This window comes from Streptomyces sp. NPDC058246, from assembly GCF_042881985.1.
In the GTDB taxonomy this organism is placed as follows: domain Bacteria; phylum Actinomycetota; class Actinomycetes; order Streptomycetales; family Streptomycetaceae; genus Streptomyces.
The window spans coordinates 1-56,600 of sequence record NZ_JBHVWZ010000036.1; the positions used below are offsets into that span (position 1 = coordinate 1).

General features: G+C 71.1%; 50 protein-coding genes (1 of these 50 running past the window's edge). 24 read left to right on the forward strand and 26 right to left on the reverse strand.

Annotated elements, in window-relative coordinates; translation table 11 throughout:
* Positions 1-121 precede the first annotated feature (121 nt).
* The 5 genes from ACFVXA_RS34620 to ACFVXA_RS34640 all read right to left on the reverse strand — a co-directional run bounded on the left by ACFVXA_RS34620 (position 122) and on the right by ACFVXA_RS34640 (position 7,699).
* The gene (locus ACFVXA_RS34620; RefSeq protein ID WP_390028213.1) at positions 122-1,534 is read right to left on the reverse strand and encodes an RNA polymerase sigma factor; all 1,413 of its coding nucleotides are present in this window, start codon (positions 1,532-1,534) and stop codon (positions 122-124) included.
* Positions 1,535-1,960: 426 nt separating this feature from the next.
* Positions 1,961-3,862: a DNA primase gene (gene dnaG, locus ACFVXA_RS34625; protein WP_362024513.1), complete on the reverse strand. Its 1,902-nt coding sequence runs from the start codon at positions 3,860-3,862 to the stop codon at positions 1,961-1,963.
* A 46-nt stretch (positions 3,863-3,908) separates the two neighbouring features.
* Positions 3,909-5,174, reverse strand: coding sequence for an NAD(P)/FAD-dependent oxidoreductase (locus ACFVXA_RS34630; RefSeq protein ID WP_383748407.1), 1,266 nt, complete (start codon positions 5,172-5,174; stop codon positions 3,909-3,911).
* A gap of 93 nt (positions 5,175-5,267) precedes the next feature.
* The gene (locus ACFVXA_RS34635; RefSeq protein WP_362024740.1) at positions 5,268-6,554 is read right to left on the reverse strand and encodes a deoxyguanosinetriphosphate triphosphohydrolase; all 1,287 of its coding nucleotides are present in this window, start codon (positions 6,552-6,554) and stop codon (positions 5,268-5,270) included.
* Positions 6,555-6,769: 215 nt separating this feature from the next.
* Entirely contained in the window at positions 6,770-7,699 is a 930-nt protein-coding gene (locus ACFVXA_RS34640; RefSeq protein ID WP_383748409.1) for a sirohydrochlorin chelatase, read from the reverse strand.
* A gap of 360 nt (positions 7,700-8,059) precedes the next feature.
* Here ACFVXA_RS34640 and ACFVXA_RS34645 point away from each other — a divergent pair, with 360 nt between their 5' ends.
* The 3 genes from ACFVXA_RS34645 to ACFVXA_RS34655 all read left to right on the forward strand — a co-directional run bounded on the left by ACFVXA_RS34645 (position 8,060) and on the right by ACFVXA_RS34655 (position 12,706).
* Positions 8,060-8,734: an ElyC/SanA/YdcF family protein gene (locus ACFVXA_RS34645; RefSeq protein ID WP_362024507.1), complete on the forward strand. Its 675-nt coding sequence runs from the start codon at positions 8,060-8,062 to the stop codon at positions 8,732-8,734.
* 13 nt (positions 8,735-8,747) lie between these two features.
* Entirely contained in the window at positions 8,748-10,286 is a 1,539-nt protein-coding gene (locus ACFVXA_RS34650; RefSeq protein ID WP_390028214.1) for a membrane-associated oxidoreductase, read from the forward strand.
* 191 nt (positions 10,287-10,477) lie between these two features.
* Positions 10,478-12,706, forward strand: a complete 2,229-nt coding sequence (locus ACFVXA_RS34655) for a molybdopterin oxidoreductase family protein (protein ID WP_390028215.1) — start codon at positions 10,478-10,480, stop codon at positions 12,704-12,706.
* Between the two features lie 34 nt (positions 12,707-12,740).
* Here ACFVXA_RS34655 and ACFVXA_RS34660 read toward each other — a convergent pair whose 3' ends face one another.
* Both ACFVXA_RS34660 and ACFVXA_RS34665 read right to left on the reverse strand, forming a co-directional pair.
* Positions 12,741-13,151, reverse strand: a complete 411-nt coding sequence (locus tag ACFVXA_RS34660) for a gamma-glutamylcyclotransferase family protein (RefSeq protein ID WP_362024735.1) — start codon at positions 13,149-13,151, stop codon at positions 12,741-12,743.
* Between the two features lie 5 nt (positions 13,152-13,156).
* Entirely contained in the window at positions 13,157-13,279 is a 123-nt protein-coding gene (locus ACFVXA_RS34665) for a hypothetical protein (RefSeq protein ID WP_362024496.1), read from the reverse strand.
* 256 nt (positions 13,280-13,535) lie between these two features.
* Between ACFVXA_RS34665 and ACFVXA_RS34670 the strand changes: the two genes are divergently transcribed.
* The 3 genes from ACFVXA_RS34670 to ACFVXA_RS34680 all read left to right on the forward strand — a co-directional run bounded on the left by ACFVXA_RS34670 (position 13,536) and on the right by ACFVXA_RS34680 (position 17,236).
* Complete coding sequence (locus ACFVXA_RS34670) at positions 13,536-15,179, forward strand: M4 family metallopeptidase (RefSeq protein WP_390028216.1); 1,644 nt, start codon at positions 13,536-13,538, stop codon at positions 15,177-15,179.
* Between the two features lie 657 nt (positions 15,180-15,836).
* A complete protein-coding gene (locus tag ACFVXA_RS34675) occupies positions 15,837-16,355 on the forward strand; it encodes a hypothetical protein (protein WP_390028217.1) in 519 nt (172 codons plus the stop codon).
* Positions 16,356-16,624: 269 nt separating this feature from the next.
* Positions 16,625-17,236, forward strand: coding sequence for a class F sortase (locus ACFVXA_RS34680; protein WP_362024732.1), 612 nt, complete (start codon positions 16,625-16,627; stop codon positions 17,234-17,236).
* Positions 17,237-17,343: 107 nt separating this feature from the next.
* On the opposite strand, the gene ACFVXA_RS34685 is transcribed toward ACFVXA_RS34680, so the two are convergent.
* The 4 genes from ACFVXA_RS34685 to ACFVXA_RS34700 all read right to left on the reverse strand — a co-directional run bounded on the left by ACFVXA_RS34685 (position 17,344) and on the right by ACFVXA_RS34700 (position 20,893).
* Positions 17,344-18,126 carry a sulfite exporter TauE/SafE family protein gene (locus ACFVXA_RS34685; RefSeq protein ID WP_390028218.1) on the reverse strand — a complete coding sequence of 261 codons (783 nt, stop codon included), beginning with the start codon at positions 18,124-18,126 and terminating at the stop codon, positions 17,344-17,346.
* Positions 18,127-18,267: 141 nt separating this feature from the next.
* Positions 18,268-18,915 carry a response regulator gene (locus ACFVXA_RS34690; RefSeq protein WP_390028220.1) on the reverse strand — a complete coding sequence of 216 codons (648 nt, stop codon included), beginning with the start codon at positions 18,913-18,915 and terminating at the stop codon, positions 18,268-18,270.
* A 33-nt stretch (positions 18,916-18,948) separates the two neighbouring features.
* Positions 18,949-20,235, reverse strand: coding sequence for a sensor histidine kinase (locus ACFVXA_RS34695; protein WP_383744064.1), 1,287 nt, complete (start codon positions 20,233-20,235; stop codon positions 18,949-18,951).
* Positions 20,236-20,245: 10 nt separating this feature from the next.
* Positions 20,246-20,893 carry a hypothetical protein gene (locus tag ACFVXA_RS34700; RefSeq protein WP_390028221.1) on the reverse strand — a complete coding sequence of 216 codons (648 nt, stop codon included), beginning with the start codon at positions 20,891-20,893 and terminating at the stop codon, positions 20,246-20,248.
* A 273-nt stretch (positions 20,894-21,166) separates the two neighbouring features.
* Between ACFVXA_RS34700 and ACFVXA_RS34705 the strand changes: the two genes are divergently transcribed.
* From ACFVXA_RS34705 to nirD, 3 genes are all read left to right on the forward strand, one after another.
* A complete protein-coding gene (locus tag ACFVXA_RS34705; protein WP_362024475.1) occupies positions 21,167-22,438 on the forward strand; it encodes an FAD-dependent oxidoreductase in 1,272 nt (423 codons plus the stop codon).
* A 138-nt stretch (positions 22,439-22,576) separates the two neighbouring features.
* Positions 22,577-25,123 (forward strand): nitrite reductase large subunit NirB, encoded by a 2,547-nt coding sequence (gene nirB, locus ACFVXA_RS34710; protein ID WP_383905142.1) that lies wholly within the window; start codon positions 22,577-22,579, stop codon positions 25,121-25,123.
* A complete protein-coding gene (gene nirD, locus ACFVXA_RS34715) occupies positions 25,120-25,536 on the forward strand; it encodes a nitrite reductase small subunit NirD (protein ID WP_389748261.1) in 417 nt (138 codons plus the stop codon). The genes nirB and nirD overlap by 4 nt, the downstream gene beginning before the upstream one ends.
* Positions 25,537-25,641: 105 nt before the next feature.
* Here the strand turns inward: nirD and ACFVXA_RS34720 are convergent, their stop codons facing one another.
* Complete coding sequence (locus ACFVXA_RS34720) at positions 25,642-26,577, reverse strand: oxidoreductase (protein WP_362024469.1); 936 nt, start codon at positions 26,575-26,577, stop codon at positions 25,642-25,644.
* Between the two features lie 234 nt (positions 26,578-26,811).
* Here ACFVXA_RS34720 and ACFVXA_RS34725 point away from each other — a divergent pair, with 234 nt between their 5' ends.
* Positions 26,812-27,264, forward strand: a complete 453-nt coding sequence (locus ACFVXA_RS34725) for an excalibur calcium-binding domain-containing protein (RefSeq protein ID WP_362024466.1) — start codon at positions 26,812-26,814, stop codon at positions 27,262-27,264.
* Positions 27,265-27,401: 137 nt separating this feature from the next.
* On the opposite strand, the gene ppdK is transcribed toward ACFVXA_RS34725, so the two are convergent.
* A complete protein-coding gene (ppdK, locus tag ACFVXA_RS34730) occupies positions 27,402-30,143 on the reverse strand; it encodes a pyruvate, phosphate dikinase (protein ID WP_362024464.1) in 2,742 nt (913 codons plus the stop codon).
* 436 nt (positions 30,144-30,579) lie between these two features.
* The gene (locus ACFVXA_RS34735) at positions 30,580-31,803 is read right to left on the reverse strand and encodes an ROK family protein (RefSeq protein ID WP_362024461.1); all 1,224 of its coding nucleotides are present in this window, start codon (positions 31,801-31,803) and stop codon (positions 30,580-30,582) included.
* 119 nt (positions 31,804-31,922) lie between these two features.
* On the opposite strand from ACFVXA_RS34735, the gene ACFVXA_RS34740 reads away from it, so the two are divergent.
* Together ACFVXA_RS34740 and ACFVXA_RS34745 are read left to right on the forward strand one after the other, a co-directional pair.
* Positions 31,923-33,683: a hypothetical protein gene (locus ACFVXA_RS34740; RefSeq protein ID WP_390028222.1), complete on the forward strand. Its 1,761-nt coding sequence runs from the start codon at positions 31,923-31,925 to the stop codon at positions 33,681-33,683.
* Complete coding sequence (locus ACFVXA_RS34745; RefSeq protein ID WP_390028223.1) at positions 33,680-35,617, forward strand: glycogen debranching N-terminal domain-containing protein; 1,938 nt, start codon at positions 33,680-33,682, stop codon at positions 35,615-35,617. The genes ACFVXA_RS34740 and ACFVXA_RS34745 overlap by 4 nt, the downstream gene beginning before the upstream one ends.
* Positions 35,618-35,984: 367 nt before the next feature.
* On the opposite strand, the gene ACFVXA_RS34750 is transcribed toward ACFVXA_RS34745, so the two are convergent.
* Entirely contained in the window at positions 35,985-36,896 is a 912-nt protein-coding gene (locus ACFVXA_RS34750; RefSeq protein WP_383905004.1) for an LLM class flavin-dependent oxidoreductase, read from the reverse strand.
* Positions 36,897-36,957: 61 nt separating this feature from the next.
* On the opposite strand from ACFVXA_RS34750, the gene ACFVXA_RS34755 reads away from it, so the two are divergent.
* A complete protein-coding gene (locus ACFVXA_RS34755) occupies positions 36,958-37,419 on the forward strand; it encodes a MarR family winged helix-turn-helix transcriptional regulator (RefSeq protein ID WP_390028224.1) in 462 nt (153 codons plus the stop codon).
* Between the two features lie 311 nt (positions 37,420-37,730).
* Positions 37,731-37,922 carry a hypothetical protein gene (locus ACFVXA_RS34760; RefSeq protein WP_384025027.1) on the forward strand — a complete coding sequence of 64 codons (192 nt, stop codon included), beginning with the start codon at positions 37,731-37,733 and terminating at the stop codon, positions 37,920-37,922.
* Positions 37,923-38,032: 110 nt separating this feature from the next.
* On the opposite strand, the gene ACFVXA_RS34765 is transcribed toward ACFVXA_RS34760, so the two are convergent.
* Both ACFVXA_RS34765 and dusB read right to left on the reverse strand, forming a co-directional pair.
* A complete protein-coding gene (locus ACFVXA_RS34765) occupies positions 38,033-38,590 on the reverse strand; it encodes a hypothetical protein (RefSeq protein WP_383744084.1) in 558 nt (185 codons plus the stop codon).
* 65 nt (positions 38,591-38,655) lie between these two features.
* Complete coding sequence (gene dusB / locus ACFVXA_RS34770) at positions 38,656-39,810, reverse strand: tRNA dihydrouridine synthase DusB (protein ID WP_362018397.1); 1,155 nt, start codon at positions 39,808-39,810, stop codon at positions 38,656-38,658.
* A 336-nt stretch (positions 39,811-40,146) separates the two neighbouring features.
* Here dusB and ACFVXA_RS34775 point away from each other — a divergent pair, with 336 nt between their 5' ends.
* Complete coding sequence (locus tag ACFVXA_RS34775; RefSeq protein ID WP_362018395.1) at positions 40,147-41,610, forward strand: MFS transporter; 1,464 nt, start codon at positions 40,147-40,149, stop codon at positions 41,608-41,610.
* Positions 41,611-41,669: 59 nt separating this feature from the next.
* Here the strand turns inward: ACFVXA_RS34775 and ACFVXA_RS34780 are convergent, their stop codons facing one another.
* Positions 41,670-42,737 (reverse strand): helix-turn-helix transcriptional regulator, encoded by a 1,068-nt coding sequence (locus ACFVXA_RS34780; RefSeq protein WP_390028225.1) that lies wholly within the window; start codon positions 42,735-42,737, stop codon positions 41,670-41,672.
* A 101-nt stretch (positions 42,738-42,838) separates the two neighbouring features.
* On the opposite strand from ACFVXA_RS34780, the gene ACFVXA_RS34785 reads away from it, so the two are divergent.
* A complete protein-coding gene (locus tag ACFVXA_RS34785; protein WP_383744089.1) occupies positions 42,839-44,272 on the forward strand; it encodes an MFS transporter in 1,434 nt (477 codons plus the stop codon).
* A gap of 56 nt (positions 44,273-44,328) precedes the next feature.
* Here ACFVXA_RS34785 and ACFVXA_RS34790 read toward each other — a convergent pair whose 3' ends face one another.
* Positions 44,329-45,057: a transporter substrate-binding domain-containing protein gene (locus ACFVXA_RS34790; protein WP_383905009.1), complete on the reverse strand. Its 729-nt coding sequence runs from the start codon at positions 45,055-45,057 to the stop codon at positions 44,329-44,331.
* A gap of 167 nt (positions 45,058-45,224) precedes the next feature.
* Between ACFVXA_RS34790 and ACFVXA_RS34795 the strand changes: the two genes are divergently transcribed.
* Positions 45,225-45,431, forward strand: coding sequence for a hypothetical protein (locus ACFVXA_RS34795; RefSeq protein WP_362018390.1), 207 nt, complete (start codon positions 45,225-45,227; stop codon positions 45,429-45,431).
* A 282-nt stretch (positions 45,432-45,713) separates the two neighbouring features.
* Here the strand turns inward: ACFVXA_RS34795 and ACFVXA_RS34800 are convergent, their stop codons facing one another.
* Entirely contained in the window at positions 45,714-46,310 is a 597-nt protein-coding gene (locus ACFVXA_RS34800) for a TetR family transcriptional regulator (protein WP_383744094.1), read from the reverse strand.
* A gap of 26 nt (positions 46,311-46,336) precedes the next feature.
* Positions 46,337-47,341 carry an aldo/keto reductase gene (locus ACFVXA_RS34805; protein WP_383744096.1) on the reverse strand — a complete coding sequence of 335 codons (1,005 nt, stop codon included), beginning with the start codon at positions 47,339-47,341 and terminating at the stop codon, positions 46,337-46,339.
* A gap of 252 nt (positions 47,342-47,593) precedes the next feature.
* Here ACFVXA_RS34805 and ACFVXA_RS34810 point away from each other — a divergent pair, with 252 nt between their 5' ends.
* Entirely contained in the window at positions 47,594-48,646 is a 1,053-nt protein-coding gene (locus ACFVXA_RS34810; protein ID WP_362018385.1) for a chitinase, read from the forward strand.
* A gap of 195 nt (positions 48,647-48,841) precedes the next feature.
* On the opposite strand, the gene ACFVXA_RS34815 is transcribed toward ACFVXA_RS34810, so the two are convergent.
* Positions 48,842-50,224, reverse strand: coding sequence for a glycine--tRNA ligase (locus ACFVXA_RS34815; RefSeq protein ID WP_362018383.1), 1,383 nt, complete (start codon positions 50,222-50,224; stop codon positions 48,842-48,844).
* Positions 50,225-50,401: 177 nt separating this feature from the next.
* Between ACFVXA_RS34815 and ACFVXA_RS34820 the strand changes: the two genes are divergently transcribed.
* The 5 genes from ACFVXA_RS34820 (at position 50,402) to ACFVXA_RS34840 (ending at position 54,061) form a co-directional block, all read left to right on the forward strand.
* Positions 50,402-51,364, forward strand: a complete 963-nt coding sequence (locus ACFVXA_RS34820) for a metal ABC transporter substrate-binding protein (RefSeq protein WP_390028226.1) — start codon at positions 50,402-50,404, stop codon at positions 51,362-51,364.
* A gap of 5 nt (positions 51,365-51,369) precedes the next feature.
* The gene (locus tag ACFVXA_RS34825) at positions 51,370-52,149 is read left to right on the forward strand and encodes a metal ABC transporter ATP-binding protein (RefSeq protein WP_362018379.1); all 780 of its coding nucleotides are present in this window, start codon (positions 51,370-51,372) and stop codon (positions 52,147-52,149) included.
* A complete protein-coding gene (locus ACFVXA_RS34830; RefSeq protein WP_362018378.1) occupies positions 52,149-53,051 on the forward strand; it encodes a metal ABC transporter permease in 903 nt (300 codons plus the stop codon). The genes ACFVXA_RS34825 and ACFVXA_RS34830 overlap by 1 nt, the downstream gene beginning before the upstream one ends.
* 58 nt (positions 53,052-53,109) lie before the next feature.
* Positions 53,110-53,529, forward strand: a complete 420-nt coding sequence (locus ACFVXA_RS34835) for a Fur family transcriptional regulator (RefSeq protein WP_362018377.1) — start codon at positions 53,110-53,112, stop codon at positions 53,527-53,529.
* Positions 53,530-53,674: 145 nt separating this feature from the next.
* Positions 53,675-54,061 (forward strand): hypothetical protein, encoded by a 387-nt coding sequence (locus ACFVXA_RS34840; protein WP_362018375.1) that lies wholly within the window; start codon positions 53,675-53,677, stop codon positions 54,059-54,061.
* Between the two features lie 87 nt (positions 54,062-54,148).
* Here the strand turns inward: ACFVXA_RS34840 and ACFVXA_RS34845 are convergent, their stop codons facing one another.
* The 4 genes from ACFVXA_RS34845 to ACFVXA_RS34860 form a co-directional block, all read right to left on the reverse strand.
* Positions 54,149-54,997, reverse strand: a complete 849-nt coding sequence (locus tag ACFVXA_RS34845) for an isoprenyl transferase (RefSeq protein ID WP_389748253.1) — start codon at positions 54,995-54,997, stop codon at positions 54,149-54,151.
* A 103-nt stretch (positions 54,998-55,100) separates the two neighbouring features.
* Positions 55,101-55,847 carry a DNA repair protein RecO gene (gene recO / locus ACFVXA_RS34850; protein WP_389757716.1) on the reverse strand — a complete coding sequence of 249 codons (747 nt, stop codon included), beginning with the start codon at positions 55,845-55,847 and terminating at the stop codon, positions 55,101-55,103.
* Positions 55,848-55,916: 69 nt separating this feature from the next.
* Positions 55,917-56,072: a hypothetical protein gene (locus ACFVXA_RS34855; RefSeq protein WP_390028239.1), complete on the reverse strand. Its 156-nt coding sequence runs from the start codon at positions 56,070-56,072 to the stop codon at positions 55,917-55,919.
* Positions 56,073-56,149: 77 nt separating this feature from the next.
* Positions 56,150-56,356, reverse strand: coding sequence for a hypothetical protein (locus ACFVXA_RS34860; protein ID WP_362018370.1), 207 nt, complete (start codon positions 56,354-56,356; stop codon positions 56,150-56,152).
* Between the two features lie 116 nt (positions 56,357-56,472).
* Between ACFVXA_RS34860 and ACFVXA_RS34865 the strand changes: the two genes are divergently transcribed.
* Positions 56,473-56,600, forward strand: partial view of a helix-turn-helix transcriptional regulator gene (locus ACFVXA_RS34865; RefSeq protein WP_390028227.1) — the 5' end (the start) only. The gene runs 706 nt beyond the window's last position; only the first 128 of its 834 coding nucleotides appear in the window; the start codon lies at positions 56,473-56,475; its stop codon lies off the right edge, out of view.

Below are 56,600 nucleotides of genomic sequence, written 5' to 3' on the forward strand. Positions count from 1 at the left end.
CCGCGCCCCTGTTCAGGGGCGCGGGGACCTGCGCAATCCTTTTTGGGGGGTCTGGGAGCGCAGCCCCGAGGTAGGGGACAGGCAGGGGCGGCGGGGGCGAGAAACACCTTCGTCCGAGCCCTCAGTCCAAGTAGCCCCGCAGCTGGTCCGCGAAGGCGTGGTCCCTGAGCTTGTTGAGGGTCTTGGACTCGATCTGGCGGATGCGCTCGCGCGTGACGCCGAAGATGCGGCCTATCTCCTCCAGGGTGCGAGGGCGCCCGTCGGCCAGCCCGTAGCGAAGCTGGACGACCTTGCGCTCACGCTCACCGAGCGTGGAGAGTACCGCCTCCAGGTGCTCCCTGAGCAGCAGGAAGGCCGCCGACTCCACGGGACTCGCCGCGTCCCCGTCCTCGATCAGATCCCCGAGCGCCACGTCGTCCTCCTCCCCCACGGGCGCGTGCAGCGACACCGGCTCCTGGGCCAGCCGCAGGACTTCGCTCACACGCTCGCTGGGCAGGTCGAGGTGGCCGGCGACCTCCTCCGGGGTCGGCTCGTACCCCCGCTCCTGAAGCATCCGCCGCTGCACCCGCACCACCCGGTTGATCAACTCGACCACATGGACGGGGACTCGGATCGTCCGGGCCTGGTCGGCGAGCGCGCGGGACATGGCCTGCCGGATCCACCAGGTCGCGTACGTGGAGAACTTGTAGCCGCGGGCGTAGTCGAACTTCTCAACGGCCCTGATCAGGCCGAGGTTTCCCTCCTGGACCAGGTCGAGCATGGTCAGCCCGCGCCCCACGTACCGTTTGGCGACGGAGACGACGAGCCGCAGGTTCGCCTCGATGAGGCGGCGCTTGGCCATCCGGCCCATGACGACCAGCTTGTCCAGATCGAGGGCGAGCTGGCTGTCCAGGTCGGGCGTGAGCCGGAGCTTCTCCTCGGCGAAGAGACCGGCCTCGACCCGGCGGGCCAGCTCGACCTCCTCGGCCGCGGTGAGCAGCGGAATGCGGCCGATCTCCCGCAGGTACTGGCGGAACAGGTCGGAGGAGGGGCCACCAGTGTCGGCGGCGCGGCTGCGGGGCAGTTCGACGGGCTCGGGAGCCTCGGCCTCGACTTCGACTTCGACTTCGGCACCTTCGGCTTCGGCACCTTCGGCTTCGGCACCTTCGACTTCGACCTCGCCGACCTCGGCCTCGGCGACCGCTGCTTCGGCCCCCTCTGCTTCGGCGGCCTCGACGGCGTCGACCGGTGCCTCGGCCGGATCGGGCGGGTCCTCCGGCTCCGTCTCGGGGTGGTGCGCGGCACGGCTCTGCGCGGGGACCGCCGTGACGACGTCGGTATCCGCGTCCGTGTCGATGGTGTTGTCGGTCTGTGTGAGGGTCTGGGTCTGCACGGGGGCGACCTCCAGGAATGTCGCTGCTGAGGCGGGCGGCAGCGGTACGTCGGGGATGGGGTCGACGGCCTCGCCGCTGTCCATCCCGTAGTCGTTTAGCGGAACCGCGGGGGTCGGGAACCCGTCGCGTGCGGGTCGGCCGCGCTCCGAGGACTCAGGCACCGGAACCCAGTGTGGAGTACGACACATCGCCGCCACGAGGGGCGTGCGGTGACTTTTTGCGTCCGGTCCGTGACCGCGCGATTACTTTGCCGTACGAGTACGCAGCTCACCCGGCGCGAAACAGGTTGAAGAACGTACAGGATTGGCATGTGCGGTCGAGCGCGCCGACCGCCCGGCGCCCGGCACCCGGCGCCCAGCACCCGTAAGCCTGAGACAGAGCGCTGCAGCCGCGCGGAGGCGCCGTACGCCATGTGTCAGAGCGCCGCAGACGAGCGCGGAGCACGTACGCCGTGTGTCAGAGCGCCGCAGCCGAGGGCCGGGCGCGTACCGCCATGTGTCAGAGCGCCGCAGCCGGGCGCGTGCGCTGGGGTCACCAGGCCTCAGCAGCCCGTCCGCCGTCCAGCGCCGGGCCCGCCCCGGCCGACCTCAGAGCGCCTCCGCGCCCCGCTCCCGCAACGCCTGCTCGTACTGCTGGAGCACCCACAACTCGTTCTGCACGGCGGCCAACTGTGCGGGGTCGCCGTGGGCGCTCTGGCGGGCCAGGGAGCCCTGGACGTCCCGGATGCGGCGGTCGACGGCGCGGCGGCGGACCATGACGAGCTGGTCGCCCGCGTAGGTCTCGTCCACGGTCTTGCGCAGGATCGCCTCGACGGCCAGCTCCGTGACCATCGCGCGGACCACGTCGTCCGGGGCGGCCTCGCGGACCCGCACCAGATACTCCTGGGGGTCCTGGACGCCGTACTCGGCGCCGCCCGCGTCCATGATCGTCTGGCGTACCGCGGCGTACGGCGGGGCGGTGAACTCGTCGATCCCGTACGCGTCGAAGGCCGGGGAGACCAGTTCCGGGCGCTGGAGGGCGAGTTTGAGCAGCTCGCGCTCGGTGGCGAAGACGGGGTTGCGCAGGGTGAGCGCCGGGCCGCCGGTGGGTGTCCGGACGGTGGCGTACGTCTGCTGGGGGCGCCGGTCGGTCGGGGCGGGGCCCTTGCCGCCGCGGTCGCGGGCCCAACGGGCCAGCTGGGCCACCCGCTTGACCACGAACTGGGTGTCGAGGATGCCGAGCATGCCCGCGAGCTGCACAGCGACCTCGTGCTGCGCGCCGCTGTTCTTGATGCGGGCGACGATGGGCGCCGCCTCGTCGAGGGCGGCGGCGCGGCCCGCCGGGGTCTCCAGGTCGTAGCGCAGGACGATCTGGCGGAGCGCGAACTCGAAGAGCGGGGTGCGGGGTTCGACCAGGTCGGCGACCGCCTCGTCGCCCTTGGCGAGGCGCAGCTCGCAGGGGTCCATGCCGTCCGGGGCGATCGCGATGTACGTCTCGGCGGCGAACTTCTGGTCGTCCTCGAAGGCGCGCAGGGCGGCCTTCTGACCGGCCGCGTCGCCGTCGAAGGTGAAGATCACGCGCGCCGAGCCGTTGTCCATCAGCAGCCGGCGGAGGATCTTGATGTGGTCGCCGCCGAACGCCGTACCACAGGTGGCGATCGCCGTCGTGATCCCGGCCAGGTGGCAGGCCATCACGTCCGTGTAGCCCTCGACCACGACCGCCCGACTGCTCTTGGCGATCTCCTTCTTGGCGAGGTCGATGCCGTACAGGACCTGGGATTTCCGGTAGATCGCGGTGTCGGGCGTGTTCAGGTACTTGGGGCCGTTGTCCGACTCGTAGAGCTTTCTCGCGCCGAAGCCGACGACCTCGCCGCCGATGTCGCGGATCGGCCACATCAGGCGGCCGCGGAAGCGGTCGATGGGGCCGCGGCGGCCTTCCTGGGCGAGGCCGGAGAGGAGCAGCTCCTTGTCGGTGAAGCCCTTGCCGCGGAGGTAGCGGGTGAGGTGGTCCCAGCCCTGGGGGCTGTAGCCGACGCCGAAGTGCGCGGCGGCCGCCTGGTCGAAGCCGCGCTCGGCGAGGAACTTACGGCCGGTGTCGGCCTCGGAACTGGTGTCGAGCTGCTCGATGTAGAACTGGGCGGCCGCCTTGTGCGCCTCGACCAGGCGGATGCGCTCGCCGCGCTGGTGGGAGGGGTTGTACCCACCCTCCTCGTACCGCAGTGTGATGCCCGCCTGGCCGGCCAGGCGCTCGACCGCCTCCGAGAAGGAGAGGTGGTCGACCTTCATCACGAAGGTGATGGTGTCGCCGCCTTCCTGGCAGCCGAAGCAGTGGAAGAGTCCCTTGCTCGGGCTGACCTGGAAGGACGGCGACTTCTCGTCGTGGAAGGGGCAGAGACCCTTCAGGTTTCCGCCGCCCGCGTTGCGCAGCTGGAGGTACTCGGACACCACGGCGTCGATCGGGACCGCGTCCCGAACCGCCTTCACGTCCTCGTCGTTGATCCTTCCGGCCACGCGTGAATTCTACGGGGGTGGTGTGACAGCCGAGCGCCGTCGCCTGTCACGGGACCAGGCTGTCCAGGGGAACGTGCGGGTCGGCGAGCGCCTCGGTGTCCACCTGGGCCCGGGATCGGATCAGCTGCTGGATCGGCTCCGTGACGTCCCACACATTCACGTTCATCCCGGCCAGCACCCGCCCGTCCTTGAGCCAGAAGGCGATGAACTCCCGCTTGCCGACGTCTCCACGGGCCACCACCTGGTCGTACGTCCCCGGGGGCGCCCAGCCCGAGTACTCGAGCCCGATGTCGTACTGGTCGGAGAAGAAGTAGGGCACGCGGTCGTACGTCAGGTCGCGGCCCAGCATCGCGCGGGCGGCCGCCGGTCCGCCGTTGAGGGCGTTGGCCCAGTGCTCGACGCGCAGCCGGGTGCCGAAGAGCGCGTGGTCGAAGGCGGCGACGTCACCGGCCGCGTAGATGTCGGGGTCGGAGGTGCGCAGCCGCTCGTCGACCGCGATGCCGCCGCCGTGCGCACGGTCGGCGATCTCCAGGCCCGCGGCCTCGGCGAGGCCGGTGCGCGGCGCCGCTCCGATGGCCGCGAGGACGTCGTGGGCCGGATGCTCCTCGCCGTCGTCCGTGCGGGCGGCGAGCACCATGCCGTCCTGGCCGACGATCTCGGTGAGCCGGGCGCCGAAGTGGAAGCGGACGCCGTGCTCGCGGTGCAGCTCGGCGAAGAGCTGGCCGAGCTCGGGGCCGAGGACCGCGTGCAGCGGGGTCGGCTCGGGCTCGACGACGGTCACCTCCGCGCCGTACTCGCGGGCTGCCGCGGCGACCTCAAGGCCGATCCAGCCCGCGCCCGCGATCACGATGTGCCCGTTGTCCCGGCCCAGCGCGGCCAGCACCCCCTTCAGCCGCTCCGCGTGGGCGAGGCGGCGCAGGTGGTGGACCCCGGCGAGGTCCGTGCCCGGGATGTCGAGGCGGCGCGGTTCGGCGCCGGTCGCGAGAAGGAGCTTGTCGTAGTGGACGAGGGTGCCGTCGTCACCGAAGCGGACGGTCTTCGCGGTGCGGTCGATGGCGTCGACGGTCTGGCCGAGGTGCAGCTCGACGTCGTTCTGCGCGTACCACGCGGGTTCGTGCACGAAGACGCTGTCGCGCTCCTCCTTGCCGAGGAGGTAGCCCTTGGACAGCGGCGGCCGTTCGTAGGGGTGGTCGCGTTCGTCGCAGATCAGTATCACGCGGCCGGTGAAGCCCTCCGCTCGGAGCGTCTCGGCCGCCTTCGCGCCGGCGAGACCTCCTCCGACGATGACGAATGTCTGATCCGCGTCGACCACTTGATGCCTCCTCGTAAGGATGTCGCCACATGCGAGCGTCCCGCACGCAGCGTGATGCGGGAAGAGGGAGTGGCCCGATCAGGCCACGCAGGGTCACACTCCACCGCCTCCATGGGAACGCTTGGTGAGCCTGAGCTGCAGGGAACGCGCCGAGGCGTCGGTGAGCGAAGCGATCTGGTCGACGATCACCCGCTTGCGGGCGCGGTCGTCGGTCGCCGCGTCGAACAACGCCCGGAACTGCGGATCCAGGCCGTCGGGCGCGCGGGCCGTGAGCGCCTTTGCCAGCTCGGCGACGACGATCCGCTGGTCCGCGCGGAGCCGCTCCTGCTCGGCGCGCTGCATGACGTACCGGTCGGCGACGGCCTTCAGAACGGCGCACTCGTGACGGGCGCCGCGCGGGACGACGAGCTCCGCCCCGTACCGGGTGAGCCGTCCGCTGCCGTATCTCGCGCGCGTGGCGCCCTCCGCCGCGAGACAGAAGCGGCCGATGAGCTGGCTGGTGGCGTCCTTCAGGCGGGCCTGCGCGACGGCCGATCCGTCGTACCCGTGCGGCCACCATTCCTGGTCCAGGAGCCGGTCGAGCGCCGCGGAGAGCTCGGCGGGATCCGTGTCCGCGGGCACGTACCGCCCGATCGCCACCGCGTAGATCTCCTGCCGTTCGGGCTCCGCGTGCAGGCAGTTGGGGTCGATGTGGCCGGCGTGCAGGCCGTCCTCGACGTCGTGCACCGAGTAGGCCACGTCGTCCGACCAGTCCATGACCTGGGCCTCGAAGCACGTACGGCTGCCCGGGGCGCCCTTGCGGACCCAGTCGAAGACCGGCCGGTCGTCCTCGTAGACCCCGAATTTCGACGACTTGGGGTCGGTGGGGTGGCCGCCGCGCGGCCAGGGGTACTTGGTGGCGGCGTCGAGGGCGGCGCGGGTGAGGTTGAGGCCGACGCTGACGAGCTCGTCCGTCTCCTCGGAACGGACGAAGCGCTTCGGCTCGATCCGGGTCAGCAGGCGCAGCGACTGCGCGTTGCCCTCGAAGCCGCCGCAGTCCTCCGCGAACTCGTTCAGCGCCTGTTCGCCGTTGTGCCCGAAAGGCGGGTGTCCCAGGTCGTGGGAGAGGCAGGCCGCCTCGACCAGGTCGGGGTCGCAGCCGAGGGCGGCGCCCAGCTCACGGCCGACCTGGGCGCACTCCAGGGAGTGCGTCAGACGCGTCCGCGGGCTGGCGTCCCAGACCTGACTGCGGGTCCCCGGCGTGACCACCTGGGTCTTGCCCGCGAGGCGGCGCAGGGCGGAGGAGTGCAGCACGCGCGCGCGGTCGCGCTGGAAGGCGGTGCGCCCGGGCCGTTTGTCGGGCTCGACGGCCCAGCGCTCGACGCCGGAGTCGTCGTACATCTGCCGTCCGTCGTGCGCGGCGCCGGTCCCGTACGCGTCGTTCGCGTATCCGTCGTTCGCGTCGTTCTCGTATGCGCTGTTCTCGTACGCGTCGTTCTCGTATGCGTCGTTCCCGGGTGCCTTTGGTGCGGTGCCTTCCATGCCACCGACAGTAAACGCAGGAGGTGACAATCGGGATGTTGTCGGCGGCGGCGAACGAGATGGTGCCGTCCGGTTCAGGCCGAGGCCAGGGCACGCTCCGGGGCGGGCTCGGGGGTCGCGAGGGCCTGGTCGTAGCGGTGCAGGACGAGGCGGGCCATCGCCGGGTGGGCGCCCAGCGGTTCGGCGGCGATCCAGGAGGCGGCCTCGGCGCACTGGGTGGCGAAGCGGCCGGGGGCGGTGAAGTACGAGGCGACGGCGATCCGGTGGCGGCCGCGGGCGGCGAAAGCGCGCACGGCCGCGGGGACGGTGGGCGCTGCGGCGGACGCGTACGCCGGGACGACGGGCACGCCGAGGCGTTCGGCGAGCAGCTGGGCGGTGCGGCGGGTGTCGCGGGCCGCGTCGGGGTCGCGGGATCCGGCGGCGGCGAGCACGACTCCGCTCGCGCGGCGGGCCGTGTCGCTCATCCTGGTCCGCCATCCGGCCTCGACGAGCCGTGCGTAGAGCGTCTCGACGAGCAGCGGGTGCGGGCCGAGCGGGGCGGCGACGCGGCTGAGCAGGTGAGGTGCGGCGGCCATGGCTTCGGGGATGTCGTGCTTGACGTGGTAGCCGCGGCTGAGCAGCAGCGGCACGAGGACGGCCTCTCCCCCGCGCGCGGAGGCGAGCGTGTCGGGCAGCAGGGGCTCGTTCAGTTCGAGGTGGCCCAGCCGCACGGTCAGGTGCGGACGCAGCTCGCGGATCCGCTCGATCAGGGTCCGTACGGTGCTCAGCGCGCGCGGGTCGCGGCTGCCGTGCGCCACCAGGACGAGCGGGGGCGGCGCCGGGCGGCGCGTCCCGTTGAGCGAGACGAGGCTGAGCTGACTGCCGAGCTGGCTGGTGATCGCGTTCATGAGTTGCGCCGTACTGTCGAGGTGGCCGTCGAGGTGACGGTCGGTGTGGGCGCCACGGAGCAGCTCGCCGCCGGGGCGGGTCCGGGATTCGTCGCGAGGAGGGTTCGACGCCGTCATGAACCGATCGTGACGGCAGGAGGTTGCCGGACCGTTGCGCGGGCATGACGGGTGTTTTCCGGCGGTTCACGGCGCCCTATGAGGCGGGTGTGAGCCGCGCCCACCACCGGTACCGTCGGACCGGGCGAGCCGGACCGCCGCACCGGCGCGAACCGAACGGCCTTGCGCTGCGTCCCCAACTGTCGAATACCGACGCGAGTACGGGCACGCGTACCGACACGCGTACGGAGGCGAGTACCGACGCGGGTACCCACTCCGGCCGACGTCTTCTGGGGGACACCGATCATGCCGCGCCTGCCGCACCTGAGCATCCGTAGACCACGTCTCCCGCGTCTCCCGCGTCTCCCGCGCATGCCGCGCATGCCGCGGCTGCGTCTGCCGCGCACGCGCAAGGGGCAGCGGCGGGCCGTTCAGGCGATCATGCTGCTGTGTGTGCTGGCGCTGCTTCCGGCGACCTGGATGTACATGGTGACGGGCGACCGGCTGCGCACGACGGCGGACGCGCCACGGACCGAGGTCGCGGTGGTCTTCGGGGCCGGGCTGTGGGACGGCGAGCCCTCCCCGTACCTGGCGCACCGGCTGGACGCGGCGGCGAAGCTGTACCGGTCAGGACGGATCGAGGTCGTCCTCGTGACCGGCGACAACAGCCGCGAGGACTATGACGAACCGGACGCGATGCGCGCGTATCTGACAAAGCGTGGGGTGCCGGACGGGCGGATCGTCAGCGACTACGCCGGGTTCGACACCTGGGACTCGTGCGTGCGGGCCCGGAAGATCTTCGGGGTCCGTCAGGCCGTGCTGATCAGCCAGGGTTTCCACATCCGGCGGGCCGTCGCACTGTGTCAGGCGGCGGGCGTGCGGTCGTACGGCATCGGGGTCGACGCCAAGCACGACGCCACCTGGTACTACGGCGGTGCCCGTGAGGTGTTCGCGGCGGGGAAGGCCGCTCTGGACGCGGTGTTCAAGCCCGATCCCCAGTTCCTGGGCCCGCGGGAGCCGGGAGTCACCCGGGCCTTGGCGGCGGCCGGGAAGTAGGGGGACGGCGCCGATGGACCTCACCGACCTGGCCCCCGCCGAACGCCGCGTCCGGGATGCCTTCCCGCGCGGCGAGGGAGTCGACTTCCGCGAGAGCGCCGACGACGACCCCCTGGCCGGTGGGTCGTGGGGCGCGGAGCGGACCGTCCGCGCCGAGGTGCTGCGGGCCCTGCTGCTCGACGGGCCGTCCCACGACGGTGAGATCGCCGGCCTGAAGCTGAGCGGCGCGCGGGTCACCGGGCGGCTGGATCTCATGTACGGGACGGTCGAGCACGCCGTACGGCTGCGGTTCTGTCACTTCGAGCAGGCCCCGAACCTGTACGGGGCGCAGCTGCGCGCCCTGGTGCTGAGCGACTCGGTGCTGCCCGGGCTCTCCGCTGCGACGCTGCGCGTCGACGGCGTGCTGCGGATGACCTGCTCTCGCATCACCGGCCCCGTACGGCTCCAGGGGGCGAAGATCTCCGGCGCCGTCTTCATCAACGGGGCACGTCTCGGCCGCCCGTCGGCACCGGACACCCCGGATCCGGTGAACGGCCCGGACGGCCCGGACGGCCCGGACGGCCCGGACCGGGCAGCGTCCGACGAACCGGTTCTCCAGCTCAACCACGCCGACATCGGCACCGACCTGTGGGCCGTCGGCCTCGTCGCGCACGGCCAGGTCCGGCTGAACGGGGCCACGGTCGGCGGGCAGGTGAACCTCAGCGACGCCGAGCTGCACGCGCCACCCGGCGACACCGCCCTGCACGCCGAGACCCTCTCGGTCGGCACCGATCTGCATGCCATGCGGCTGCGCGCCCACGGCCGGGTCAACCTGAGCGGGGCGAGGATTCCCCGCCAGCTCAATCTCGCCTACGCACGGCTGTCCCACCCCGAGGGGCAGGCCCTGCGCGCCAGCAGCTGTGTGATCGGCGAGCTGTGGCTGCGCGAGGCCGCCCCGATCGAGGGCGCGGTGAATCTGCGCCGCTCGCAGCTGGACCTGCTGCACATCTCTCCGGAGGTGTGGCCGGACCGGGTCCGCATCGACGGCCTCAGCTATCGCGCCCTCGCCCCGCATCTGCCCGCCGGGCAACGGCTGCCGCTGCTGGAACGCGAGGAGGACGGCTATCTCCCGTACGCGTACGAGCAGTTGGCCACCGCGTACCGGACCGCCGGCGACGACGCCGCCGCGCGCACCGTCCAGCTGGCCAAACTCCGCCGACACCGTCGGACCCTCCCGCGCTACGCCCGGTTCTGGGGACGGCTCCAGGACGCGACCGTCGGGTACGGCTTCCGTCCGATGCGCGCGGCCGGCTGGCTGCTGTTGCTGCTCTGCACCGGCGCGGTCGCCTTCGCGCTGCACCCTCCGCACGCCCTGAAGCCCGCCGAGGCTCCCGGCTTCAACCCGGTCTTCTACACCCTCGATCTGCTGCTGCCCATCATCGACTTCGGACAGGAAGGGGCGTTCGCACCGCGCGGCGCCTACCAGTGGCTCTCCTATCTGCTGATCGCCACCGGCTGGATCCTGGCGACGACGATCGCGGCCGGCGTGACCCGCTCGCTGAACCGTCAGTGAGCGCTGGACCGCCAGTGAGCGCTGGACCGCCAGTGAGCGGGAGACCACCGGTGAGCGGGGCGGACCCCGGCGCCGGACGGGTCGCCGAAGGGGGCCCTCACGGCGGCACCCGCCCGGCCGGGAGGTCTCCGTCCCGGCCGCGTAACGCTCGCCGTCCCGGCGCGTAATACGCCGGCCGCACGCTGACCGGTATGACCACCTCCGCGACGCCCACCCACTGCCCGTACTGCGCGCTGCAGTGCGGGATGAACCTGACACCCGTGCCCGGCGGAGGCGTCGAGGTGAGCGAGCGCGTGGACTTCCCGGTGAACCGGGGCGCGCTGTGCGGCAAGGGCCGTACGGCGCCGGTGCTGCTGTCGTCCCGGCTGCGGCTGACCTCGCCGCTCGTCCGGAACGCGGGCGTGCTGGAGCCGGCGAGCTGGGACGAGGCCCTGGCCCGGATCACCGAGGGGCTGTCCCGCACGCGCACGGAGCATGGCCCGGACGCGTGCGGGGTGTTCGGCGGGGGCGGACTGACCAATGAGAAGGCCTACGCCCTCGGGAAGTTCGCCCGCGTCGTCCTCGGCACCTCGCAGATCGACTACAACGGCCGCTTCTGCATGTCGTCCGCGGCGGCGGCCGGCATCAGGGCCTTCGGCCTGGACCGGGGGCTGCCCTTCCCGCTGGAGGACATCCCGAGGACCGGCTGCGTGATCCTCGTCGGCTCCAACCTCGCCGAGACGATGCCGCCCGCGCTGCGCTACCTCACCGAGCTCAAGGCGAACGGCGGCACGCTGATCGTCATCGACCCGCGCCGCACCCGTACGGCAGAACAGGCCGACCTGCATCTCGCGCCGCGCCCGGGGACCGACCTGGCACTGGCGCTCGGCCTGCTGCACCTGGTGGTGGCCGAGGGCCGTACGGACGAGGCGTACATCCGGGAACGTACGAGCGGCTGGGAAGAGGCGCGGGCGGCGGCCATGGCGCACTGGCCCGAGTATGTGGAGCGGATCACGGGCGTGTCCGTTCCCCGACTACGGGAAGCGGTACGGCTGTTCTGCGCGCCAAAGGACGCGATGGTGCTCACCGCGCGCGGGCCCGAGCAGCAGTCCAAGGGCACGGACACCGTGGGCGCGTGGATCAACCTGTGTCTGGCGACGGGCCGTTCGGGGCGTCCGCTGTCCGGGTACGGCTGCCTCACCGGGCAGGGCAACGGGCAGGGCGGCCGCGAACACGGCCAGAAGGCGGACCAGTTGCCCGGATACCGCAAGCTGACGGATCCGGCGGCACGGCGCCATGTCGCCGAGGTGTGGGGCGTGGACCCGGACTCCCTGCCGGGACCCGGCCGCAGCGCGTACGAACTCCTCGACGCGATGGGTACGGAGATCCGCTCACTGCTGTTGATGGGGTCGAACCCAGTGGTGTCCGCGCCGCGTGCCGCACATATCGAACAGCGCCTGAAGTCCCTGGACTTCCTGGCGGTCGCGGACGTCGTCCTGTCCGAGACGGCCGCTCTCGCGGACGTCGTCCTGCCGGTCACCCAGTGGGCCGAGGAGACGGGCACGACGACGAACCTGGAGGGGCGGGTCCTGTTGCGCCGCCGGGCGGTCGCCCCGCCGGACGGAGTACGCAGCGACCTGCACGTCCTGCATGAACTCGCCGCCCGCCTCGGCGTGGAGAAGGGCTTCCCGACGGACCCGGAGGAGGTCTTCGACGAACTGCGCAGGGCGAGCGCGGGCGGGCCCGCGGACTACTCGGGGATCACCTACCGGCGGCTCGCGGAGGGCGACGGGGTGTTCTGGCCGTGCCCGGCGCCGGGCGGGGCCGGGGGATCCGAGGGATCCGAGGGATCCGAGGGATCCGAGGGCGACAGTCCTGTGCGGGACCGTTCCGTGCAGGACTGCTCCGTGCAGGGCCGCCCCCCGGCGGACCGTACTGCGGAAGACCGCCCCGCCGAGGAGTGCACCGGCGACCGGGTGCACCCCGGCACACCTCGCCTCTTCCTCGACCGTTTCGCCACCGAGGACGGTCGGGCGCGCTTCGTCCCCGTCTCCCATCGGGCCGCGGCCGAGGAGCCGGACGACGAGTACCCGGTCCTGCTGACCACGGGACGGGTGGTCGCGCAGTACCAGTCGGGCGCGCAGACCCGGCGCGTGGACGAGCTGAACGCCGCGGCGCCGGGACCGTTCGTGGAGATGCATCCCCGGCTGGCAGAGCGGCTCGGGGCGGCGGACGGGGACCCGGTCGCGGTGGTGTCACGGCGCGGGCGGGCCGTCGCACCGGCCCGGATCACGCCCACCATCCGCCCCGACACCGTGTTCATGCCCTTCCATTGGCCGGGTGAGGGCAGGGCCAACAACCTGACCAACCCGGCCCTCGACCCGACCTCGCGGATGCCGGAGTTCAAGACCTGTGCGGTGCGGGTGGAGACGGTGACATAGCCCGCTGCCCCATGCCGGGTTCCCTCCTGCGGCCTCAGCCGCCCGAGCTCCACTCCCCGCCCTCGATGAGCTTCCCGCGGGCCCGCAACCGTGCGGCGACTGCGGGTGCCGCGACATACACCCAGGCCCGTACGACCGTCCCGTCCGCCCGCGTCACGTCGCGTGCGACGCGCTCGTAGAGACTGCGCGGATCGCCGGGCACGTAGTCCTCCAACCGGTCCAGTGCCACGAGGAGTTCCTCGTACGCCTCGGCCCGCGCGGTCACGAGCTCACCGCTCACCACTCCCCCGGGTTCGTCGACGGCGTACGGATACCCGGGTCCGTCGTACAGCACGACGCCCGGCATCCGCGCCGGCTCCTCGGACCGCGTACGCCCCCGCAGGAAAAGGTCGTGGTTGTGCTCGCCGGGGCGCAGGGTGCCGTACACGAAGAAGGGGAGTTCCACTCCGTTCACGATGCCGTCTCCTCCGCCCACGGGGCCGTCTTCTCCGTCCACAGGGCCGTCTTCTCCGTCCACAGGGCCGTGGCGGCATCGGTCGCGGTCAGGACGGTCAGCCAGTCGGCCGTGGCCATGATCGTCTCCCTTCCGGTTCCGCGCAGGTTCCACGCAGGGTCCGAGCAGGTTCCGCGGCGGTTCCGCGCCGGTTCCGCGGCGCGGGCCGCCTCCCGACAGCCCTTTGCAGAAACGATTCTCACCCGTCTCCACACCCTCACACACCCACACACGTCCCCCAGTGCGCGCTATGGACATGACATGTCATGGACCTTTAAATCTGATTCAACTTCAGCGCCGCCCCACGCGCCCCGAGGCGCCTTCCCTAGGAGACCGATGAGTCGGATACGGCACATCCGAGGTTCCCGTCTCGCCACCGCCGGCATAGCCGCGACCGCCGCGACGCTGCTGGCCGCCGCGCTCTCCCCCACCGCGGACGCGGCCGACCGGCCGACCCGGACCACCGCGATCAAGAACGCGGCGTCCGCCCTGCTGGACCACGCCGCGAGCCTGGGACTCACCTCCGCGCAGGACACCACCGTCCGGGACGTCGTCGTCGACAAGGACGGCACCCAGCACGTGCGTTACGACCGTACATACCACCAACTCCCCGTGCTCGGCGGCGACTTCGTGGTGCACCTGACCCCGGACGGCACGTACCGCAGCGCGAACCGCGCGACGAAGAGATCCATATCCCTGTCGTCGGTGACGCCCGAGCTGTCGGCGCCCAAGGCGGCGGACCTGGCGGTGAACGCGCTGCGCGCCGCGAACCTGGGCGAGACGCTGAGGCAGGTGACCGCCAAGCCGCAACTGGTCGTCGACGCCCAGCACGGGACCCCGAGGCTCGCCTGGCGCACCGACGCGGTGGCGCGGGACTCGCTCGGCAACCCGGTCGCCAGGACCGTGCTCACGGACGCCCGTACGGGCGCACAGATCGACGCCTGGGACAGCATCGAGACGGCGACCGGCGACGGCAAGTCGCTCTACAGCGGCACGGTTCCGCTGGAGACGACGCTGTCCGGATCGACGTACCAGCTCAAGGATGCGACGCGCGGGAACACGTACACCGGCGACGCCGCGAACAAGACGGACCTGTGCGTCCTCGGGATCTGCGTCAGCCGCGCCCCCGCGACCGTCTTCACGGACACGGACAACCACTGGGGCACCGGGACGACGGCCGATCGCTCCTCGGCCGCCGTCGACGCGCAGTACGGCACGAACGAGACCTGGGACTACTACAAGAACGTGCACGGCCGCAACGGCATCGCGGGCGACGGCAAGGGCTCGTACAACCGCGTGCACTACGGCAGCAACTACAACAACGCCTTCTGGGACGACAGTTGCTTTTGCATGACGTACGGCGACGGTGACGGGACGACGTTCGGCCCGCTGGTCGCGCTGGACGTGGCCGGGCACGAGATGTCCCACGGCGTCACCTCCAAGACGGCGGCGCTGACGTACTCGGGCGAGTCCGGCGGCCTCAACGAGGCGACGTCGGACATCTTCGGCACGCTGGTGGAGTGGTACGCCAACAGCCCGTCCGACCTGGGCGACTACCTGATCGGGGAGAAGATCGTCCGCTCCGGCTTCGGGAAGACGGCCCTGCGGTACATGGACAAGCCCTCCAAGGACGGCAACTCGGCGGACTGCTGGAGCAGTTCGGTGGGGAACCTGGACGTGCACTACTCCTCGGGCGTGGCCAACCACTTCGCGTACCTCCTCGCGGAAGGCAGCGGCGCCAAGACGCTCAACGGCGTCAGCTACAACTCCCCCACGTGCAACGGCTCGACGGTCACCGGCATCGGCCGCGACAAGCTCGGCAAGATCTGGTACCGCGCGCTGACGGTCTACATGACGTCCTCGACGAACTACGCGGCCGCCCGCACGGCCACCCTGAACGCGGCGAAGGACCTCTACGGCGCGGGCAGCACGGAGTACAACGCGGTGGCGGCGGCTTGGTCGGCGGTGTCGGTGAGCTGACGGACGCGGGAGGTCCATGGGCGGGCGCCGCCAGAATCGCCCGCCCATGGACGCGAACGCAGGTTCTGTCCACGACGGACTCGGACGCGTGTACGGGAGCCCAGGACGCCCGGACAGGCCCCGCGTACAGGATCCCCGGACGCCTGGACAGCCCGCATACAGGAGCCCCGGACGCCTGGACGGGGCGGGGCGGGTCGGGTCAGGTCGGACGCACGCACGCACGCACGCACGCACGGGAGCCGATGCCCGGCCGGCGAGTTCGGATGACGGGTGTGCGGGAGTCTCAGGCGCCGGGACGGGGGCCGTGGAATCCGCCGCGGCTGCGTTCGCGACCCGCAGCTTCATACCTCAAGCTTTCTTGAGGTCGAGCCACGCGTCCGCCGCCGTCCACACCGCCCCAGTCACCCGTTCACACCCCCACTCCGCCCTCTTCTCATACTTTTCCGCGACGCACCCGCCACACGCCGGTGACCTGCTGGAATTCCCCCGCACCAGGCCTCTCGAACGCCCGGCCTGACACCCATTCACATCATTTATGACACTCCATCAGGAAGCGAGCGCGGCCGAGTGCCACTTACCTCGGTAGAGCAGGGGCGCGACCGACGCAGCGGCACTTGGGGGTGTCGCGGGCCACGCCCTCTCGGAGGAGCAAGCACGATGCGACGTACCGCCCGTCTTTTGACCGGTACCGCGCTCGCCGTCGCCGTCGCGGGACTCGCCACCGCGCCCGCGTCCGGCGGGGAAACGGGCCGCCTGGAGGTCTTCCCGTCCTCCGTCGTTCCGGGCGCCGACGTCACCGTCAACACGGCGGCATGTGGCGCGGAGACGGCGGCGGGCGACGCCAGCGCGGTGGGCGCGGGCACCTTCACGCTCGCTCCCAGCGCGCACGAGCAGGACGCGATCGGACAGTTCCGGGTGCCGCCGAGCGCGCAGCCGGGGACGTACGAGATCGTCGCGAGGTGTGGCGGCAGTGACCGGCAGGTGACGGGAGACCTGATGGTCACGCTGACGTCGACGCGCGGACAGGTTCTGCCGCGCGGACATGTGAATACGGGGGTCGGCGGCGCCTTGGGCCCCGACCCCGTGCAGACCGCGGCGGGAGTGGCGGCTTTGGCCGTCGCCGCCGCGGGCGGTACCTGGCTCCTGCATCGCCGGGCGAGAGGCGACGGGATCTGACGGACACCCTCCGCTGTCCGTCCACCGGTACCGCCGTCCCCTCCCCCTCCGTGGCCCGACGCCCCTCGCGGCCCGGAGGGGGAACGGGACCCAGAGAGGAGTAGAGGAGCAGCAGTAACGGAGAGGAGGCTCACGTGCGCCGTCTCAGCAGGGCACGCGAGGCCGGCCGCGCGAGCCGCGCAAGCCGCGCAAGCCGTGCCGGTCGCGCCGGACGCACCGGACGCACCGGACGTGCCGGTCGTGCCGGACCTGCCGGTCGCGCCGGCAACATCGCCATAGCGTCCGTCACCGCGGTCGCACTCTGCTCCGGTGCCTGGCTGCTGCGCAGCGGCGCCGAGACGCACGCGCCGCCCCAGCCGTCCGCCGCGCAGGGCGCGTCACCCGGTGCCGGGGACCAGGGGCCCGCGGCGCCCGCCCTGCGGCACTCCCCGCCCGAGCGCATCCGCATCCCCTCGATCCGTGTGAACGCCCCCCTCATGGGCCTCGGCCTCACCCCGCAGGGCAGCCTGGACGTCCCGCCCCCGGAGCAGAAGAACCTGGCCGGCTGGTACGAGGCCGGCACCACCCCGGGCGAGCGAGGCACCGCCATCGTCGCCGGACACGTCGACAACGCCGAGGGCCCTGCCGTCTTCTACGACCTCGGCGCCCTCCGGAAGGGCGGCACCATCGAGGTGGACCGCCGCGACGGCGGCACGGCCGTCTTCACGATCGACTCCGTCGAGGTGTACGACGCCCGCAGCTTCCCCGACGAGAAGGTGTACGGCGCCGCCACCCGCCCCGAACTCCGCGTCATCACCTGCGGCGGCGGCTACTCGCGCACGACGGGTTACCAGGGCAACGTGGTCGTCTTCGCCCATCTGACGGCGAGCCGTGCCGGCTGACTGCCGGCCGGCCGATGCCGCCGACCACGACCGACGGCCTGGGCCCGGTCCGCGTGGTCACCGCCGCCCCGTGCCAAGGTGCCAGGCGCCAGGTGCCCGGTGACCGGCTACGCGATCCACTGCTGATACGCCAGATTCGCCACCAGCGCGAACACCACCGTCAGCAGCACGACCCGGACGAACCCGCTGCCCTTCTTGAGCGCGGTGTGCGCGCCCACCGTGCCGCCCACCAGGTTGAAGACGGCCATCAGGGCGGCCAGTTGCCAGTGCACCGTGCCCTTCCAGGCGAAGATCGCGAGGGCGCCCGCGTTGGTGCAGCAGTTGACGATCTTGGCGGTGGCGGAGGCGGTCACCAGGTCGAGGTGGAGGAGCGCGGTGAGCGCGAGCACCAGGAACGTGCCCGTGCCGGGGCCGATCAGCCCGTCGTAGAAGCCGATGCCCAGGCCCGCGAGGCCGATCGCGGCGAGGACGCGGCGCGGGGAGACCGGGGCGGTCGAGGGCGCCGTACCGAAGGCGGGCCGGAGGATCACGAAGGTGCCGACGCCGAGCAGGACGGCCATGACGACCGGCTTCAGCACCTCGGTGCTCAGCCCGGCCGCGACGAACGCCCCCGCCGTCGAACCGGCGAGCGCCGCGAGCCCGATCCGTACGGCCAGCCGCACGTCGACGGTTGCCTTGCGCGCGTACGTCACCGCGGCGCCCGTCGTGCCGACGATCGCCACCGCCTTGTTCGTGCCGAGCGCGTAGGCCGCCGGGGTGCCGCTCGGCAGCCCCAGCAGCAGCGCGGGGAGCAGGAGCAGGCCGCCGCCGCCCACGACCGCGTCGATCCAGCCGGCCGCCAAGGAGGCGAGGCACAGGACGACGACCATGGTCAGCGATATCTCGGGCATGATCGCGACCCTATGGACCGGGTAGATGTGCCGTCCATGAATTCTGGCGAAGCCTGAGCGTCTTCTGAGGTTCGCCCCGGTCCGCGGTTCGCCCCGGCGCCCCGGTCCGCCCCGGTCCGCCCCGGTCCCGCACGTACCGTCTCAGTTCACCGCGTCCAGGTAGCGCAGGACCGCCAGCACCCGCCGGTTCCCGGTGTCGGACGGGGGCAGGTCGAGCTTGGTGAAGATGTTCGCGATGTGCTTCTCGACGGCGCGTTCGGAGACCGTGAAGGCGGCGGCGATCGCGTGGTTCGTGCGGCCCTCGGCCATCAGGGCGAGGACCTCGCGCTCGCGGGGTGTGAGCGCGTCGAGCGCGCTCGCGCGCCGGCTCGCGCCGAAGAGCTGGGCGACGACCTCGGGGTCGAGGGCGGTGCCGCCCCTGGCGACCCGTTCCATGGCGTCAACGAACTCGCCGATGTCGACCACGCGTTCCTTGAGGAGATAGCCGAATCCGGCGGGCTCGCAGAGCAGTTGGGTCGCGTACGTCGTCTCCACGTACTGCGAGAAGATCAGCACTCCGGTGCCGGGGTGCTCCTTCCGCAGTCGTACGGCCGCCCGGATCCCCTCGTCGGTCTGCGTCGGCGGCAGCCGGATGTCGACGACGGCGACGTCCGGACCGTGCTCGGCCACGGCGGCCAGCAGGGCGTCCGCGTCCCCCACGGCCGCCGCGACCGCCACGCCCCGCAGTTGGAGGAGCTGGACCAGCCCGTCCCGCAGCAGGGCGGAGTCCTCGGCGATCACGACGCGCATACGATCCTCTCCACCCTGCTACGGCTCTCTTGATCAGTAAGGCAGTTCGACCGTGACCACCGTAGGCCCTCCCGGCGGGCTGTCGCAGGTGAGCGTGCCGTCGACGGTCCGTACCCGGGCGCGCAGGCCGGTGAGGCCCGAGCCCGCGCCGATCACCGCTCCCCCGCGTCCGTCGTCGCGGACGCTCAGCCGCAGCAGCCCGCCCCGGGCGGTCACCGTCACCGCGGCGCCGCTCGCCCCGCTGTGCTTGGTCGCGTTGGCGAGGAGTTCGGTGACGCAGAAGTACGCGATCGACTCGACCGCCGGGCTCGGGCGGACCGCGATGTCCGCGGTGACCTCGACCGGCAGGGCGCTGTCGGCGGCCAGCGTGGCCAGGGCGGTGTCCAGGCCCTGGTCCAGTACCGGCGGGTGGATGCCCTTGACGAGATGGCGCAGGTCGGCGATGGCCTGGGTGGCGTTGCCCCGCGCGGTGTCGACGACGGCGAGCAGCTGTTCCGGGGCGGCCCCCGCGCCGATCAGTTCGCGGATCATCGTCAGGTGCATCGCGAGTCCGACGAGCCGGGCCTGCGTGCCGTCGTGCAGGTCGCGTTCGATGCGCCGCAGGGTCTTGGCCGCGTCGTCGACGGCCTGGGCGCGGGTCTCCTCCAGCGTGCGGATGCGGTGGTCGGCGGCGTCCGGGCCGAGCAGGACGGTGAGCAGGGACCGGTGCGGGCCGAGGCCGTACCGCAGCAGCCAGGGCGCGGCGGCGAGGAGCAGCAGACCGAGCGCCACCGGAATCAACCACCGTGGCCAGGAGTCGACCTGGAACCCGAAGAACTCCAGCGACACCCGGTGCACCGTGCCGTCGCCCGCCCGCTCGGTGTCGTAGTTCCAGTTCTTGAGGAGGGGGTGGAGGGTGAGCAGGACGCCGTAGACGTAGCCGATGACGACGGCGGCGTACCCGAAGACGGCGGTGAAGGGCGTCCCCAGGGCGCAGGCGACGGCCCGCCACCCGGTCCGGTCGCCGAGCAGCGCCCGCCGCCAGCCCAGTATCCCGGCGCCCGCGCGGCGCCCAGGCTCCTCGATCTCCAGCCCCAACAGGCTCCGTGCGAGGGCGCGTTGGAGCCTGCCGAGCGCGAGCGCCCCGCGTACGGTGACGGCGATCAGCCACAGCCCCAGCGTGGTCACCGACAGCGCGCCGCCGACCAGCAGTCCCACGAGGGTGAGGACGAACCCGACGAGGGCGAGGGGAAAGGCGATCACTCCGTAGAGGACCGCCGCGAGGGACTTCCGCCCGAAGGGGAAGGCCACGAGGGCGCGGAGGCGCTGCAGGGGGCGCATGGGTATCAACCTAGGAGAGGAGCGCCGCCGCGAGGCGGAGCTGGACGGACGCCATGACCCGGCCGAGCCATGGCATGAGCAGCAGGAATCCGATCCCGCCGACGATCGCGTGGAACGCCCAGGCCCCGGCGAAGGTGGGCCCGCCCCAGGCGTCCGCGTAGTCGGAGCCGGCGCGCAGGGGCCAGCCCAGGTTCATCGGCACGAGGGACCAGCCGTAGACGGTGACGGCCAGTACGAGGAGGTTCAGGGGCGCCGCGAGCACCGCGTGCGCGAGGCCCCGCGAGGATCCGGACGTGCCGTCGGCCGGGCCCTCCGAGGACCCGGACCCCACGTGCGCCGGACCCTCCGAGGCCCCGGACCCCACGTGCGCCGGACCCCGCGAGGACCCCGACCCCTCGTGCGCCGGACCCCGCGAGGACCCGGACCCCACGTGCGCCGGACCGTCCAGAAAGCGCAGTACCAGTCCCCGCTGCCACGGCCCCGCCGGAGCACCCGTCAGGGCCAGGGGGACGCACACCACCCCCAGCGGAAAGGCCAGCAGCGCGTACGCGACCCGGCGCCAGGTGTCCGCCTCGAACGGTTCGCGGACGAAGCGCCAGACGCGTACGGCGGGTTCGTCGCGGACCGGCGACGGCGGGAGCTTCTGGACGGCGACCATGACATTTCCCCCTGGGCGTGAGCTGGTGGAACCCGATGCCTCAAGACTTCCGCGCCGGGCCGCCGCGATCGATCGTGCCTGCACGGAAACCGGGGGTTCGGTCAACCCCACCTCGCGGCCCACGTCACGGGCCCCCGCACGGCCCACCTCACACCCGCGTCCGGGGCGGGCGCCGAACCCTCACATCCGGACCCCGCCCCCGCTGAGGGCAGCGTTCCCGCCGGGAAACGGCCGTGATGCGGCCGGGTAACACCGGCACCGGACGGTGTGGTCATGACCTCGAATGCACGTGTGGTGGTGGTCGGCGCCGGGCTCGCGGGCGTACGTCTCGCCCAGCGGCTCGGTGAGCTGGGTGGGATCGGCGGCCCGGGTGAGCCCGGCGCACCCGGATCGCCCGGCGCACCCGGATCACCCGCGCTGCTCGTAGGTGAGGAGGAGCACCGCCCGTACAACCGCGTCCTGCTCGCCGAGGTGCTGGCCCGCCACTACGCCCCCGAGGTGATCGCCCTCCCGGCGCCGAGTCGGCTGATCCGCGCCCGGGTCACCGGCATCGACCGCGCCACGCGCACGCTGCACTGCGCGGACGGCTCGGCGATCGCCTACGGCACGCTGGTCCTGGCGACGGGCTCGAACCCCGTACTCCCTCCGCTGCGCGGCCTGTTCAGCCGACGCGGAGGCGAACTCCCCGAAGGTGTCCACGCGTTCCGCACGATGGACGACTGTCTGGGCCTGTCGAAGGCGGTCCGGCCCGGCACCCGTGCCGTCGTGATCGGCGGCGGTCTCCTCGGCGTCTCGGCCGCCCGCGCGCTCGCCGTGCGTGGCGCCCAGGTGGTCCTCGCCCAGCAGGCCGAGCGGCTCATGGAGCGCCAGCTCGACCCGCCCGCGTCCCGTCTGGTCCACAGGCATCTCACGGACCTGGGCGTCGAGGTGCACACCGAGTGCCGGGTACGCGATCTGCGCTGCGTCGGTGGCGCGGTCCGCTCGGTCGAGTTGGCCGACGGGTACGCCCTCGACGCCGACCTCGTCGTCCTGGCGTGCGGCGTCCGCCCCCGGGTGGGCCTGGCCCGGGACGCCGGTCTCGCCGTTCACCAGGGCATCCTCGTCGACGACGAGCTGCGTACGTCCGACCCGCACATCCGGGCGATCGGCGACTGCGCGCAGCACGACGGCACGCTGTACGGGCTGGCGACTCCGGCCCTCGAACAGGCCGACGCGCTGGCCGAGTCGCTGGCCGGAGACCTCAAGGCCCGCTACACCGGCACCCGTTCCCTCACCCGGCTCACGCTCGCGGGCCGGAGTGTCCTCGATCTCGCCGCGTTCGGCGAACCCGTACCCCGCCCCGGTGACGACGTCGTCCAGCTCACCGACGCCACTCGCGGCACCTACCGCAAGGTCGTCGTCCGCGGCGACCGGCTGGTCGGCGGGGTCCTGGTCGGCGAACTCGGCACCGTCGGCGCGCTCGCCCGCGCCTGGGACGGAACCGAGCCGCTCCCCACGGGCGGCTCACCCCTGCTCCATCTGCTCACCCACGACGGAGGCTCCTGAATGTCCCCGGACACGACGACGTCGACGGCATCGGACGCCCCCGAGATCACCCGGGCGACCGACGCACCTGACGCCACCACCCGCGGCACCGGCCGCACCACGCACACCACGCACACCATCGTGCTCGTAGGCCACGGCATGGTCGGCCAGCGCTTCCTCGAAGCGCTCGCCGAACGCGGCCTGACCGCCACACACCGGGTGGTCGTGCTGTGCGAGGAGCCCCGACCGGCATACGACCGGGTCCGGCTCACCTCGTACTTCTCGGGCCGCACGCCGGACGAACTCTCGCTCACCGACGCCGAGTTCATCGCCGCGCACGGCATCGAGCTGCACCTCGGCGACCCGGCCGTGTCGATCGACCGGGCGGCCAGGAAGGTCACCGCCCGCTCGGGCCTGACCGTCACCTACGACACCCTGGTCCTGGCCACCGGCTCCTACCCCTTCGTCCCGCCGGTCCCCGGCAAGGACGCCGAGGGCTGCTTCGTCTACCGCACGATCGAGGACCTGCTGGCCATCGAGGCGTACGCGACGTCGCGGGCGACGACCGGCGCGGTGGTCGGCGGCGGTCTGCTCGGACTCGAGGCGGCGGGCGCGCTCAAGGGGCTCGGACTGGCCACGCACATCGTGGAGTTCGCCCCGCGCCTGATGCCGGTGCAGGTGGATGAAGGCGGTGGCGCCGCTCTGCTGCGCACCATCGCGGGCATGGGCCTGACGGTCCACACCGGCACGGGCACACAGGAGATCGTCACCGGTGACGACGGCGCGGTGACCGGCATGAAGCTGTCCGACGGCTCCGAACTCGCGCTGGACATGGTGGTGTTCTCGGCGGGGGTGCGTCCGCGCGACCAACTCGCCCGCGACGCGGGGCTCGCGGTCGGCGAACGCGGCGGCATCACGGTCGACGAGCAGTGCCGTACCGTCTCCGACCCTCGGGTGTTCGCGATCGGCGAGTGCGCGCTGGCCGCCGACGGCCGGGTCTACGGCCTGGTGGCCCCCGGTTACGAGCAGGCCGAAACGGCCGCGGCGACCATCGCCCGGGACGACTCCGCCTTCACCGGCGCCGACCTGTCCACCAAGCTCAAGCTCCTCGGCGTCGACGTCGCGTCCTTCGGCGACGCGCACGGCACCACCGCGGACTGCCTCGACGTCGTCTACGCCGACTCGCGCTCGGGCACGTACAAGAAGCTGGTCATCGGCCGCGGCGGCGAGCTGCTCGGCGGCATCCTGGTCGGCGACGCGGACGCGTACGGCACCCTGCGCGCCCTCACTGGCTCGGTTCCGCCGATCGCCCCCGAGCAGCTCGTGCTCCCCGCGGGAGCGGGCGCCCCGGTCGCCCTCGGCCCCTCCGCGCTCCCCGACTCCGCCGTCATCTGCTCCTGCCACAACGTCACCAAGGGAACGATTCGCGGCGCGGTCACCGAGCACTCCTGCACGACCGTGCCCGAGGTGAAGAAATGCACCAAGGCGGGTACGGGCTGCGGCAGTTGCCTCAAGACGCTCGGCCAGCTGGTCACCGCCGAGCTGGAGGCGAGCGGTGTCGAGGTCGACAAGGGCCTGTGCGGCTGCTTCGCGCAGACCCGCGAGGAGCTGTACGAGATCGCCCTGGCGCTCCGCGTCACCTCCTACCGTCAACTGCTCGACCGCTACGGCCGTGACGGCGCCCGGGGCGGCGACGGCTGCGAGGTCTGCAAGCCGGCGGTCGGCTCGATCATCGCCTCCCTCGCCCCCACGATCGGCGCGAGCGGCTATGTCCTGGACGGCGAGCAGGCGGCCCTCCAGGACACCAACGACCACTTCCTCGCCAACCTCCAGAAGAACGGTTCGTACTCGATCGTGCCGCGCATCCCGGGCGGCGAGATCACACCCGAGAAGCTGATCGTGATCGGCGAGGTGGCACGGGACTTCGGCCTCTACACCAAAATCACGGGTGGTCAGCGCATCGACATGTTCGGCGCCCGGGTGGAGCAACTCCCGCTGATCTGGGCGCGTTTGGTGGACGCGGGTTTCGAGTCGGGGCACGCGTACGGAAAGGCGCTGCGCACGGTCAAGTCCTGTGTGGGCCAGACCTGGTGCCGGTACGGCGTCCAGGACTCGGTCCGCATGGCCATCGACCTGGAGCTGCGCTACCGGGGGCTCAGGTCGCCCCACAAGCTGAAGTCCGCGGTCTCCGGGTGTGCCCGCGAGTGCGCCGAGGCCCAGTCCAAGGACTTCGGCGTGATCGCCACCGCGAGCGGCTGGAACCTGTACGTCGGCGGCAACGGCGGCGCGACCCCGCGCCACGCGGACCTGCTGGCCCAGGACCTGAGCGACGCCGAACTCGTCCGCCTCGTCGACCGGTTCCTGATGTTCTACATCCGTACGGCCGACCGCCTGGAGCGCACGAGCGTGTGGCTGGAGCGGATCGCCGGCGGCCTGGACCACGTCCGTGACGTGGTCGTGCACGACTCGCTCGGCATCTGCGAGGAGCTGGAGTCGCTGATGGCGGCGCATGTGGCGAACTACCGCGACGAGTGGGCCGCGACCATCGACGACCCCGAGAAGCTGGCCCGGTTCGTGTCCTTCGTGAACGCCCCGGACACCCCCGACCCGGTCGTCGGCTTCGTCCCCGAGCGCGACCAGATCAAGCCCGACCTGCCGCTGCTGGCCATCGGCCCGCGCCCCCTGGAAGGAAGCGCCCAGCGATGACCACGGACCCCGGGACCACGTACCCCGAGACCACGTACCCCGAGACCACGGACCCCGAGACCACGGACGTCTTCGAGGTCCAACTCCGCCTGGGAGATGACTGGTTCACGGTCTGCGACCTGTCGCTCCTGATGCCGGGCCGCGGGGCCGCCGCGCTCCTCCCCGACGGCCGCCAGGTCGCGCTGTTCCTCGACCGGGCGGGGCGGACGTACGCCATCGACAACCGCGACCCGTTCAGCGGCGCGGCGGTCCTCTCCCGCGGTCTGACCGGCACCCACCAGGGCCGGCCGTTCGTCGCCTCGCCGCTCCTCAAGCAGCGCTTCGACCTGGAGTCGGGGCACTGCCTGGACGACGGGACAGTCCGCGTCGCCACCTACGAGGTGCGCGCCGCCTGGAAAGAGGTGCTCGACTGAGCGCCGAGCCGGGCCGCCGCTGAGCGCCGAGCCGGGCCGCCGCCCTGGATCACCTCCGCGACGGCGTCCGCATCAACGCGGTCGGCCCCGGCGCCACCGCCACAGTCACCCCTTGAGCGCGTCGTACGTGACGTCGGTCAGCCGCTCGGACGCGGCCCAGAGCCGCTCCCCCGCCGTGTCGTTGAGCGTCCACCCGGCCCGCCAGGACTTCCCCGGCCCGCCGCGCCACATCGCGAACGACGGCCCGGTGAAGGAGTCGGGCTCGACGCCCGGCGCGGTGGCGGCGTACAGCGTGGGCAGCGCCCCGGCCTCGGCGCTCTGCGCGAAGACGCGGTTGCCCATCTCCATGAGCCGCTCGGCGCCCTTGCGCCCCGCGAGCCGGGGCCCGGCGGTCTGGAGGTTGGTGGAGGCGTAGCCGGGATGTGCGGCGGCCGCGACGACATCGGAGCCGACGGCGCAGAGCCGCCGCGCCAGCTCATGCGTGAAGAGCAGATTGGCGGTCTTGGACCGCGCGTAGGCGATCCACTTCCGGTACGCGCCCCGCTCGCTGTTGAGGTCGTCGATATCGATGTTGGCGAGGGCGTGCATCATGCTGGAGAGGGTCACGACGCGCGCGCCGGGCGTCGCCAGCAGCGCGGGCAGCAGCAGCCCGGTGAGCGCGAAGTGCCCGAGGTGGTTGACCCCGAACTGCGTCTCGAACCCGTCGGCGGTGCTGCCGAGGGGCAAGGCCATCACACCGGCGTTGTTCACGAGCAGATCGAGCCGCTCGTACGACTGCCCGTACGCGCGCGCGAACTCCCGTACGGAGTCCAGATCCCCAAGATCCAGCCGTACGACATCGACGTCGGCGCCCGGCACTTCGGTCACGAGCCGATCCCCCGCCTGGTGCCCGCGCACCTCACTCCGACAGGCGAGCACGACCCGAGCACCCTTCCGGGCCAGCTCCCGGGCCGTGACGTATCCGAGACCGCTGTTGGCGCCGGTGACCACGGCGACGTGGCCGCTCTGGTCGGGAATGGCCTGCTCGTTCCAGCCGGACATGATTCGAGCCTCCGCAGTGAGATTGCCGCTGTTGGCATGGTGTCGCCCATGGCCTCACGCCGAAAGGCCGATGCCGCGTAAGCGCCCAGGCGTGTCGCACACCGACGCGGTCGTGGTGGTCACAGAGTCACAGTGGTCACAGAGTCCGGTGGTCACAGAAAGGACACTTCTTCTCCACAAGTGAAAGCCCGGCACTACGGTCATCCCCTCACGTAGCACCTCTGGGGGGACGACATGACCAACCCGTACACCACTCCGCCCGTCCCGCCGAAGTGGGCCCGGAAGCGCTACGTCCTGCCCGCGCTCGCGGTGACCCTGTTCGTCGGCGTCGGCATAGGCAACAGCGGCGGGGACACCACGGCGGACGCGAAACCCGCTTCCGCCGAGCCGCGGGTGACGGTCACCGTCACTGCCACGCCCACGCTCACGCCCACGGCGACGGTGACGGCAAGCCCCGAGGCGACCCCCACGGTGACTGCCACCAAGACCGTCAAGGTCACCAGGACGGTCACCGCACAGCCGGCAGCGGGGAGCGGCTCCGGCGACAGCGGCTCGGGGGACGCCGATGTCTACTACGCCAACTGCAGCGAGGTCCGAGCCGCCGGCGCCGCGCCCATCTACCGGGGCGAACCCGGCTACGCCTCCCACCTGGACCGCGACAACGACGGTGTCGCCTGCGACACCTGAGCCGCCGCACTCGGCGGAGAGGGCGGCACCCCCCGCACAGGGGTGCCGCCCTCTCTCGGTGCGCCGGGGCCGTTGTCCGTCGGTGAGGGTCAGGGTGACCGACAACGGTCCCGGGGGTTCAGCCGGCCCGCAATGGGCTAGCGGTGGTCGCTGCCCTTCGACGTCGACGCCGCGCGCCCCGCCTCCAGGCGGGCCACCGGGATCCGGAAGGGCGAGCAGGAGACGTAGTCCAGACCCACCTCGTGGAAGAAGTGGACCGACTCGGGGTCACCGCCGTGCTCGCCGCACACGCCGAGCTTCAGGTCGGGCCGCGTCGCCCGGCCGGCCTCGGCGGCGGACTTCACCAGCGAGCCGACGCCGTCCTTGTCGATGGTCTCGAAGGGGGAGACGCCGAAGATGCCCTTCTCCAGGTACGCCGTGAAGAAGGAGGCCTCCACGTCGTCCCGGGAGAAGCCCCACACGGTCTGTGTGAGGTCGTTCGTACCGAAGGAGAAGAACTCCGCCGCCTCGGCGATCTGACCGGCGGTCAGCGCGGCCCGCGGCAGCTCGATCATCGTGCCGATCGCCAGCTTCAACTCCGTACCCGTCGCCGCCTGGACCTCCGCGATGACCTGGTCGGCCTCCTCGCGCACGATCTCCAGCTCCTGGACGGTTCCGACGAGCGGGATCATGATCTCCGCGCGAGGGTCGCCCTTCGCGTTCTTGCGCTCGGCGACGGCCTCCGCGATCGCACGTACCTGCATCGTGAAGAGACCGGGGATGACGAGACCGAGACGTACGCCGCGCAGGCCCAGCATCGGGTTCTGCTCGTGCAGGCGGTGCACCGCCTGGAGCAGCCGCAGGTCGTTCTCGTTGGAGTCCTTGCGGGACTCGGCGAGCGCCACCCGCACGGACAGTTCCGTGATGTCCGGCAGGAACTCGTGCAGCGGCGGGTCCAGGAGACGGACCGTCACCGGGAGGCCGTCCATCGCCTCGAAGAGCTCGACGAAGTCCTGCTTCTGGAGCGGGAGCAGCCCCTTCAGGGAGTCCTCGCGCTCCGCGTCCGTGTCCGCCAGGATCAGGCGCTCGACCAGCTCGCGCCGGTCGCCGAGGAACATGTGCTCCGTACGGCACAGGCCGATGCCCTGCGCGCCGAAGCGGCGGGCCCGCAGGGCGTCCTCGGCGTTGTCGGCGTTGGCGCGGACGCGGAGGCGACGGACGCGGTCCGCGTACGCCATGATCCGGTGCACCGCGGCGACCAGTTCGTCGGCGTCGTCGGCGCCCGCGTGCATCCTGCCCTCGAAGTACTCGACGACCGGGGACGGGACGACCGGGACCTCGCCCAGGTACACCTTGCCGGTCGAGCCGTCGATCGAGACGACGTCGCCCTCCTCGATCACGACACCGCCCGGGGCCGTCAAGCGGCGGCGCTTGGTGTCGACTTCGAGCTCCTCGGCGCCGCAGACACAGGTCTTGCCCATGCCGCGCGCCACGACGGCGGCGTGAGACGTCTTGCCGCCGCGAGAGGTCAGGATGCCCTCGGCCGCGATCATGCCGTCGAGGTCGTCGGGGTTCGTCTCGCGGCGGATCAGGATGACCTTCTCACCCGAACGCGACCACTTGATCGCGGTGTACGAGTCGAAGACCGCCTTGCCGACCGCCGCACCCGGCGACGCCGCGATGCCCCGGCCGATCTGCTCGACCTTCGCCTGGTCGTCGAAGCGCGGGAACATCAGCTGCGCGAGCTGGGCGCCCGTCACGCGCTGGAGCGCCTCGGCCTCGTCGATCAGGCCCTGGTCCACCAGCTGCGTGGCGATACGGAAGGCCGCGCCCGCCGTGCGCTTGCCGACGCGGGTCTGCAGCATCCACAGCTGGCCGCGCTCGATGGTGAACTCGATGTCGCAGAGATCCTTGTAGTGGTTCTCCAGGGTCTCCATGATCTGCATGAGCTGGTCGTACGACTTCTTGTCGATCTGCTCCAGCTCGGCCAGCGGGACCGTGTTGCGGATGCCCGCGACCACGTCCTCGCCCTGGGCGTTCTGGAGGTAGTCGCCGTACACGCCCTGGTGGCCGGAGGCCGGGTCGCGGGTGAAGGCGACGCCCGTACCGGAGTCGGGTCCCAGGTTGCCGAAGACCATCGAGCAGACGTTGACCGCGGTGCCCAGGTCGTGCGGGATGCGTTCCTGACGGCGGTAGAGCTTGGCGCGGTCGGTGTTCCAGGAGTCGAAGACCGCGTGGATGGCGAGGTCCATCTGCTCGCGCGGGTCCTGCGGGAAGTCGCGGCCGGCCTCGGTCTTGACGATCTTCTTGAACTTGGTGACGAGCTTCTTCAGGTCGGCCGCTTCGAGGTCCGTGTCGACCGTGACCTTCTTGGCGTCCTTCGCCGCCTCCAGCGCCTCCTCGAAGAGGTCGCCGTCCACGCCCAGGACCGTCTTGCCGAACATCTGGATGAGGCGGCGGTAGGAGTCCCACGCGAAGCGGTCGTCGCCGGCCTGCTTGGCCAGGCCCTGCACCGACTTGTCGGAGAGGCCGATGTTCAGAACGGTGTCCATCATGCCGGGCATGGAGAACTTCGCCCCGGAACGGACGGATACCAGCAGAGGGTCGTCGGCCTGGCCGAGCTTCTTGCCCATCGTCGTTTCGAGGGCTTCGAGGTGCGCACTCACCTCGTCACGCAGTGCCGCCGGCTCCTCGCCACTGTCGAGGTACGTCTTGCACGCCTCGGTGGTGATGGTGAAACCGGGAGGGACGGGAAGACCCAGGTTGGTCATCTCGGCAAGGTTGGCGCCCTTGCCACCGAGGAGGTCCTTGAGGTCCTTGTTTCCCTCGGTGAAGTCATAAACGAACTTCACGCCCTCGACGCCGCTCTCAGCTACGTGGGGATCTTTGTTTTCCGACACGAGTCTCGACTCCTCGACGTCGCGGTGGCTGCCCTGACGACGGGGAACATACCCAGATCGAAGGCGCCTGGGTACGTCCACTTGCGCGTCATGCGCCTGTAACCACTCGTCCGCCAGCGGATCGAAAGTCAAGGCTTGGCAAGCCATCGAGGTGGGATGTTTTCACTTCTTGAACGAATCAACGCCCGTAGATCGCTATAGACGCTCAGATGAGCGGCCTCTGACACGTCTGAGTTCAGTCGATGAACGATCAAGGGGTGGCACTGAGTGCCACCCCTTAGGGAAGTGCAGCCGCCCAAGATCCGCTCATCTGAGCACCTAGCTTATCAAGGGTGGCGAGAATCACGCCGCGCGAGGCGGCGGGATTTCACCATGCGGACCACGATGCGGACACGACACACGGATGTCACACGCGCAGCTCCGTGGGCCTTGGGACTCACACCCCCAGTGCCGCCAGTCGCTGCTCCGCCCGTTCCGGCGCGTACAGGTACTCCACGACCAGCGCACCCGCCCCTACCAGCCCCGCCCGCTCCCCGAGCCGCGAGGTCACCACGTCCAGATGAGCGGTCGAGCGGGGCAGCGCCCGCTGATAGAGCAGCTCGCGCACACCGGTGAGGAAGGGGGTTCCGGCCAAGTCCCCGGCGATCATCAGCACGCCGGGGTTGAGCAGGGTCACCACGGTGGCCAGCACGTCCCCGACCTGCCGCCCCGCCTCCCGGGCGAGCGCCATCGCCTCCGGGTGCCCGGCCGTCAGCAGCTCGCGCACATCTGAGCCGGAGGCCGCCGGCACCCCGGACTCGGCGAGCCGCCGCGCCACGGCGCCACCGCTCGCGACAGCGGCCAGACAGCCGTACGAGCCACACCGGCACAGCGCGTCGGCGCCCACCCGGATGTGCCCGATGTCGCCCGCGCCGCCATCGACGCCCCGGTAGATGGCGCCGCCGACGACCATGCCGGCGCCGATACCGGTGGAGACCTTGACCAGGGCGAACGCCGAGCAGTCCGGATATCCGGTGCGCTGCTCGCCGTACGCCATGAGGTTGGCGTCGTTGTCCACGAGGACCGGTATGTCGGGTCTGGCGCTCGCCCGCTCGGCGAAGGCGCGGCCCAGGCGTCGCCTTATGTCGTAGCCGTCCCAGCCCGGCATGATCGGCGGCTGTACGACACGGCCGGTGTCGCTGTCGACCGGCCCCGGCACCGCGAGCCCGATCCCGCACACCGAGTCCGCCGGCCGCCCGGCCTTCTCCAGCAGCTCGGCGAACCAGCGCCCGAGCTCGCCGAGGACCGCCTCCGGGCCCTCGTCGATCACCAGCACGCCCGTGTGCTCGGCCAGGATCTCCCCGGTCAGAGTGAGGACGGCCGCACGGCCGTGCCGGGTGTCGAGGTCGGCGGCGAGCACGATCGCGTGGGCGTCGTCGAACTCGAGGGTGATGGAGGGGCGGCCGCCCAGCGGCGAGTCCACCGGGCCGCCCGCGCCCTCACGCAGCCAGCCCGCGCGGAAGAGCCTCTCGAGCCGCTGGCCGACCGTGGCCCGCGACAGGCCGGTGGCCTGCTGCAGCGCGCCGCGCGTGGTGGCCCGGCCGCTGCGCACCAGCTCAAGCAGATCTCCGGCGCTTGCCTGATTCCCGGCCTTCACGGTTCTCCCTGCCCTTCCTGCCATGCGCACCCCCTTGCGTTCCCCAACTCTGCATTACATATTGAGTTTTGCGTGTTAAATAGACGTAACCCTACGGTAGCTACTGCCGAACTGGTCGGACGGACGTCTTCGGGGAGACCTGAGTGGACAGCACAACCCAGCTCACCGCCCTGCGCACGGGTATCACCACCCCCGTACGCACCTCCGGCACTCCTGTGCACGCCTCCGGCCCGCCCCCTTCGCCCGGTCCGGGTGAGATCAGCCGTTCCGGATCACTTGTATACGATCCCGCCGAGCCTTCGGGGTCACTGCACCTCAGGGCCGCCCGCGTCCTGAACGGCAACTGGACGGGAACGTCCACGGTGCCCTCGCGCGGCCTGTATCCGCACCAGTGGTCGTGGGACTCCGCGTTCATCGCCATCGGACTGCGCCATCTGTCCCCCCTGCGGGCGCAGACGGAGCTGGAGACCCTGCTCGGCGCCCAGTGGGCCGACGGGCGCGTCCCGCACATCGTGTTCAACCCCTCCGTACCACTGGACGCGTACTTCCCGAGCCCCGACTTCTGGCGCTCCTCGACCGCGGGGCGCGCTGCGGGCGCCCCGCGCACCGTACAGACGTCGGGCATCGTGCAGCCACCGGTGCACGCGCTCGCCGTGTGGCTGGTGCACCGGGCCGACCCGGGCCTCTCGCGGGCCCGCAACTTCCTCCCCCGGATGTATCCCTGCCTGGCCGCCTGGCACCGCTACCTGCTGCACCGCCGGGACCTGGGCGGCCGCGGTCTCGCCTCCGTGGCCCACCCCTGGGAACAGGGCATGGACAACAGCCCCTGCTGGGACGCCCCGCTGAGCCGGATCACCCCAGCCCCGGCCCGCTCCTTCCGCCGCGCCGACCTCGACCACGGGGCCCCCGAGGACCGTCCGACGGATCTCGACTACGGGCGGTACGTGCGCCTCGCCACCGACTACCGGGACCGCGGGTACGCGGACGGCGGCGGCGAGTTCGCGGTCGAGGACCCGGCGTTCAACGCTTTGCTGATCGCCTCCGAGCACGCGCTGGCGTGCATCGCGCAGGAGCTGGGAGCGACGGGGACGGCCCGCCACGCGCGCGCCGAACGCCTCACGGCGGCGCTGGTGGATCGGCTGTGGGATCCGGCGGAGGGGATGTTCTTCTGCCGGGATGTGTACGGGGCGGGGGACGGGGCCGGGGCCGGTGAGAGCGGTGCTCTCGGATCGGAGCGGTGCTCACAGAACGGTGCTCTCGGATCGGAGCGGCGCTCACAGAGCCGCGATGGGCACGGGTCCGATCCGCACCCGGAGAACCCGGAGAGCAGCGCTCTCACTCCGGAGCACCGCTCTCAGAGCACCGCTCACCTTTCAGACCACTGCCCACCTCAGAGCAGTGCTCTCGCTTCAGAGCACCGCTCTCTCCGTGGTGCTCTGATCCCCGAGCGGAGTGTCTCCGGGCTGCTGCCGCTCATCCTTCCCGCGCTGCCCCGCGACATCGCCGCCACCCTCGTCCGTACCGCGAGCGGCCCGCACTTCGAGCTCGGCGGGGCCGCGCGGCTCGTCCCCAGTTACGACCTGACCGGGGACGCGTTCGACCCGCACCGGTACTGGCGCGGTCCGGCCTGGTTCAACACCAACTGGCTGCTGGAGCGTGGGCTGCGGCTGCACGGGGAGCACGGGCGGGCGGACGGGCTGCGGGAGGCGTTGCTGCGCACCGCCGACGAGTCCGGATTCGCGGAGTACGTGGACCCGTACAGCGGCGAGGCCTGCGGAGCGCTCGGGTTCAGCTGGACCGCGGCGCTGACGCTCGATCTGCTTCACGAGTCCCCCGGACACGGCGTGTCCCCGACGGGTCTCGGCACGTTCGTCAAGAGTGACAAGGGAGGGGACCGGGGATGACGGACCGGCATCATCTGCTCGTGCACGGTGGGACGTTCGCCGCCGTGGGCGACGGCGGAGACATCAGCGGAGTGCGGGGCGGCAGCTCCCCGGACGGATTATTCGTACGGGACGCCCGGCACCTCAGCCGCTGGCAGCTGACCGTCGACGGCGCGGTGCCCGAGGCGCTCACGCCGGTCGCGGACGGCGACACGGCACGCTGCGTACTGGTGCCGCGCGGCGGCCGCAACGAGCCGCCCGGGTACACGCTCTTCCGTGAACAGGCCGTGGCCGACGGCGCGTTCGTGGAGGCGCTGCGCGTCACCAGCAACCGCCCGACGCCCACCACGGTCCGCATCGCGGTCACCGCGGACGCCGACTTCACCGACCAGTTCGAGCTGCGCTCCGACCACCGGACGTACGTCAAGACGGGCGTGGTGCGCAGGCGTCAAGTCCTGGACGACGGCGTGGAGTTCAGCTACCAGCGCGGCGAGTGGCGATCCTGTACGACGGTCACCTCCGAGCCCGCTCCGGACGGCGTCGAGGAGACGGGCACGGGCGCGCGCCGTCTCGTTTGGGCGCTCGATCTCGCACCGCACGGTTCGGCGGAGCTGACACTGCGGGTCGCGGCGCGTCCGCACGGGGCCGTGCAGGAGCCGCGCGTACCGCTCTCCCCCGCCGCCGCCAATGAACAACTCCTCGCCCTGGAAGGCGAGTTCGCGGAGGGCGTGCCCTTCCCGACCGGCTGGCCCGAGCTGGCCGCGGCCTGTGCGCGGGGCCTGTCCGACCTGGCGGTGCTCCAGATCCCGGCGACGGGCCCGGACGGCGAGGAACTGCGCGTCCCGGCGGCCGGAGTCCCCTGGTTCCTCACCCTTCTGGGCCGCGACGCCCTGCTGACCTCCCTCTTCGCCCTCCCCTACCGTCCCCAGCTCGCCGCCGCCACGCTGCCCGCGCTCGCCGCGACCCAGGCGGTCGAGGTGGGAGCCGGGGCGGTGGCTCAGCCGGGCAAGATCGTGCACGAGGTGCGGCACGGCGAGCTCGCGCACTTCGGGCAGGTGCCGTACGGGCGTTACTACGGGTCGGTGGACGCGACGCCGCTGTTCCTGGTGCTGCTCGGCGCGTACACCGAGCAGACGGGGGACGTCTCCCTGGCCCGCCGTCTGGAGGCCAACGCCCGCGCGGCGATCAGCTGGATGCTCGACCACGGCGGCCTGACCTCGCGCGGCTATCTCGTCTACCGCGCGGACGGCGGCGGCCTCGCCAACCAGAACTGGAAGGACTCCCCCGGCGCCATCTGTTCGGCGGACGGCAGCCGCCCCAGCGGCCCGGTGATGGCGGCGGGCGCGCAGGGGTACGCGTACGACGCCCTGCGCCGTACCGCGCACCTGGCCCGCACGGTCTGGGACGACGAGGTCTACGCGGCCCTCCTCGAACAGGCCGCCGGCGACCTCCGCGACCGCTTCCAGCGCGACTTCTGGATGGCTGAACACGCCTTCCCCGCACTGGCGTTGGACGGCGACGGCCGCCACGTGGACGCGCTCGCGTCGGACGCGGGCCATCTGCTCTGGTCCGGTCTCCTGGACAAGGAGTACGGCGAGCTGGTCGGCCGCCGCCTGCTGGAGGCGGACTTCTTCTCCGGCTGGGGCGTGCGCACGCTGGCCGCCGACCAGCCGGCGTATCACCCGCTCTCGTACCACCGCGGCTCGGTCTGGCCCCACGACAACGCGCTGATCACCCTCGGCCTCGCCCGTTACGGCCTGCACGACGAGGCCCGGACGGTGGCCCACGCCCTCGTCGATGCGGCTACGGCGGCAGGCCACCGTCTTCCCGAGGTTCTCGCCGGGTACGGCCGCACCACGCACGGCGAGCCGGTGCCGTATCCCCACGCGTGCGTAAGGGAGTCCCGCTCGGCGGCGGCACCGCTGGCGCTGCTCACCGCGGTGGGAGGCGCGTAACGGGCCCGGGGGCTCAAGGGCGCGTAAGGGGTCCGGGGCTCAAGGGCGCGCAACCGGCCTCGGGGAACATCGGTACAGCGGTTATCGGTGAGAATGATCATGACCTCCTAGCACGGTGATCCACGTCGCCACTGGGGTTCGGTGAAACGCCTCCGGGCCTGGTCCGGGGCTGGCTACGGTCCGGCTCGTGCCGGTGGAATTTCTGAGTGATGAGCAGGCCGTTATCTGGACCCCTCAAGACTGGTAAGGGTACTGACCTGTTCGTTCACCTGGCTTGCAGTGTCAGCCAGGTGGTTGCGCACCCCACGCACTCGCCCCTGAGCATGTCGGGGCGGGGGCGGTGCGTGGCCGAGTAGCGGAGATGCCGTCAGGCGTCGTTCTCGCGGACAGGGGTGACGATCTCGTCAACAAGCCAGCGGGCGGCATTGTCCGGATAGGGGCGTGGCAGCGCGAGCACGACGTGCCGGATGCCGGCGGCGGCGAGTGCGCGGACGTGGGCGCGGGTGGTGGCGGGGTCGGCGTAGTCGACGATGATCTGTGCGGAGCGGGTGATCTCGGCGGGGTCGCGGCCGATCGCGGCGCAGTGTGCGTTCAGGACGCGGGCGCGCTCGGCGATCCAGTCGGTGCTGTTGTGGGGCGGGCCGGGGACGTTCCAGATGTCGGCGTGTTCGGCGATGATGCGCAGCGTTCGGTCGCCCCAGCCGCCGATCAGCAGTGGGGGGCCGCCGGGCTGGACCGGGCCGGGGCCGTTGCGGGTGCCGCGCAGGGTGGTGAAGGGGCCGTCGTGGTCGAAGACCTCCTTGGTCCACATGCGGCGCAGGATGGTGATTGTCTCGGTGAGGCGGGCCAGGCCCTCACCAGGACTCGGGAGCGGGAGGCCGTAGGCGGCGTACTCGGCGACGGCTGGGTTCGGGCCGTCAGGCTGTCGGGTGCCGCCGACGCCCAGGCCCATGATCAGGCGCCCTTTGGAGATCACGTCCACGGTGGTGGCGATCTTTCCGAGGTGGGCGGGGGCACGCAGCCTGTTGCTGGTGACGAGCAGGCCGAGGCGGAGCCGAGCGGTACGAGCGGCCAGCGCGGCCAGCAGCGTCCAGCCCTCCAGGACGGCGCCGCCGGGCGGTCCGGCCAGCGGCATCAGGTGGTCCCACAACCAGGCGTCGTCGAGTTCGGGCAGTTCGTCGGCCTCCTCCCAGACGCGGAGGATCTCGTCGTAGGCCAGGTGCATGGGGGGCGTCTTGATACCGAAGCGAAGCGTGCGCTGGGGTGCATCAATAGGCATAGCCGTCAGCATAGTTGATCGTCAGTTCTGCTGACCATCAGCTGATTGTTAAGATGCCGAGATGGCGGAGAATGACGACGGCGGCGCCGCGGTCGAGGAGCTGCTCGGCACGCGGCTGGGCTACCTGCTCAAGCACACGCAGCTTCGGCTGACCGAGCGCGCCGGGCCCGCACTTGCCCCGTTCGGGCTGGACGGACGGGAGTTGGCGGTGCTCGCGGTGCTGGCGGCGGGCCGCCCCCTGTCGCAGCTGGAGGCTGCGCGGCGGCTCGGCGTGGACCGCACGACGATGGTCGCGCTCGTCGACGCACTGGAGGGCAAAGGGTTGGTGAAGCGGCGCCGCAGCGAGGAGGACCGCCGCCGCAACGTCGTTGAGTTGACGGAGCGGGGCAGGCGGGTGCGGGCCGATGCGGAGAACGCCCGCGAGGCGGCGGAACGCGCGTTCCTCGCCCCGCTCGGTGAGAAGGACGCGGCGCGGCTGGTGCATGCGCTGCGGGTGCTGATCAGAACTGCGAACAGGCCCTGAAGGCCCTTATTCGACCGGAATGCCTCGGCGGAGGTCGCGGAGTTGGCCGAGAGCTACGGCGAGTTCGTTGCGGAGCCGTTCGTTCTCCTCGCTGAGTTTGCGGTTGGCGTCCCGTAGCGCTCTGGCGACTGTCCCGTGCGATTTGGTGGTGATTCGCTGCTGCTCGGGCAGGGCAGGTCTCCCCGTGCTTGGCTGCTTGTCGGCAAGGGCGGGCGCCGCCCCGCCGTGGCGGCCGCGAAGACCGGCGACGTGCGCACCGCCCCGATGATCACGAGACACGCATCCCGCCGCCGCTGTCGGGGCCGGACGGGATGGTGCCGGGCCCTTCGACCGTACGGCGCGGCCAGGGCTACACCCTGCGCGTCAGCGCCATCCCCGCCGTACACCGCCAGCTCCTCGCCCGCTGCCAGCCGCTCGACGGCGGCCAGGGCCTCCCCGCAGTCCCTGCCCAGCGCAAGGCCCGCCGCGAGTACGAGAACCGGGTCAGCACCCTCACGCCCTGAACAAGATCGTTCTCACCGATAACCGCTGTACCGATGTTCCCCGAGGCGGCAACGAGCCCGCGGCTCAAGGGCGCGTAACGGGCCTGCGGCCGGAGGGCGCGCGACAGATCCTAGGAGGCGGTCATGGCATCGCGGGCCACGGTCGTGAACCGCTCCAGGCTGTGGCGGAACACATCGTGGGCCTCGTCGAAGCGCTCGCGGGCGCCCGGGGCGCCGTCGGACCGTTCGCCGGCGTCCGGGGCGCTCTCCGTGACCCGCCAGAGCGCACGGTTCGCCATCGCCGCCGCCCGCTGGACAGCCTCGGCCGCCTCGGCGGCGAGGGCGGGGCCTTCCAGAACGATGACCCTGACGCTGCGCATAAGGGGGTCGAAGGCGGCGCGGAGTTCGCCGCGCAGCTCCTGAATACGCGCCAAACGGGCGTCCTGATCCGGGAGTTGGACGTATGCGTCACCCACTCGCCAGTACAGCTGGCCCACTGTGTGCGCCTGCTCCATGAGGTCCGGATAGGCGGCCCGCCGCAGCTCCCGGATCCGGTCCCGGTGCTGGACCTGGGCCGACGCCTCCGCCTGGACCTTCGCCGCCCGGGCGTTGCCCAGGGTGGTCACCCAGCCGGCGAGCACCGCGGTGGCGCCGGTGAACACCGCGACCCACACCGCACTGTCCGTCACGCCGCCAGTGTCGGGGAGCCCGCTTCCGGCTGTCGAGGGCGCCCGCGGGACGGGCGGGGTCCGCTTCAGCCCCCGGACGTGTCCAGCTCCGCGTCCTCGCCGATCCCCGCGCAGTCGTACGGGTCCTTCAGCCAACCGTCCGGCAGGACAACCCTGTTGTTGCCGGACGTACGGCCGCGGGGCCCGTCCGCGCCGAGGGGCCAGGGCTGGTCGAGGTCCAACTCGGCCAGGCCGTCGGAGAGTTCGGCGAGCGAGGAGGTGATCGCGAGGCGCTTACGCATCTCGGAGCCGACCGCGAACCCCTTCAGGTACCAGGCGACGTGCTTGCGGAAGTCGATGACGCCGCGCGCCTCGTCGCCGATCCACTCGCCGAGCAGGGTGGCGTGCCGGACCATGACGGCGGCGACCTCACGGAGCGTCGGACGGGCGTAGGCGTCCGTACGCCCCTCGAAGGCGGCCACCAGGTCGCCGAACAGCCACGGCCGGCCGAGGCAGCCGCGCCCGACCACGACCCCGTCGCACCCGGTCTCCCGCACCATCCGCAGCGCGTCCTCCGCGGACCAGATGTCGCCGTTGCCGAGGACGGGGATCTCCGGCACGTGCTCCTTGAGCCTTGCGATGGCGTCCCAGTCGGCGGTGCCGCCGTAGTGCTGCGCCGCCGTGCGGCCGTGCAGCGCGATCGCCGTCACGCCCTCCTCGACCGCGATCCGGCCGGCGTCCAGGAACGTGATGTGGTCGTCGTCGATGCCCTTGCGCATCTTCATCGTGACCGGCAGGTCCCCGGCGCCGCTGACGGCCTCGCGGAGGATCGCCCGCAGGAGGTTGCGCTTGTACGGGAGCGCCGAGCCGCCGCCCTTACGGGTCACCTTCGGGACCGGGCAGCCGAAGTTCAGGTCGATGTGATCGGCCAGGCCCTCCTCCGCGATCATGCGGACGGCCTTGCCGACGGTGGCCGGGTCCACGCCGTACAGCTGGATCGAGCGCGGCTTCTCGCTCGCGTCGAAGTGGATCAGCTGCATGGTCTTCTCGTTGCGCTCGACCAGCGCCCGCGTGGTGATCATCTCACTGACGAACAGACCCTTGCCGCCGCTGAACTCGCGGCACAGCGTGCGGAACGGCGCGTTCGTGATGCCCGCCATGGGGGCGAGGACGACGGGCGGCTGCACCGTGTGGGGGCCGATCGACAGCGGGGACGCGGGAGCGAGGACGGTCGTGGACATTCCCCCATTGTCGCGTACGCCGGCAAGTACTCGTACGGCCCCATGTCGCGTACGTCGATAGGGGCTCGCACGGCCCCGCGCCGCGTACGCCGACCGGTACTCGTACGGCCCCGCGTCGCGTGCGCCTAACAGGTGCTCGTACGACCCGGGTCGCAGGACGGCAGGCGCCCGTGCGGACCGCGCCGCGTACGGCAACAGGCGCCCGTGCGGCCCCGCGTGACGTGCGTGACATGGGCTCGTACGGCTGTGAGGCGAGCCCTTTCCAGGATGCGAGACGGAAGACGGTGTAGTGGTCATTAGTTAGACGCACTATTGATGGCGGCGTACTCTGGAGAAATGCCCGAGCTCAGCCACCGCCACCGCATGCTGGTGCTCGCGATCTGCTGCATGAGCCTGCTGATCGTGAGCCTCGACAACACGGTTCTCAACGTCGCCCTGCCCTCGATGCAGAAGGAACTGCACGCGAGCGTGGCGGGCCTCCAGTGGACCATCGACGCGTACACGCTGGTCCTGGCCTCACTGCTGATGCTCGCGGGCTCGACCGCCGACCGGATCGGCCGGCGCAAGGTCTTCGTGGTGGGCCTGATCATCTTCACGAGCGGCTCGGTCCTGTGCTCCCTGGCCCCGAACCTCGACTCGCTCATCGCGTTCCGGATGATGCAGGCGGTCGGCGGTTCGATGCTGAACCCGGTGGCGATGTCGATCATCACCAATACTTTCACGGACCCGCGTGAGCGCGCCCGCGCGATCGGTGTCTGGGGTGGTGTGGTCGGCATATCGATGGCCGCGGGACCGCTGGTCGGCGGCCTGCTCGTGGACTCGGTGGGCTGGCGGTCGATCTTCTGGATCAACCTCCCGGTCGGCCTGGCCGCGCTCCTGCTGACCCTGCGCTACGTCCCCGAGTCCCGTGCCCCCAAGGCCCGCCGCCCGGACCCGGTCGGCCAGTTCCTGGTCATCGCGCTGCTCGGCTCACTGACGTACGCGATCATCGAGGCGCCCAGCTCCGGCGCCCTGAAGACCCTCGCCTTCGGCGTGATCGCGGTCGCCGCGCTGCTGGGCCTGCTGCGGTACGAGCCCCGGCGCGCCGAACCCCTCATCGACCTGCGCTTCTTCCGCTCGGCGCCGTTCAGCGGTGCCACGGTCATCGCCGTCAGCGCGTTCGCGGCGCTCAGCGGCTTCCTGTTCCTGTCGACGCTCTACCTGCAGAACGTACGCGGCCTGGACGCGCTGCACGCCGGCCTGTGGATGCTGCCGATGGCGGCCATGTGCTTCGTGTGCGCGCCGCTGTCGGGCCGGCTGGTCGGCAGCCGAGGCCCGCGCTTCTCGCTCCTGGTCGCCGGGATCGCGATGACCGCGAGCGGCGTCCTCTTCGCCGCCTTCCAGGCCGAGACCTCGAACCTCACGCTCGTCCTCGGTTACGTCCTCTTCGGCCTGGGCTTCGGCTTCGTCAACGCCCCCATCACCAACACCGCCGTGTCCGGCATGCCCCGCACCCAGGCGGGCGTCGCCGCCGCCGTCGCCTCCACCAGCCGCCAGATCGGCGGCACCCTGGGCGTGGCCGTGGTCGGCGCGGTGCTGGCCTCCGGGGTGGGGGCGTCGGCGTACCGGGACACCTTCGTGTCGGCCGCCCGCCCCGGCTGGTGGATCATCGCCGGGTGCGGTCTCGCGGTCCTGGTCCTGGGCGCGCTGACCAGCGGACGCTGGGCGCGCGGCACGGCCGAGCGGACGGCGCGCGAGCTGGAGTCCGGGGTGGTACGGGAGAAGGTGGGCGTACAGACCCAGGACGCGCCCGCCGCCTAGGCCACCCGCGGCGCCGCCTGGCCCGCCCGCGGCGTCACCTGCGTTACCTGGCCCGCCGCCTAGGCCGCCGCCTCGGCCTCCGCCCCCAGCGCGATCTCGTACAGCCGCTCCAGGCGCTCGCGGCTCTCCTCGTCCGTGGGGGCGTACGTCACCATGCGGGCGCCCATGTCGGGGGCCAGCCACAGGTCGGTGTGGTCGAGGGTGAGCAGCCCGACGTACGGGTTGAGGAACTGCTTGGTCTTGCTGCGGGCGCCGCCGACCACCTCGTACCGCTCCCAGATCTCCCGGAACTCCGCCGACTCCGCCTTCAGCCGCTTGACCAGCATCTTCCAGGCGGGTTCACCGAGGTGTCCGGCCATCGAGGCGCGCAGCTTGGCGGCCATCATGCGCATGGTCTCGTCGAGCAGCACGATCGACTTGCGCCACTCCGCGTGCGTGTAGACGAGGATCATGCAGTTGCGGTCCTCGGGCGGTACGGCGTCGAGGTCGCTCATCATCAGACGGGCGTACGTGCGGTTGTACGCGAGGATGTCGTACCGGCTGTTCTGGATGCAGGCCGGGACCGGCTCCAGCTGGGTCAGCACGTGGCTCAGGGCCGGGGTGATGGTCGGGCACTGCGCGGCGGGCGAGGGGTCGACGGCCCCGGCCAGCTGGAAGAGGTGCGCGCGCTCGCTGGCGTCGAGCAGCAGGGTGCGGGCGAGGGCGTCGAGGACCTGCTCGGAGACCTGGATGTCACGGGCCTGTTCGAGCCACGTGTACCAGGTGACGCCGACGGCGGAGAGCTGGGCGACCTCCTCGCGGCGCAGGCCCGGGGTGCGCCGACGGCGGCCGCGGGGCAGGCCGACCTGCTCGGGCGGGATGCGTTCGCGGCGGTTGCGCAGGAAGGCGGCCAGCTCGTGGCGCCGGATGTCGCTGCCGCGGGGTGCGGCGGTACCGGGCGGCCGCGGGGCTTCCGGGGTGACCACCGGGGCCGAGACCGCGGCTGGGGCACGGCGCCCGGCCGCCGGGACGGTGTCCCTCGGGGCAGGGCTGGCGTCCGTCGGGGCGGCGGGGCTGCTGTCCCTCGGAGCAGAGCTGCCGGTCCTCGGGGTCCGGCCGCTGGTCGTCTCCTGCGCCATCGTCGTCATGCCTCCAGCCTGCCGTTCACCGGAACCTGTTGCCAGGTACTGCTGCTACCAGGATAAGAAGACTCTGGTACCAGCCTGAGCACGGGAGAAGCCTGGAGGACGTGACCGAAACCGGAACTCTCACGACGACCTCAGTCCGTTCCCCCGCCGGGCCACCCGTACTCGGCGGCCTCGGACTCTTCACCGTGCTGCTCGGCGCGGCCCTGCCGCTCATCGACTTCTTCATCGTCAACGTCGCCCTGCCGACCATGGGCCGTGACCTTCACGCGAGCGAGGCAGTCCTCGAACTCGTCGTCGCCGGCTACGGAGTCGCGTACGCCGTCCTGCTCGTCCTCGGCGGACGCCTGGGCGACCTCTTCGGCCGGCGCCAGTTCTTCCTCGGCGGCATGGCGGCCTTCGGCCTCACCTCCCTGGCGTGCGGACTCGCGCCCACCGCCTGGACCCTGGTGGCGGCGCGCGTCGCGCAGGGCGCCGCCTCCGCGGCGATGCTGCCGCAGGTGCTCGCCACCATCCAGTCGGCGACCGCGGGCCCGCGCCGCGCGAAGGCCATGGGCCTGTACGGGGCCACGGCGGGCCTGTCCATGGTGGCCGGGCAGATCCTCGGCGGCGTCCTGGTGGCGGCGGACATCGCGGGCACCGGCTGGCGCGCGGTGTTCCTCGTGAACGTGCCCGTCGTGATCCTCGGCCTGATCCTCGCCGCGCGGGCCGTGCCCGAGACGCGCTCGCAGCACCCGGAACCGATCGACGCCCCCGGAACCGTACTGCTCGGGATATCCCTGCTGGCCCTCCTCGCCCCGCTCACGGAGGGCAGGGCGGCGGGCTGGCCCCTGTGGACCTGGCTGTCGCTGGCACTGTTCCCGCTCGCGGCGGCGGCGTTCTACTTCGTCGAGCGCCGGGAGGACCGCCGCGGCCGTACCCCGCTGGTCCCCCCGAGCCTCTTCGCCCTGACGTCCCTGCGCCGCGGCCTGGTGATGATCGTCCCGTTCTCCATCGGCTTCAGCGGGTTCATGTTCGTGATCGCGGTGGCGTTGCAGCAGGGTGCGGGACTGGGACCGGTGCCCGCGGGCCTGGCCCTCGCCCCCATGGCGGCCGTCTTCCTCGTCGTTTCCCTCTGCGGGCCGCGGCTGATCGCCCGTTACGGCACCCGGATCGTCACCGCGGGCGGACTGATCCAGGGGGTGGGCGTGGCCCTCATCGCGCTGGCCGCGTGGCGGTCCTGGCCGAACCTGGGGGTGTGGGAGCTGCTGCCGGGCGCGGCGGTCGCGGGCGCGGGCCAGGCCCTCCAACTCCCCGTCATCTTCCGGATCATCCTCTCCGAGGTGCCGGCCGCCCGGGCCGGTGTCGGCAGCGGCGTCATGATCACCACCCAGCAGTCGGCGCTCGCTCTCGGCGTCGCCTCCCTCGGCACCCTGTTCCTCTCCCTCGTCCCGACCCACGGCATGCGTGACGCCCTCGTGACGACGTTGCTGGTCCAACTGGCGGGCGTGGTCCTGACCACGGCACTGAGCCTGCGCCTGCCGCGCACGATCAGCTGACCGCCGGAGCTGTCCGACACGACAGGGGTGCGCCCGTGGCGGAGGGCTGAGCCGGGCTAGGCCGGTGGGGCGACCAGGGTCTCCGACTGGTGGGCGCGCCGGAGGGCGTCCGCGACGAAGCCGCTCGCCTTCAACTCCTCGACGAGGTCGCGGAGGAAGCGGACGGTCTCCGGCCGGCGAGCCGTGGTCGTGCCGACCGCCTGCCGGATCTGCATGAACCGCTCCTCGATCAGGCGGAGTTCGGGGTGCGCGGCGACGAACTCGGTCATCGGCTGCCGGATACCGGCGGCGACCTCCAGCCCCTCGGCGCCGAACACCTCGACCCCTTCGTCCCCGCGCACGACGCTCGCGTCCCTCAGCGTCCGGGAGAGGAAGAGGTCATAGGCGGAACCGCGCTTCACCCCGACCCGTACGCCGGGACGGTCCACGTCCGCCACGGAGGTGAGGTCCGAATCGCGGGGCACGGCGTACACGCCCTCGATCACGACGTACGGCGCCGTGAAGGCGACCTCGGCCTCACGGGCCGGCTCCACGGCAAGAAAGCAGATGTCTGCCCGGCCCTCCGCCATCGCCTCGTACGACTTGCGCGCGGCGTCGAAGCAGAGGAACTCGACGGGCAGGCCGAGCCTCGCGCCGATCTCACGCGCGAGGTCCACGGTGATACCGGCCGGGGCCTGCGGGGTGCCCTGTGCGAGCACCGGATTCCCCAGATTGATCGAGGCCCGCAGGCTGCCGCTCGGGGCAAGATCCTTGGCAATGGCGGCACTTCCGGTCCCGGTCGTCATGGAGCGGAGTGTAGGTCAGCGGATGGGAGCGGCGCGGAGGCGGGAACGCGGGTCACCCTGAATGCGACGGACCCCATACGGAACTCGCCGCCGAAGAACCCCCGTTGATCTTCGCCATGCTGCACACTCCTTGCTGCGCAAGCGAAGCGGTAACACCAGGAGGTGTCATGCTGCAGATCAACACGAGCAAGGTAAGCCGCTGGGACCAGCACGGCCGCGAGCACGTCGTACGCGTCCAACGGGCGGGCGTGCAGCGCACGATCAGGTGCGACACCTGCGGCTGGCGCAAGGGCGCGCAGTTCCTGCCGTGGCTGAAGGCGGAGGAACACCTGGCCGACGCGCATCAGGCGACGGTGGATCCGACGGAGGGCTAGACCCGCGGCGGGGCCGCCCTGCCGACCCAGACGCCCCCGCCGCGCCGACGCCGGGCACGGAGCCGGGCGCGGACGTCGGGCGCTGACGTCGGGCAGGGACGACGGGCGCGGACGCCAGGCGGAGTGGTCGGGCGCGGACGCCGGGCCGAGACGCCGAGCGCGGGCGTCGCCGGGCAGAGACCTCGGGCCGAGACGCCGAGCGCGGGCGCCCGGCCGAGACGTCGGGCCGAGACGAAGCGCGGGCGCCGGGCCGAGACGTCGGGTGTGGGTGTCAGTGTCGGGTCAGTGGTGCAGGCCGCGCAGGACCAGGTGCACCACGGTCGCGAACTCGCCCTCGATGCCCGGCTGTTCCCACTCGTGGGCGTAACACGGGTCGTGGAAGCGGTTCGTGGCGTCGAAGATCGCGCGGGCCGTCGCGGCGGAGTCGCCGTCCACCGCCTTGAAGTCGCCCTCCTGTATGCCACGGGACACGATCTGCGTCAGCTGCTCGACGAGATCGGCGACGTGCTCCTCGACCACGGCGCTGGCCTCACCGAGCAGCACCGAATACGTGGCGAACAGCTCAGGATCGCCGCCCGCCTTGCGCCGCTTGGCGGTGAACAACGCACCCAGCCAGTGCTCCAGGGCCACGGCAGGCGTCTCGTCCCGGGACCGGACGATCTCCTCCAGCATCTGCGACGTACGGTCCAGCCAGCGCTTCGTGACCGCCTCCCGCAACGCCGCCTTCGTCCGGAAGTGCCGGTAGACGCTGCCGTGGCTGACGCCGAGCGCGCGGGCCACGTCGACCACGGTGGCCTTGGCCGGGCCGTGGCGGCGCAGCACCTCCTCGGTCGCTTCGAGGATGCGCTCGGCGGTCAGTGCTTCGGTCGTCGGTGCCATGACGAAGACCGTACCTGCCGGTACTGTCAGCGCTCGCTGTCGAGGTGCGCCATCTGGGCCGCCGGGTAACGGTCGCCCGCGGCGGCATCCGCCGGCACCGCCTCCTCGATCGCGGCCAGATCGCCCTGGTCCAACGGCACGTCCAGCGCCCCGAGCGCCTCGGTCAGACGGTCACGGCTCCGCGCGCCTACGAGCGGCACGATGTCCTCACCGCGCGACAGCACCCACGCGATCGCGATCTGCGCCACGCTGACGCCCTTCTGCTCGGCGATCTTCCGCAGCGCCTCGACGAGGGCGAGGTTGTGCTGGAGGTTCTCGCCCTGGAAGCGGGGGCTCATGGCCCGGAAGTCGGTCGCGGCGAGCTGCCGGTCGGCCGTGAAGTGGCCGGAGATCAGCCCACGGGACAGCACGCCGTACGCCGTGACGCCGATGCCCAGCTCCCGCGTCGTCGGCAGGATCTCGTCCTCGATACCGCGGGAGATGAGCGAGTACTCGATCTGCAGGTCGGAGATGGGCGCGGTCGCGGCGGCCCGGCGGATGGTGTCCGCACCGGCCTCACTCAGGCCGATGTGCCGCACATGCCCGGCCTCCACCAGCTCCGCGATCGCCCCGACCGTCTCCTCGATCGGTACGCCGGGGTCGACCCGCGCGATCCGGTACACGTCGATGTGGTCCACGCCGAGCCGCTGAAGCGAGTACGCGGCGAAGTTCTTCACCGCGGCGGGGCGGCCGTCGTATCCGCTCCAGCCACCGTCCGGGTCACGCAGCGCCCCGAACTTGACGCTGGTCAGCGCCTGGTCCCGAAGCGCCGCCGGAGCCGCGCGCAGCGCCTCGCCGATCAGCATCTCGTTGTGCCCCATGGCGTAGAAGTCGCCGGTGTCGAGCAGGGTGACCCCGGCCTCGAGGGCGGCGTGGATCGTCGCGATGGACTCGGCGCGGTCGGCCTCGCCGTACAGCGCGGACATGCCCATGCAGCCGAGGCCGAGGGCGGAGACCTGGGGGCCGGTGGATCCGAGGGGACGGGTTTGCATGAGGACTCCTTGGGTGTCCTGGGGGGTTGGTACATCCACCATGGCATGACGGATGACAGATTTCAATATCTGTCATCTGTTATCTGTCACCTGCCATCGGTCGCCTGTCATGCGTCATGCGTAGTCGAGGCCGATGTCATGCGTCATGCGCCAGTCGAGGCCGAAGTTGGTCCAGACCTATTGACGAGAGGTCTGGACCACGAGCACTGTCATGCCTACGACACCTCACCGCACCCCCACCGGGAGGCCCGAATGATCCGTCGGAAGCTGCGGCTGCTCGCCGTCGCGCTGACCGCAGCCGTCCTGACCCCACTGTCGATCGCCACCGCCCCCACCGCATCCGCAGCCGACACCTGCGCGGTGAAGTCCCGCCCGTCCGGGAAGGTTCTTCAGGGCTACTGGGAGAACTGGGACGGCTCGTCGAACGGGGTGCACCCGCCCTTCGGGTGGACGCCGATCACCGACTCCCGTATCGCCGCGCACGGCTACAACGTGATCAACGCGGCGTTCCCCGTCATCCGCTCCGACGGCACCGCGCTGTGGGAGGACGGGATGGACACGGGCGTGAAGGTGGCGACGCCCGCCGAGATGTGCGCGGCCAAGGCGTCCGGGCAGACGATCCTGCTGTCCATCGGCGGGGCGGCGGCCGGGATCGACCTCAGTTCCTCCGCCGTGGCCGACCGATTCGTCGCGACGATCGTGCCGATCCTGAAGAAGTACAACTTCGACGGCATCGACATCGACATCGAGACCGGGCTCGTCGGCAGCGGCAACATCGGCCAACTCTCCACCTCGCAGGCCAACCTGATCCGCATCATCGACGGAGTGCTGTCCCAGATGCCGTCCGGCTTCGGGCTCACGATGGCGCCGGAGACCGCCTACGTCACGGGCGGCAGCATCACGTACGGCTCGATCTGGGGCGCGTATCTGCCGATCGTGAAGAAGTACGCGGACAACGGGCGCCTGTGGTGGCTGAACATGCAGTACTACAACGGGAGCATGTACGGCTGCTCGGGCGACTCCTACTCCGCGGGCACCGTCCAGGGCTTCACCGCCCAGACCGACTGCCTGAACAAGGGGCTGGTCGTCCAGGGCACCACCATCAAGGTGCCGTACGACAAGCAGGTCCCGGGGCTTCCCGCCCAGTCGGGCGCCGGCGGCGGCTACATGTCACCGAGCCTCGTCTCCCAGGCGTGGAGGCACTACGGCACCAGCCTCAAGGGGCTGATGACCTGGTCGATCAACTGGGACGGCTCGAAGAACTGGACCTTCGGCGACAACGTGAAGGCCCTCCAGGGCCGTTGAGAGTCGCGGGCCGTTGAGAGTCCCGGGCCCTTGCGGGTGGTCGCAAGCCGTTGCGGGCCGTTGCGGGTCGTCGCAAGCCATTGCGAGCCGCCCCCAGAAAACGCACGAAAGCCCCCGGTTCCCGCGAAGGGAACCGGGGGCTTCCGTGTGAGAAAGCTGAGAAAGCCGCGAAAGCCGAGAAAGCGAGATACCAGGTCAGCAGCCGATCAGCCGCGCCGCCAGGTAGCCCTCGATCTGGTCCAGCGAAACCCGCTCCTGCTTCATCGAGTCGCGCTCGCGCACCGTCACCGCGTTGTCCTCGAGCGTGTCGAAGTCGACCGTGACGCAGAACGGCGTACCGATCTCGTCCTGGCGACGGTAGCGGCGGCCGATGGCGCCGGCGTCGTCGAAGTCGATGTTCCAGTGCTGGCGCAGGGCGGTGGCCAGGCCCTTGGCCTTCGGGGACAGCTCGGGGTTGCGGGACAGCGGCAGCACCGCGACCTTGACCGGGGACAGGCGCGGGTCGAGGCGCAGCACCGTGCGCTTCTCCATCTTGCCCTTGGCGTTCGGCGCCTCGTCCTCGACGTAGGCGTCGAGCAGGAAGGCGAGCATCGCGCGGCCGACACCCGCTGCGGGCTCGATGACGTACGGAGTCCAGCGCTCGCCGGCCTCCTGGTCGAAGTAGGAGAGGTCCTGGCCGGAGGCCTTGGAGTGCGCGGACAGGTCGTAGTCCGTGCGGTTGGCGACGCCCTCCAGCTCACCCCACTCGTTGCCGCCGAACTGGAAGCGGTACTCGATGTCGGCGGTGCGCTTGGAGTAGTGCGAGAGCTTCTCGGCCGGGTGGTCGTACCAGCGCATGTTCTCCGCGCGCAGGCCCAGGCCGGTGTACCAGTTCCAGCGCTCCTGCATCCAGTACTCCTGCCACTTCTCGTCCTCGCCCGGCTTGACGAAGAACTCCATCTCCATCTGCTCGAACTCGCGGGTGCGGAAGATGAAGTTGCCGGGCGTGATCTCGTTGCGGAAGGACTTGCCCATCTGGGCGATGCCGAAGGGCGGCTTGCGGCGCGAGGTGGTCTGCACCTGGGAGAAGTTGGTGAAGATGCCCTGCGCCGTCTCGGGGCGCAGGTAGGCGACGGAGCCGCTGTCCTGCGTGGGGCCGAGGTGGGTGGAGAGCAGGCCCGAGAACTGCTTGGGCTCGGTGAACTGGCCCTTGTTGCCGCAGTTGGGGCAGTTGATGTCCGCGAGGCCGTTCTCCGGGAGGCGGTGGTGCTTGGCCTCGTAGGCCTCCTCCAGGTGGTCGGCTCGGTAGCGCTTGTGGCAGGAGGTGCACTCGGTGAGCGGGTCGGTGAAGGTGGCGACGTGACCCGACGCGACCCAGACCTCGGTGGCAAGGATCACCGACGAGTCGATACCGACGACGTCCTCACGGGAGGTGACCATGTAACGCCACCACTGGCGCTTGATGTTCTCCTTGAGCTCGACGCCGAGCGGGCCGTAGTCCCAGGCGGCACGCTGTCCGCCGTAGATCTCACTACTGGGGAAAACGAAGCCACGGCGCTTGCTCAGGCTGACGATGGTGTCGATCTTGTCGGCGGCCACGGTGCTCTCTTCATTACGAACGGACGGCAGCGAATGCTTCAGGTTACCGGCGCGGCCCACCCCCGTATCAAATCGGTTGGGCGCTGTGCCCGGTGTGCGGGCTTACCGACTGCTTACCCAGAGGCCTACCCATGTGCTTGTTGACAATCGTTTCCAAGTTTGTTGAAAATGACTGTCATGAACGTACGACGACGCCTCATATCCGGGTCCGCGGTCGCGGCGGCCACCGCCCTCGGTCTCGGCACCCTTTCCGCGTGCTCGGACTCGTCCGCGGCCGATGGCAAGAGCAGCGGGAAGCTCGACGTGGTGGCGTCGTTCTACCCCATGCAGTATCTCGCCGAGCAGATCGGCGGGACACATGTGAAGGTCACCAATCTGACCCAGCCCGGCCAGGAGCCGCACGACCTGGAGATCAGCGCCAAGCAGACCGCGCAGCTCCAGGAGGCGGACGCCGTCCTCTTCCTCAAGAACCTCCAGCCGGCCGTCGACGACGCCGTGGCGCAGTCCCAGGTCAAGACCAAGATCGACGCAGCGTCGCTGACCACGCTGGAGAAGCACGGCAACGAGGTCGGCGGGCACGCGGCCGCCCATGACGACACCAAGGGCGAGGAAACCGGCGGCACCGACCCGCACATCTGGCTCGACCCGGTGCGGTACGCCGAGGTCGCGAACGGCGTCGGCAAGGCGCTGGAGAAGTCCGACCCGAAGCACGCGGCCGACTACAAGAAGAACACCGAAGCCCTGGTCAAGAAGCTGGACGGCCTCAACACCCAGTTCAAGGACGGGCTGGCCGGCACCAAGACCAAGGTCTTCATCACCACGCACGCCGCCTTCGGCTACCTCGCCGAGCGCTACGGCCTGACCGAGGAGGCCATCAACGGCCTGGACCCGGAGTCGGAGCCCAGTGCGAACCGGGTGAAGGACCTTGAGAAGATGGCGAAGGCCGACGGCGTCACGACGGTCTTCTACGAGACGCTGGTCAGCGACAAGACCGCCAAGACCATAGCCGGCGACGCGGGCCTCAAGACGGACGTCCTCGACCCGATCGAGGGCATCACCGGCAAGTCCAAGGGCAGCGACTACCTGCAGGTCATGGAGTCGAACCTGAAGGCGCTGCAGACGGCTCTCGGCAGCAAGTGATCATCATGGAGGACCTCGTGAGCGAGCCCGTCATATCCCTGCGCGGCGTGACCGCCGAGCTGGGCTCGCGCCCGGTCCTGCGTGGCATCGACCTCACCGTGCGCCGCGGTGAGGTCGTCGCGCTGCTCGGCGCCAACGGCTCCGGCAAGTCGACCGCCATCCGCACCGTGATCGGCCAAGTCCCGGTCAGCGGCGGCGAGATCGAGATCTTCGGCACCCCGCGGAGCCGCTTCCGCGACTGGCGGCGGGTGGGGTACGTCCCCCAGCGCACCACCGCCGCGGGCGGCGTGCCCGCGACGGTGACCGAGATCGTGGCATCGGGCCGGCTGTCCCGCGCCCGCTTCGGCGTGCTGCGCAAGGCGGACCACGAGGCCGTACGACGCGCCCTCGACCTCGTCGGCATGGCCGACCGCGCCAAGGACTCCGTCAACGCCCTCTCCGGCGGCCAGCACCAGCGCGTACTGATAGCCCGCGCGCTCGCCTCCGAACCCGAGCTGCTGATCATGGACGAGCCGATGGCGGGCGTGGACCTCGCCAGCCAGGAAGTCCTCGCCGCCACCCTGCGGGAGCAGGTCGCGGCCGGCACCTCCGTCCTCCTCGTGCTGCACGAGCTGGGCCCCCTGGAGCCGCTGATCAACCGCGCGGTCGTACTGCGTGACGGCTGCGTCCTGCACGACGGCCCGCCCCCGCACGCGGTCGGCCAGCACGCGCTGCCCGGCCACGACCACGTACACCCGCACGCGGCTCACGACGCCGAACCGATCCGGACGGGACTGCTGAGCTGATGGATCTCCTGAACTACGCCTTCATGCAGCGGGCCCTGCTCGCCGCCGTCCTCGTCGGCATCACCGCGCCCGCCGTCGGCATCTACCTCGTGCAGCGCCGTCAGGCCCTGATGGGCGACGGCATCGGCCATGTGGCGATGACCGGCGTCGGCCTCGGCTTCCTGCTCTCCACCAATCCCGTGTGGATGGCGACGGCCGTCTCGGTCCTCGGCGCCGTGATCATGGAGCTGATCCGCTGGTACGGCAAGACGCGCGGCGACATCGCCCTCGCCATGCTCTTCTACGGCGGTATGGCGGGCGGCGTGATGTTCATCAACCTCGCGCCGACGGGCTCGAACGCCAACCTGACCTCGTACCTCTTCGGCTCCCTGTCCACCGTCTCCGAGTCCGACGTGACGGCGATCTGTCTGCTGGCCGCCTTCGTGGTCCTGGTCACCGTCGGCCTGCGCCGGCAGTTGTTCGCGGTCAGCCAGGACGAGGAGTTCGCCCGCGTGACCGGCCTGCCGGTGCGCGCGCTGAACCTGCTCACGGCCGTCACGGCGGCGGTCACGGTGACGGTCGCGATGCGCGTGGTCGGCCTGCTGCTGGTGAGCGCGCTGATGGTGGTCCCGGTGGCGGCGGCCCAGCAGCTGAGCCGCAGCTTCGCCGCGACCTTCGCGATCGCGGTCGCCATCGGCGTGAGCGTGACGATCGGCGGCACCGTGACCTCGTACTACCAGGACGTGCCGCCCGGCGCGACGATCGTGCTGCTGACGATCGGCGCGTTCATCGCGCTGACCGCGCTGGCGACGCCGCTCGCGCGGCGACGGGCCCGGGCACTGGCGGCGGCCCAGGCCGTCGGAGACCCGGCGGAGTGCGCAATTCCGGCCACGCGCGGCCCGGAGACGAAGGCCGGCGTCTGACTACGCACAGTCCGGACTGGCACAATGGCCGGGCAAGGGCAGACGTGAGGAGGCAACGGTGACAACCGCTGGATCGCCCGTACGGGGCCGTTCCACCCGGCAGCGTGCCGCCGTGGCGGCGGCGCTCGACGAGGTGGACGAGTTCCGCAGTGCGCAGGATCTCCACGACATGCTCAAGCACAAGGGCGACTCCGTCGGACTCACCACCGTGTACCGCACGCTGCAGTCGCTCGCCGACGCCGGCGAGGTCGACGTCCTGCGCACCTCCGACGGCGAGTCCGTCTACCGCCGCTGCTCCACCGGCGAACACCACCACCACCTCGTCTGCCGCGTCTGCGGCAAGGCGGTCGAGGTCGAGGGGCCGGCCGTCGAGACGTGGGCGGAGGCGATCGCGGCGGAGCACGGCTACGTGAACGTCGCGCACACGGTGGAGATCTTCGGTACGTGCGCCGAGTGCGCGGAGTGCGCGGCTTCCTAGCGGAGAGCGCCGAGCGCGCGAAGTGCGCGGCTTCCTAAACGATTGGTCAAATGTGATCACCAATTGTTAAGGTCACGTCAGTCCTGATGACCAGGACCTGACATGACCACAGGGGGTCTTTGTGAAGATCGGCCGTATTGTAGGGGTGGGGGTCGCGAGCGCGGCGCTCGTGCTCGGCATCTCCAACACCGCGATGGCAGCTGACCACACCATGCACACCGGGGACGCGTGGGGGAACGTTTCCGGCTGGAGCGGTGAAGGCTACTTCAACGAGTACGGCGACGTCGTGACGATCTGCGACAAGGACGCCGACGGCTCCGCGGTCAAGATCCACGTCTCCCTCGACGACCCGTACGGCGCCGAGAAGTACAACTTCTACGTCGGCGGCGAGGGCAACTGCGCCACCCACAAGGCCAGCAATGGCAGCAAGTACGACCTGCCGGAGAACCGGAACATCGGTTTCCTCTTCTGTCGCTACTCGGCCGGCTCCGAGGGCGAGTGCAAGGCGTACACGTTCTACAACGACAACTGACAGCTGACGGCTGACGGCTGACGGCAGCACTGAATCGCGGGCGGCCCCGCTCCACACTCCGGTGGAGCGGGGCCGCTCGCGTGTCCGTCAGCTCTCGGGGCGGCCCTTCATCGCGGCCTCCATCGCGAGCAGTTGCTCGTTCGGGACGGCGCCGCCGAAGCGGCGGTCGCGGGAGGCGAACTCGATGCAGGCGCGCCACAGGTCGCGCCGGTCGAAGTCGGGCCACAGCACGTTCTGGAAGACCATCTCGGCGTAGGCGCTCTGCCAGAGCAGGTAGTTGGACGTGCGCTGCTCGCCGCTCGGCCGCAGGAACAGGTCCACGTCCGGCATGTCCGGGTAGTAGAGGTACTTCGCGAAGGTCTTCTCGTTGACCTTCGACGGGTCGAGCCGGCCCGCCCTGATGTCCTCCGCCAAGGCCTGCGCGGCATCGGCGATCTCGGCGCGACCGCCGTAGTTCATGCAGAAGTACAGCGTCAGCCGGTCGTTGTCCTTGGTCTGCTCCTGGGCGATCTGGAGCTCCTTGGCCACCGACTTCCACAGCTTGGGCATCCGGCCCACCCAGCGGACCCGGATGCCGAGTTCGTCGAGCTGGTCGCGGGTCTTGCGGATGAAGTCGCGGTTGAAGTTCATCAGGAAGCGCACCTCGTCGGGCGAGCGCTTCCAGTTCTCGGTGGAGAAGGCGTACAGCGAGATGGCGCCGACCCCCATCTCGATCGCGCCCTGCAACACGTCGAGCACGCGCTCGGCGCCGACCTTGTGCCCCTCGGTACGCGGCAGCCCACGGTCCTTGGCCCAGCGCCCGTTCCCGTCCATGACGATCGCCACATGGTTCGGCACCAGCTCACCAGGGAGCTTCGGGGCGCGGGCACCGGACGGGTGCGGTTCCGGCGTCCTGTACTCGCGGCGCTGGCGTCCCAGGATCCCGCGTACGACCATGTGCTTCTCGTCTCCCTCTTACTCGCTCTGGTGCTTGCTTGCTCTGGTGCTTGCTGCTCTGGGGCTTGCTTGCTCTGGGGCTTGCTTGCTCTGGTGGTGGCGCTTATTTCTCTACGTACCGAAGCGAGCGCAGGCCGCGCTCCAAATGCCAGTGCAGATAGGCCGACACCAGCCCGCTGCCCTCACGGACGTACCGCGGCTCGCACGCGTCCGCGGTCTCCCAGTCTCCCGTCAGCAGCGCGCCGAGCAGTACGAGGGCCTCTGCCGAGGGTACGACGCTGCCGGGCACCCGGCAGTCGACGCAGACGGAACCTCCCGCCGCGACCGAGAAGAACCGATTCGGTCCCGGCATCCCGCACTTCGCGCAGGCGCTGAAACTGGGCGCGTAGCCGTTCACGGCGAGGGAGCGGAGCAGGAAGGCGTCGAGGACGAGGTGCGGCTCGTGCTCGCCGCGGGCGAGGGTGCGGAGCCCGCCGACCAGCAGCAGATACTGCTGTACGGCGGGCTCCCCCTCGTGATCGGTGAACCGCTCGGCGGTCTCCAGCATGGCCGTCCCGGCCGTGTACCGCGCGTAGTCGGTCACGATCCCGCCACCGTACGGAGTGATCGTCTCGCTCTGCGTGCACAGCGGCAGCCCGCGCCCGATCAGTTCGCTCCCCCGCGCGAAGAACTGCACGTCCACGTGCGAGAACGGTTCGAGCCGCGCCCCGAACTTGGACTTGGTCCGCCGCACGCCCCGGGCCACGGCGCGTACGCGCCCGTGACCGCGGGTGAGCAGCGTGATGATCCGGTCCGCCTCACCCAGCTTCTGGGTGCGCAGCACGATGCCGTCGTCGCGGAACAGACTCATGCGGTCCATTCTCGCCTACGGCGGCGGCGCCCCGGGCAGGACGGGCACCTTTGGCCGTCGCCGCTCTCTTCAAGGGACCTCGCCGCGACTTCGTGCGTTGGCGTACGACGTCGCCGCGCTGAGCCGCTCCGCCGGGGTGGCTCGCCGGACGGCGTCCGGTTCGCAGTCCCACTCCTTGCCGCCACCCATCGGTCTCAGCTGTACGTACGGTCCCTCGTGTCCCATGACCATTCCCACCTTCCCTGTGCGCGTGTCCACGGCGTACGAGCCGATCGGCGGCTTCGGCTTCGGCGGCTTCGGCGTCACCGCAGAGCCGCCGCGAGCCGGGCCGCGACCTCGACGGTGCAGCCGCCCAATTCGATCAGCGGACAGGGTGCCTCGCGCGCCAAAGTCGCCGGATCGATCCGTAGCGACGGCAGTGAAATTCCGGCGTTCGCGAGCGCCGTCCGCAATTCCTTCACCGTTACCTCCGCCTCTTCGACGCAGAGCGCCGAGTGTTGTGCCTTCACCGTGTTCCCCTGTCTTTTTGATTTTCACGCTTCGCATCTCCAGCGTGACGCTCTGCACCTACACTCGGCAGGAGTCTGTCCTCTACAAGTGCGGCGCAGCGTAAGGGGGTTGGCCTGTGGCCAACGGTTCGCGGCAGGCAGCCTGGGAGTTCTTCGGCACGGAGCTGAAACGGCGCCGGGAGGAAGCCGGTTTCACTCAGGTGGAGTTAGGAGCCCGGGTTTTCGTCTCCGGCGGTTACATCGG

Bases quoted from the DNA above. Each gene is read 5' to 3' on its own strand.
- ACFVXA_RS34635 (WP_362024740.1), bottom strand. From the start codon at position 6,554: ATGTACGACGACTCCGGCGTCGAGCGCTGGGCCGTCGAGCCCGACAAA.
- ACFVXA_RS34640 (WP_383748409.1), bottom strand. From the start codon at position 7,699: ATGACGGCGTCGAACCCTCCTCGCGACGAATCCCGGACCCGCCCCGGC.
- ACFVXA_RS34645 (WP_362024507.1), top strand. From the start codon at position 8,060: ATGCCGCGGCTGCGTCTGCCGCGCACGCGCAAGGGGCAGCGGCGGGCC.
- ACFVXA_RS34650 (WP_390028214.1), top strand. From the start codon at position 8,748: ATGGACCTCACCGACCTGGCCCCCGCCGAACGCCGCGTCCGGGATGCC.
- ACFVXA_RS34655 (WP_390028215.1), top strand. From the start codon at position 10,478: ATGACCACCTCCGCGACGCCCACCCACTGCCCGTACTGCGCGCTGCAG.
- ACFVXA_RS34665 (WP_362024496.1), bottom strand. From the start codon at position 13,279: ATGGCCACGGCCGACTGGCTGACCGTCCTGACCGCGACCGATGCCGCC.
- ACFVXA_RS34670 (WP_390028216.1), top strand. From the start codon at position 13,536: ATGAGTCGGATACGGCACATCCGAGGTTCCCGTCTCGCCACCGCCGGC.
- ACFVXA_RS34675 (WP_390028217.1), top strand. From the start codon at position 15,837: ATGCGACGTACCGCCCGTCTTTTGACCGGTACCGCGCTCGCCGTCGCC.
- ACFVXA_RS34685 (WP_390028218.1), bottom strand. From the start codon at position 18,126: ATGCCCGAGATATCGCTGACCATGGTCGTCGTCCTGTGCCTCGCCTCC.
- ACFVXA_RS34690 (WP_390028220.1), bottom strand. From the start codon at position 18,915: ATGCGCGTCGTGATCGCCGAGGACTCCGCCCTGCTGCGGGACGGGCTG.
- ACFVXA_RS34695 (WP_383744064.1), bottom strand. From the start codon at position 20,235: ATGCGCCCCCTGCAGCGCCTCCGCGCCCTCGTGGCCTTCCCCTTCGGG.
- ACFVXA_RS34700 (WP_390028221.1), bottom strand. From the start codon at position 20,893: ATGGTCGCCGTCCAGAAGCTCCCGCCGTCGCCGGTCCGCGACGAACCC.
- ACFVXA_RS34705 (WP_362024475.1), top strand. From the start codon at position 21,167: ATGACCTCGAATGCACGTGTGGTGGTGGTCGGCGCCGGGCTCGCGGGC.
- nirB (WP_383905142.1), top strand. From the start codon at position 22,577: ATGGTCGGCCAGCGCTTCCTCGAAGCGCTCGCCGAACGCGGCCTGACC.
- nirD (WP_389748261.1), top strand. From the start codon at position 25,120: ATGACCACGGACCCCGGGACCACGTACCCCGAGACCACGTACCCCGAG.
- ACFVXA_RS34720 (WP_362024469.1), bottom strand. From the start codon at position 26,577: ATGTCCGGCTGGAACGAGCAGGCCATTCCCGACCAGAGCGGCCACGTC.
- ACFVXA_RS34725 (WP_362024466.1), top strand. From the start codon at position 26,812: ATGACCAACCCGTACACCACTCCGCCCGTCCCGCCGAAGTGGGCCCGG.
- ACFVXA_RS34735 (WP_362024461.1), bottom strand. From the start codon at position 31,803: ATGGCAGGAAGGGCAGGGAGAACCGTGAAGGCCGGGAATCAGGCAAGC.
- ACFVXA_RS34745 (WP_390028223.1), top strand. From the start codon at position 33,680: ATGACGGACCGGCATCATCTGCTCGTGCACGGTGGGACGTTCGCCGCC.
- ACFVXA_RS34750 (WP_383905004.1), bottom strand. From the start codon at position 36,896: ATGCCTATTGATGCACCCCAGCGCACGCTTCGCTTCGGTATCAAGACG.
- ACFVXA_RS34755 (WP_390028224.1), top strand. From the start codon at position 36,958: ATGGCGGAGAATGACGACGGCGGCGCCGCGGTCGAGGAGCTGCTCGGC.
- ACFVXA_RS34760 (WP_384025027.1), top strand. From the start codon at position 37,731: ATGGTGCCGGGCCCTTCGACCGTACGGCGCGGCCAGGGCTACACCCTG.
- dusB (WP_362018397.1), bottom strand. From the start codon at position 39,810: ATGTCCACGACCGTCCTCGCTCCCGCGTCCCCGCTGTCGATCGGCCCC.
- ACFVXA_RS34775 (WP_362018395.1), top strand. From the start codon at position 40,147: ATGCCCGAGCTCAGCCACCGCCACCGCATGCTGGTGCTCGCGATCTGC.
- ACFVXA_RS34780 (WP_390028225.1), bottom strand. From the start codon at position 42,737: ATGACGACGATGGCGCAGGAGACGACCAGCGGCCGGACCCCGAGGACC.
- ACFVXA_RS34790 (WP_383905009.1), bottom strand. From the start codon at position 45,057: ATGACGACCGGGACCGGAAGTGCCGCCATTGCCAAGGATCTTGCCCCG.
- ACFVXA_RS34795 (WP_362018390.1), top strand. From the start codon at position 45,225: ATGCTGCAGATCAACACGAGCAAGGTAAGCCGCTGGGACCAGCACGGC.
- ACFVXA_RS34800 (WP_383744094.1), bottom strand. From the start codon at position 46,310: ATGGCACCGACGACCGAAGCACTGACCGCCGAGCGCATCCTCGAAGCG.
- ACFVXA_RS34805 (WP_383744096.1), bottom strand. From the start codon at position 47,341: ATGCAAACCCGTCCCCTCGGATCCACCGGCCCCCAGGTCTCCGCCCTC.
- ACFVXA_RS34810 (WP_362018385.1), top strand. From the start codon at position 47,594: ATGATCCGTCGGAAGCTGCGGCTGCTCGCCGTCGCGCTGACCGCAGCC.
- ACFVXA_RS34820 (WP_390028226.1), top strand. From the start codon at position 50,402: ATGAACGTACGACGACGCCTCATATCCGGGTCCGCGGTCGCGGCGGCC.
- ACFVXA_RS34825 (WP_362018379.1), top strand. From the start codon at position 51,370: ATGGAGGACCTCGTGAGCGAGCCCGTCATATCCCTGCGCGGCGTGACC.
- ACFVXA_RS34830 (WP_362018378.1), top strand. From the start codon at position 52,149: ATGGATCTCCTGAACTACGCCTTCATGCAGCGGGCCCTGCTCGCCGCC.
- ACFVXA_RS34845 (WP_389748253.1), bottom strand. From the start codon at position 54,997: ATGGTCGTACGCGGGATCCTGGGACGCCAGCGCCGCGAGTACAGGACG.
- recO (WP_389757716.1), bottom strand. From the start codon at position 55,847: ATGAGTCTGTTCCGCGACGACGGCATCGTGCTGCGCACCCAGAAGCTG.
- ACFVXA_RS34855 (WP_390028239.1), bottom strand. From the start codon at position 56,072: ATGGGACACGAGGGACCGTACGTACAGCTGAGACCGATGGGTGGCGGC.